This is a genomic window from uncultured Henriciella sp. (assembly GCF_964005855.1).
Classification (GTDB): Bacteria; Pseudomonadota; Alphaproteobacteria; order Caulobacterales; family Hyphomonadaceae; genus Henriciella.
Map to the genome: position 1 here is coordinate 53,110 of NZ_CAXFSW010000008.1, position 42,062 is coordinate 95,171.

Consider the following 42,062-nt stretch of genomic DNA (forward strand, 5'->3'; position numbering starts at 1 on the left):
AGCTCAGCCCCGGCCGCCTGCGCTTCATCCTGCGCGAAGGCCGCAACCGCCAGATCAGGCGCATGTGTGAGCTGGTTGGCCTTGTTGTTGTTGATCTTTTTCGCGTCCGCATCGGCCCGCTGGAGCTTCAGAAGCTGCCAGAAGGCAAGTGGCGCGCCCTCACCGGTGAAGAGCGCGCCGCCCTGATCAAGGCTTCGAAGCCTTTGCCGGGCGCTTCCGGCGAATCCAGGGCCAGAAAAGCTTCAGCCAGATCCAGAGGAAAATCCCGATCAGGACCAGCCAGGGCAGGCCCACGGCGAAAGCCGTGATGACGGCAGCTATGGCGCTGGAAAGATTGTAGAAAAAGTCACCTATCGCCTCGCCCAGCGGGTTTGACCGCGAGCCTGAAAAGGCAGGGACTTTCGTCTCATATGCCACATCCAGCGACGACATCGACACACGAAGTCGAAGTGCCCGCAGCTGGGCCTCCGTCGACTCGATCTCGCCGATTACCCGCGCAAGCTCCCGCTCGATCTGCAACAGCTCGCCAAGCTCCCCGTCACGCCGCTCCAGAAGGCCCTCCAGCCTTGTGCGCAGCGTCCGCTGGGCATCGAGCCGCGCGCCCGTATCTATGATCGACCGGGTGAGGTCTTCGGCACGCGTCGAGCGCGAGGTGATCTCCCCCTCGGCCGCCTCGGCCTGCGTCTCCACACGGCCCAGAAAACCCTCAATCCAGTCCGGCGTCGCGCGGATCGAGATATTCCCAGAAACATAGTCCTCATTGGAATTATAGACGTTCGAATTGACCACGATACAGGTCTTGGTGCCGGCGTCCCGGCAGGCCTCGACATGACCCTGCAGCATGGGCTCCACCGCCCCTTTCGGCAGGCGAAGGCCAAGCGAATGGCTATAGGCGATATACTGCTCGGCACCCGGCTCGACCTCGGGCCGGTCCGGTGCGGGAGCTGGCTCTGAAGAGGCGTTGCCCGCCGCCATCTTCGACGTACCGCCGAAGCTGTCAGCCTCTTCCATGGCTGGCGCCGCCATGGAGCGTTCATAGTCTGCAGAGCTCTCCCCCGGTCCACCGCAACCCGCCACAAGGGCCAGCGCGATCAGAGCGGGGCTAATCCGTTTCAACATTGTGTCCCTCCATGTTGAGGCCCAATGTGATCGGTTGCTCACGGCAAAACTAAGGCAGGATCAAGGCCTTGGTCCGAACGCAGTCTTGCCGGGCTCCAGCCGCCGGCGCGCATGGTGCACGAAATCAACCAGAAGCGGCCGGGTGTCCCGCGGGTCGATAATCTCTTCGGCAAAGAAGGCCTCAGCGGTACGGAACGGGTCCTCCATCGCCTCGAACTTCTTGTAGAGGCTTGCCAGAAGCGCCTCCCTGTCATCGGTCTCGGCCAGCTCCTTGCGGAATGCCGCCTCGATCCCGCCTGCCATGGGCAGCGACCCCCAATTGCCGGACGGCCAGCAATAGCGCCACTTTGCTTTTGTCGGGTTCATCATGGCAGAGCCCGCAAGCCCATAGGCCTTGCGGATCACGACCGCGCAGACAGGCACAGTGGCCTGATAGACCGCCGCCATGGCCCGCACACCCTTGCGGGTGACGCCCGCTGTTTCATGACGGACCCCGACAGCAAAACCGGCGCAATCCACAAAGTGAACGACCGGCAGGTGAAAGGTCGAACAGAGGTCCATATGGCGCATGACCTTGTCGCAGACGTCTGCGGTCCACGCACCATCAAGGAAGAAGGGGTTGCCCGCCATGATGCCGACTGGGTGGCCATCGATGCGGGCGAGTCCCGTCACAATACCCCGGCCCCACTGGCGGCCAATTTCGAAGAAACTGCCCTTGTCGACGGAGGCCTCAATGATCTTCTGCGGCTTGTAAGGCGTCTTGCCGTCTTCCGGCACGACTGAGATGAGACTCTCCTCACGACGTTGAGGGTCGTCCGTGGGTTCGGTCACGGGCGGCAATTCATGTACGGATGAAGGCAGGTATGAAAGGAACCGCTTGGCCGCCTTGAAGGCATCGGCTTCGGTCTCAACGACATCATCCACCGTGCCATTCTTGGCCTGGATCTCCCAGCCGCCGAGCTCTTCCTTGGAGACGTCTTCGCCAATCGCTATGGCAACCGGCGGCCCCGCAACGAACACCTGGCTGAGCTCTCTCACCATCACGGAATAATGGCTGGCACCGACGCGGCCCGCGCCAAGACCGGCGCATGGTCCAAGCGCCAGCGAGACCATCGGGATTTCGCCCATGCCGTCGACGATCAGCTCCCAGCTGGGCGTTTCAGGAATGTAGGTGCGCGGGTCCTTGAGAAACATCTTGATGGAGCCGCCGCCGCCTGTGCCATCGATGAGCTGGACCAGCGGCATGCGATACTCGACTGCCTGTTTCAGGGCGATGACTGTCTTGCCCCGGATCGAGGCATCGGCGGCGCCGCCGCGCACGGTGAAGTCATCACCGAGCACCATGGCCGGCCGGCCATCCAGCGTTGCGCGGCCAACGACCGAATTGGAGGCCATGAAGCTGTCCAGCTTCTCATCTTCATCATAGGTCGCGACACCGGCGATCTTGCCGACCTCATGGAAACTCCCCGGATCGACCAGAAAGGACACGCGTTCGCGGACGGTAAGCTTGCCACGCCCGCGCTGGCGCGAGACCGGCTCTTCACCGCCCATCTTTTCCGCCATCCGTTCCCGGCGGCGGAGCTCTTCTATCGACTTCTCCCAGGACATGAAGACAGCTAGACTGTGTGACCCGGTGTCAGGTCAAGCCCGTATCTCAAATCCCTGTGGGGACTGGCTCGATTTTTGCAATTCTTCGGCTCATCAAGGGGAGACACATGTTCAGGCTTTCGCTTCTCTGCACCGCCGCCCTGGCGGTGAGCTGGCTTTCCGCCCTGGCAGACGAGCCGGGCAAAGCGGCACGTGGTGCTGACCTCAGCTGCGAGTCCCTGCCGAACACGGGCGACCTTCTGAGAGAGCAAAACCAGACATTTCTCATCTTCGGTGAAATCCACGGCTCACGCGAGGCGCCAAAGGCGTTCGGTGAAACCGTATGCGAAGCGGCCAGAACCGGGCCCGTCGTTGTCGGTATCGAACGGCCCTCCCAGCTTTCAGGCGTCATGCAGAATTTTGTCGATAGCGACGGCAGCGACGATGCGCGCTTTACCCTCCTGCGCGGCTTCTTCGATGGCACCGACTGGGGCCTGTCGAGTCAGGCCTTTCTCGACCTCTTTATTCGTCTGCAGCAATTAACGGCGCAGGGGGCAGACATCCGGATGGTGGGATTCACCAGCGCTACTACGGTCGGCTCCGGCAGCCAGACCCCCTATGAGCGCCGACTGGCGGCCGAGCTCCTGCGCGCCAGCGCGCGCAACCCCGACGCCCGTATCCTGGTCCTTGTCGGCAACCTTCACGCGCGCAAGGAAACCTATCCGGAGCTTGGCAGCCGTCCCGCCTTCGACCCGATGGTGATGCACCTGCCACAGGATGAAGTGCTGAGTTTCAACATCGCTCATAGCGGCGGCGACACACACAGATGCACCGCCGAGGGCTGCGGCCCCCAGCCTGTCGACGGGCGCGCGGACCCGGAAAAGACCGGCATCTGGCTGAGCGACGGGGATTTACGGTATGATGGCATCTGGAATATCGGGCCTGTCAGCGCTTCACCGCCTATTGGAACACGCTACTAGGCCCCATCTGCCCGCCAATCCGCGATGTATCGGCAACAGAATCTGACAGAGGCGTCATTCTTGCGACCTTAGCTCTTGCCTTATGGCGGGGCAGCCTGCTTTATCGCCGCGAGTCCAAATCGAGGAGACGTTCAATGGATCTCGCAACTCTGACCCAGAAAGCCAATGAAGCCGTTTCTGCCGGCGGCGACTTCAAGAAAAAAGTGAAGTTTGATTTCGGCGATCAAGGCAAACTCTTCATTGATGGCGCCAATGGCAAAGCCGACAATTCCGACGGCGAAGCCGACGCAACGGTCAAGGTCGACTGGGACGACTTCCAGAAACTGGTGGCCGGCCAGCTGGACCCGACCATGGCCTTCATGCAGGGCAAGCTGAAGGTTCTGGGCGACATGTCTGTTGCCATGCAGCTTCAGGGCCTGATGAAGAAGTTCAACTAGGCGAACCTTCACCGGGGCCTCGTCCCTGGAAACCAAAAGGCGCTGAGCGGCCGAGGGCTGCCAGCGCCTTTTTTATTTGCTAGATGGGCACATGAGCGAGACGCAAGCCTCCCGGCGCGACACCTTTGTAACCGTGGAAAACAACCCGGCCCCGGAAGGCGCCGAGCTTGTCTGGTTCGAAGGCATGGCGGGCCGCAGTCTGCGGGCGTGCCTTGCCCCTTCCACGCGTGACAGAGCACGTGGCACGGCAATTGTCTGCCCCGGTCGAACCGAATTCATCGAGAAGTATTTCGAGACGGCACGTGACCTGCAGGCGCGCGGCTTTGCCGTGGTCATACTGGACTGGCCAGGTCAGGGCCTGTCCGACCGTCTGCTGGAGGACCCGAAAAAAGGCCATATCGACCGGTTCGAAACCTTCATGAGCGCGCTTAGCAAGGGCCTCGACGCCATGCCGGGGGATTTGCCGCGGCCCTATGTTTCCCTCGCCCACTCCATGGGCGGCGCCATCGCGCTGGCGGCAATTGTGAAAAAGCTGGTCCGGGTCGATGCGGCTGCCTTCACCGCGCCGATGTGGGGCCTGCCCGTCAATCTTGCGGTCCGCTATCTCATCTGGGCGATGCGGGCGGTGGGGCGCGATGGCGACTATGCACGCCAGCCCGGACCCCCGGAAACCTTTGAGTCGAACATCGTCACGCATGACCGGAAACGCTGGCAGCTGCAGCGGGACCTCATCGCGGCCGCGCCTGAACTGGAGGTCGGCCCGATGACCTGGGGCTGGCTCGGAGCCTCTCTCGATATCCTGAATGAGACCCGCAAACCCGCCCTGCTGCGCGGCATCGAGTGCCCTGTCTTCGTGGCAAGTGCGGGCGAGGAGGCGCTTGTCGACAATAAGGCGCACGGCCGCGTCGTCCGGCACCTGCCCGATTGCACGCACATCACCATTGAAGGGGCCCGCCACGAGATCCTGATGGAAGAGGACGCCATGCGCGACCAGTTCTGGGCGGGCTTTGACGCCTTTCTCACAAGGTCAGGGCTTTAATTCATAGCGGCGCGAGCCACATCCAATCCACCGGATGCGCGAGCTGCGCGCTTGAGCCGGAATGGCAAGGAGCCGCCCGACATGATCAAGATCCATCACCTCGAAGACAGCCGGTCACAGCGCATCCTGTGGCTGCTTGAAGAACTTGGCCTCGATTACGAGGTCATCCGCTATGAGCGCGATCCGGAAACGCGACTGGCGCCGGACGCACTGCGAGCGGTCCATCCGCTTGGGAAATCCCCTATTCTGGAAGAAGACGATATTATCGTCGCAGAGACCGGGGCGATTATCGAATATGTGATCGAGACGCATGGCGGGGGCCGGCTGAAACCCGCAAAAGGCACGCCGGAGGCGCGCGCCTGGACCTACTGGATGCATTATGCCGAGGGCTCGGCCATGCCACCGCTGCTGATGAAGCTCGTCTTCCAGATGCTGCCGCAGAATGCCAACGCCCTGGTCCGGCCCATGGTCAAGGCCATCGCGTCACGCACGCAGGACAGCTTCATCGATCCGCGGGTCAGGGAGCATGTGGAGTTCTGGGACAGCTCTCTGGCGCCCACGGGCTGGTTTGCCGGCGATGCGTTCACCGCCGCCGATATCATCATGAGCTTTCCGCTGGAGGCCGCAGCCGACCGCAGCATTGCCGGTCAATATCCCAATATTTCAGGCTTCTTGACCCGTATACATGAGCGGCCGGCCTATCAGCGCGCGCTGGAGCGTGGCGGGCCCTACGCCTATGCCTAGGGCGCCAGAGGCAAGTTACTCCGAATCCTCGACGGATTTGGACTGGAGCTGAATGTAGTTCTGGATACCGACCCGTTCGATAAGGTCGAACTGGGTTTCCAGAAAATCGATGTGCTCTTCCTCGCTGTGGAGGATTTTCGCAAAGAGGTCGCGGCTGCCATAGTCGCGCACGCTCTCAGCATGTTCGACCGCGTCACGCAGGAGGGCCACGGCCTCGATTTCCATTTCGAGATCTGACTTCAGCATCTCCTCGACCGACTCGCCGATCATCAGCTTGCCGAGATCCTGAAGGTTCGGCATGCCGCCGAGAAACAGAATGCGCTCGATCAGCCAGTCGGCGTGCTCCATCTCCTCGATGGATTCCTTGTACTCGAAATGGCCGAGCTTGCTGACACCCCAATCATTCAGCATGCGCGAATGGAGGAAATACTGGTTGATCGCCGTCAGCTCGTTCTTCAGCGCGGCGTTCAGGAATTCGATGACTTTCGGCTCGCCCTTCATGGTGCACTCCTGATGTCGATAGGTTTGTTCAGCTTGGCAAATAACACCCGAACCAGAGGATTCAAGCGAAAAAACACCATAAAATCAGATGCTTATGATAGTGAGAGGCAATTGCAGAAGCGCACAGGGGCAAAGGCGCTGATTTCACTCAGCTTCTTTCGCGCTTTTGGCGGAAGGGGCGTTTGCTCTATTCTGCGGCCAGGAGCGGCGTTTCGGCCTCGACCTCAACGCTATCAGAGATCATCTGTCCGATCTTCGGACGGCATTTGCCACAGTTGAAGGCGCATCCATGATGGGCCTGCACCGCCTCGGGGCTACGTGCACCGGCTTCGACAGCGTCGCGAACACCGGCATCGTTTATGCGTCTGCAAATGCAAATGATCATGGTTCTCAATTAGCAACGTTGAGAATGATTGTCAATCGAAGGAGAGAGGCTTCCCCGCAGCATCGTGCAATCTTCGAATTTTCAGGGAAATTGCATCGATTGAAAGCGCTTTGTCTCCATATATCGGGCCTAGAATTCCACTATGGCGCACTCGAACCATACAAGACCCCCGCTGGGCAAAGTGTCATACACCCGTGCTGTCCTGGTCACGCTCGTGACGGTGGTCATCGCGCAGGTCATGACCGCAGCGGCGATCGTGATCTGCGACATCCCCCAGTACATTCTTGATGAGATCATTGGCATATGGTTCGCGCTGGCGGCGATCCTGCCCCTGGTGGTCACCTTCCCTCTTGCCATCGTGTTCCAGCGCGAGCGGCTGAAAGTCGAGCAGGCCATGGTAGAGCTTGAAAAGGCGCATGCCGCGCTTGCCGAGCGTGCGCGCCTCGACCCGCTGACAAATCTGCTCGACCGGAAAGCCTTCTACAACGATCTTGAAACTGCCCTGGCTGGCGGCTCCTCATTGCTTGTGATCGACGTCGACCACTTCAAATCCATAAACGACACATATGGTCACCAGGCAGGCGATGACGCCCTGCGTCTGATCGCATCGACCATAGAGGCGACGACCCGGGAAACAGATATTGTCGGACGGCTGGGCGGTGAAGAGTTTGGGGTCTTCCTCAGCGGCGCGGACCTGGAGAAGGCCTGCAATATCGCCGAGCAGATCCGCGTGACCATCTGCGATCTCGAATTCGCGCCAACGCCGACGACCAGACATCAATTGACCGTCAGTATCGGCGTCGCCATGCGCAAGGAAGGACAGACGCCCACCGACCTCTTCAGGATAGCTGACCACCGTATGTATGAAGCCAAGCGCCGCGGCCGCAATTGTGTACATGCCAGTTCAGGTCCAGAGTCCACAAGCGCCTAGGGCCTGCGCCCCGCCAGCTTGACCGCGCGCCTCTGCCCTTCTACCTCCGCCCAAATTCAATCCGACGAATGGAGACATTATGAGCGCGCTTGCAGAGCTTGCCGAGACAGCCAAGGCCTGGCCCTTCGAACAGGCGCGCGCATTGCTCAAACGCCTTGAGAACATGGAGCGCGCCGGGAAGCCGAAAGAGGGACCCGTTACCTTCGAGACTGGCTATGGCCCGTCCGGCCTGCCACATATCGGCACTTTCGGGGAGGTCGTGCGTACGACGATGGTCCGCACAGCGTTCGAGACGCTGACCGGGGGCAAGTACGAGACCCGCATGATCTGTGTCTCCGACGACATGGATGGCATGCGCAAGGTGCCGCCGACCGTGCCGAACCCGAAAGACCTTGAGCCCTATATGCAGATGCCGCTGACCACCGTGCCCGACCCGTTCGGCACGCATGAAAGCTATGGCGCGCATATGGGTGCCCGCCTTTGTGCCTTCCTCGACAGTTTCGGCTTTGAGTATGAATTCAAGTCGGCGACCGAGCTCTACAAGTCCGGCGCTTTCGATGAGGCGCTGCTGCGCGCGCTCGAGAAGTTCGATGAGATCATGGCTGTGATGCTGCCCACGCTGGGCGCGGAGCGTCAGGCGACCTATTCGCCCTTCCTGCCGATCTCTCCAACGACCGGCCGCGTCCTTTACGTACCGATGAAGGAGACCAATGCGAAGGATGGCACCATCACCTTCGAGGATGAGGACGGCACCGACGTGACCATTCCGGTCACCGGCGGGAATACCAAGCTGCAATGGAAGCCGGACTTCGGCATGCGCTGGGCCGCACTGGGTGTAGACTTCGAGATGTTCGGCAAGGACCACCAGGACAACGCGCCGATCTATTCGAAGATCTGCAAGATCCTCGGTAGCCAGCCGCCGCAGCAATATGTCTATGAACTATTCCTGGACGACAAGGGCGAGAAAATCTCCAAGACCAAGGGCAATGGCATCTCGGTCGAGGACTGGCTGGCCTATGCGCCGCAGGAGAGCCTGTCGCTGTTCCAGTTCCAGAAGCCGCGCGCGGCCAAGAAGCTCTATTTCGACGTGATCCCGAAAGCCGTCGATGAGTATCTGACCTTCCTGTCAAAATACCCGGAAGAGGAACCGGCCCGTCAGATCGAGAACCCGGTCTGGCACATCCATTCCGGCAATCCGCCAGAGGGCGATACGCCTGTGTCCTTCGCGCTGCTCCTGAACCTCGTCAGCGCCGCGAATGCCGAGACCAAGGATCAGCTCTGGGGCTTCATCTCGCGCTATGCGCCGGAGGCGAGCCCGGAGAGCCATCCCCTTCTCGACCAGCTGGCCGGCTATGCGATCCGCTATTACGAGGACTTCGTGAAGCCCACCAAGGTCTATCGCGCACCGGACGAGAAGGAACGCGCTGCCATGGAAGAACTGGCCGACCGGCTGAGCGCCATGGAGGAAGGCGCCAGTGCCGAAGACCTGCAGACGCTGACCTTCGAGATCGGCAAGGCGCACGAATTCGAGAATCTGCGCGAGTGGTTCAAGGCGCTTTATGAGGTGCTGCTGGGCCAGAGCCAGGGGCCGCGCTTTGGTGGCTTTGCCGCGCTTTACGGCATCCATGAGACCGCCCGCCTGATCAAGAGCGCGCTGGCGCGGGATACGGAATCATCTGAGGGCTAGGCGAATGAAAGCCGTCATCGCCGCCGCTCTTATCGCTTCTTCGTCCCTTGTCTCGGGGTGCCTCGCGGCCAGCGTGGCCGGCGCAACTGTCGGCGTCATCGGAGACGGCGTCGAGCTTGCTGGCAAGACCGTCTATTATACCGGTAAGGGGGCGGTGAATCTCGTTTCCAGCAGCGGCAGCAGCGTTCCGGTCACGATCGCCGAGGACATTGGCGACATCGAGCGTGGCCGCCTGCGCCTGACGGTGCGATTTCGCGATGGCAGGCAGATGTATACAAGCGAACGGGTAATCCCTGCCCGCCAGCTGGAAAACGAACTCGACGGGCTGTCCGGGCGTGACGACGTCGTCGACGTCTATATCGACCGCCCATAAATCGTCTGCCGAAACACTCCAGACAGAAAAAAGGCCGCCTCCTTTTCAGGAAGCGGCCTTCTCTGTTTCATGCGTTACCGGCACTTATTCAGCGGCAATCAGCGTCTTTTTCTGTTTCGGCATGCCGCCTTCCGGCCAGTTCTGCATGAGCTCTTCCTCATGCCCCCTGGCCGCTTCGACGGACGCCTCTTTCACGTGACCATAGCCGCGGATCTCATCCGGAATGGAGGCGATGGCGACGGCCAGCTCATGGTTCTTTTTGGTCAGCTTGCCCGACATGTCGGCAACGCGCTCGAGATAGGTATCGCGCAGGCCGCGCTCCATCTTGCGTTCTTCTGTATAGCCGAACGGGTCGAATGGCGTGCCACGCAGCCCCTTGAGGCGGCGCATGACGCTGAAGACCGTCTTCATCCACGCCCCAAAGCGCTTTTTCTTCAAGTGACCGTTTGAATCCTTCTTCGCGATCAGCGGCGGCGCCATCAGGAAGTTGATCTTGCCGCCATGAAAGGTCTCCCGCAGCTTCTTCTCAAAGGTGCCGTCGGTGTAGAGGCGCGCGACCTCATACTCATCCTTGTAGGCCATGAGCTTGAAGGCGAATTTGGCCACCGCCGTGGTGAAGGCATCACCCAGACCGGCCGCCTCCTCATCCTTGCGGACTTTTGCGACGAGGTCGCGATACTTCTGTGCGTAGGCTTTGTTCTGATAGGCGTTCAGACGTTCAGCGCGGTTTTCGATGAGCTCGTCCAGCGTCATCGGCTGGACGTCGCCGCGCGGGTCGGATGTCTTTTCCAGACGGTCAGGATCGACCGCTGCAATCCGGCCGACATCGAACGCCTTCATGTTCTCTTCGATCTTCACGCCATTGAGCTTGATCGCGCGGTAAAGCCCCCGCAGCGAGACCGGGACATGGCCTTTCTGCCAAGCGTAACCGATCATGATCATATTGGTGTAGATCGCGTCGTTGAGATAGCCGAGCGCCAGCGACTCCGCATCGATGGAGCCGAAATCCTTGGCCTGGCGCTTCACGCGGGCCGCGAGAAGCTGGCTTTCAAAGGTCTTCGACCGGTCACGGATGAACTCACTTGTCGGCGTGACATCGGCGTTCGCGGTGACATGGGTGCGTTCGACATCCATCAGCGAGATGGCATCGCCGCCAGCCGCCACGACAAGGTCGCAGCCGATGATCGCGTCGGCTGAGGCCGGCGGGACCCGGCCGGTCGAGATCATTTCCGGCTCACGGGCAAAACGAAGGTGGGAGAGGACCGGGCCGCCCTTCTGGGCAAGACCCGTCATATCCAGCGAGGAGGCCGCATTGCCGTCGACATGCGCCGCCATAGCCAGCACGGCGGCGACCGTCGTGACACCTGTGCCACCCACGCCGGTGAAGAGGATGTTCCAGGGCTGGGCGACCGGCGGCAGGTCCGGCAGCGGCAGACCAGAGGCGTCGGCTTCGAGCACTGGCGCGTCCTCGGCCGCGAAGTGCGCGTCCTTGATGGTCACGAAGCTGGGGCAGAAGCCACGCAGGCAGGACAGATCGGTGTTACAGGTCGACTGGTTGATACGGCGCTTACGGCCGAGTTCGGTCTCGACCGGCTCAACCGAGAGACAGTTCGACTTGATCGAGCAATCGCCGCAGCCTTCACAGACCTCCTGATTGATCATCACGCGCACGCGGTCCGGCTCACGCAGGCCGCGCTTGGAGCGGCGGCGCTTCTCGGTGGCGCAGACCTGGTCATAGATCATGACCGAGACGCCCTTTGTGTCGCGCAGCATCTTCTGCACGTCATCGAGCTCTTCGCGGTCATAGATCTTCACCGAGCGCGGCAGGCCTTTGACGCCGGCATAGCGCGTCGGGTCTTCGGTGACGACGACGATGGTCTTCACGCCCTCGGCCTCAACCTGCTGGGCGATATCGACCGGCGTCTGCGCCGACTCGACCGTCTGCCCACCCGTCATGGCGACCGCGTCATTGTAGAGGATCTTGTAAGTCATGTTCGCGCCGGACGTCACCGCCGCACGGATGGCGAGCGACCCGGAATGCGAATAGGTGCCGTCGCCGAGATTGACGAACATGTGGTCTTCATCGGTGGCGAAATACTGGCCGATCCAGGCGACGCCTTCGCCGCCCATCTGACTGGTCATGTCGGTATTCCGGTCCGGCATGAAGTTCGCCATGTAGTGGCAACCGATACCCGCGAGAGCACGTGAGCCTTCCGGTACCGTCGTCGATGTATTGTGCGGACAGCCCGAGCAATAGTGCGGCGTACGCACGGTCGGCGAGGCGTTTGACATTGCCGCCTGCCCTGCGGCGCCAACGCGTTCGAAATAGCGGTCGGCGGCACTCTTGTCCCACTCGCCCGGAACTGCGCCGACAAGGGCCTGCGCCATTTCCGGCACCGGGATGGACGAAACCTGGCTCAGCAGCGGTTTACCGAACCGGTCCTGCTTGCCTTCGATAAAGGGACGCTCATTGTCCGGCAGGCTGTAGAGGACCGAACGCAGCTGCTCCTCGATCAGCGGGCGCTTGTGCTCGATCACGAGAACGCGTTCGAGACCCTTGCAGAATTCGCGGATCCGGGTCGGCTCCAGCGGCCACGGCATGGCGACCTTGAAGACGCTGATGCCAAGCCGTCCGGCCTCTTCCGGCGAGATACCGATGGCGGCAAGCGCCTCGAAGATATCGCGGGCGGCCTGGCCGGTCGTGATGATGCCGACGCGCGGTTTTGGCGAGGGGATGAGGACATGGTCGAGCTGATTGGCGCGGACCCAGGCCTGCGCAGCCGGAAGCTTCACTTCCCGCAGGCGGCGTTCCTTGTCGATCGGGCTGTCGCCGCGGCGCATATGGACACCGGCTTCGGGGAAGTCGAACTCCGGCGTGACCAGTTTCAGACGCTCCAGAGTCACATCGACGACCGCGCCGGAATCCATCGTATCGGCCAAAGCGATCAGCGAGGACCAGGCCCCGGAAAAGCGGCTCATCGCCCAGCCATGGATGCCATAATCAAGCACATCCTGAATGGAGGCCGGGTTCAGGACGGGGATTTCCGCGTCGCGCATCGCATATTCAGACTGCGACGGCAGGGTCGAGGATTTGCAGGTATGGTCATCCCCGCAAATGGCGAGCACGCCACCAAGACGCGAGGACCCGGCGGCATTGGCATGCTTGAACGCGTCGCCGGAACGATCAACGCCCGGCGCCTTGCCGTACCAGATGCCGAAGAGGCCGTCGCGCTTTGCGCCCGGGAAGAGTCCAAGTTGCTGGGACCCCCAAACGGCTGTCGCGCCAAGGTCCTCATTGAGACCTTCCCAGAACTCGATTTCATACTTGTCGAGCCATTTTCCGGCGGCGCGCAACTGCTGGTCATAGCCGCCAAGGGGAGAACCACGATAGCCGGAAATAAAACCTGCAGTATTGTGACCTGCTTCAAGATCGAGCCGTTTCTGGTCGAGTGGCAGGCGCACAAGTGCCTGAATACCTGTCATGTAGGCATGGCCCTCGACAAGATCGTATTTATCGTTCAGCGTGACTTCGCGGTGTTCCAAGGAACGCCTCCCAAATTTTTCTTGAGCCAGATTATTCGCATTTTTAAGTGAAAATGCTTGCCCTTATTGCGCATATTAGCGTAGGAACGGGTAAGTTGTTCCAATATAGACCACTCAGCGGGAGAAAAGTTGCCCCAGTCTCTTGATGCCATCGACGCCAAAATCCTGGACCTTATCCAGAAAGACGCCGCACTCTCGGTTGCCGAGATCGCCGACCGGGTGGGTCTGTCTTCCTCGCCCTGCTGGCGCCGCATCAAGCGGATGGAAGAGGCCGGTATCATACAGGGACGGGTCACCCTGCTCGACCGGGACACGCTGGGCCTGGGCTTTGAAGTCGTCGCCAGCGTGAAGCTGGCCCTGCCCAGCAAGGAAAACCTCGCAAAGTTCGAACAGCTTGTCCAGAAATGGCCCGAGGTGCTTGAATGTATGACGGTCACGGGCGCTGTCGACTATGTGATCCGGATTACAACGACCGATATGCACGCCTATGACACCTTCCTGCGCGAAAAACTGCTGGGGTCGGGGCTGGTGTCAGATGTCCAGTCCCGCATCGTGATCAATATTGCCAAACGCACGACGGCCCTGCCGCTGGGCCTCGTAAGCGATTACGTGCCTGCGAGCTGATGGGCTGCGGGGTCCGCCGTTTACCGCCCCTGCGTTCACTGACAGCTTTCATTGCGGTCTGTTTTCTGGGGCCGCTGGCGTCGGCTGCACCAATTTCAGAAGACTGGCTTCAGCAGGAAGTCGACGGGATTCTGGAAGAATACGGGCTCATCGCTCTCGGCGCCGGTGTTCTGGAAACAGGCGGCGATGCCGTGATTGCAGTGTCAGGGAATGAGGCATCGGGCTCTGATGTGGCTGTGACGAGTGACGCAGCCTGGCATATCGGCTCCAATACGAAGGCGCTGACAGCCCTGCTCTATGCCCGGCTTGTCGAGCGCGGCGAGACAGACTGGGGCGTGAGCGTCGCTGAGCTTTTCTCGGGCACTGTCAAAGACATCGATCCTCACTGGCAGGACATCACCATCGAAGACCTTTTCGCCCACAGATCAGGGGCGGGAGATATCGGCCCGGTCTGGCTGATCGCGCGCGCGGGCGATGACAGCCCCCTGCCCCGCCAGCGGCTCGAAACGGCCCGCGACCGGCTGACAAGCACGCCGCCCGGCGAGCCGGGGACGTTCGAATACAGCAATCTCAATTACATCCTCGCGGGGGCCGCCATAGAACTCATCACCGGCACAAGCTGGGAGGAGGCTATTGGCTCCGAGGTGTTCAAGGCCGAAGGCGGGGACTGGTCATCCGGCTGGGGGTTCGGGCCGCCGCCTTCGGGGCCTGTCGGTCATGATACGGTTTTTGGCCTGAAAGTGCCCGCAGGGCGCGGCAGCGGCGCCGACAACCCGCCTGCCCTGGGACCGGCCGGGACCGTTCACGTACCAATCGACAGCCATCTCCGGCTCCTTCGCGAATTCATCGACAGGGAGAACACCTTGATCAGCGATGAGACGCGGACAAGGCTGCTTTCACCCTGGCCCGATGAGGATGCCGACTATGCCATGGGCTGGGGCGTGACTTCACATGAAGCGCTGGGGACGGTGTATGCGCATCGCGGCTCCAATACGATGTGGCTCTCGCATGCTGAGATGGTACCGGGGAAGGGCACGGTTTTCATCGTGAACACAAACATGTTCACGGGCAAATCGCGTGAGGCCGTCAGCGATCTGGTGCGCGTCATCGAAACGCGGCTCGCCGAGCCGGCTGACTAAGCGTCAGAGCGGCGGCGCCACCACTCTGGTTACATGACCATCCGAGCAATTAAGGGTACGCGCCTCGCCGCCCGGCCAGACCTGAAGCCGCGCTTCCATCCTTGGGCTCTCACGATTGCCACCGAACAGCGCTTCCGATTCATAGGAAAGCCAGGCCAGCGGCGCCGCCTCGCTTGCCCGCATGCCGTAGGATGCGATCATGCTCATGATCTGCCCGATCACCTCGCGCGGGGGATAGATCAGGAAGACCGAATGATAGACTATGGTCAGCCCCTTTGCCGGACGGTGCATCAGCTTCTGTTCCAGCCAGTTCGCGGCATTTGCCTTGTCCACACTTATGCCGGTCTCCTGGGCGAGCTTCACCGCCGCGTCGAGCCTTGAGAGACGCTCGTTCTGATCCGGCCATGTATAGCATTTCAGACGCATGACCTGGTCTGGGTCACTGAGGTCGAATGGCGAGAGGTCGCAGGCCGCCCGGCTCGCAATCTGAGGCTGCGCATCCAGGTGGCGGGGCGCGCTGGTCTGCCAATCAGTCGAAATCGTGACGCCGCGTGCCTCATCGGCGGGCCAGTGCCAGCTGCCGGTCTCATAGGCGTAGCGGTCCCAGTTCTGGTTGAGACCCGCGCTTGCCCCAAGCTCCATGAGGTGCATCGGCATATCAAATCGATGCGCGAGCTCGAGAAAGCCGGGGAGAAGGGCGATACACCGGCGCGTCTCATTGGTCTGGGGTGCGCTCTCCAGAAACGCCCTGACCCAGTCCTCATTTTCTGCGAGCCATGTCCTTGCCAGTGGCCACACGGCCTGCATCGACCAGTCCGGCTGCCGCGCGGGATAGGCTGCGGCAAGCGCGGGGGCCCGGCCTGTCAGGGTGGCGTGGTGCAGGCAGCCCGCCAGACGCAGGGCGAGCGCATCCTTGCGAGGATTTGTCGGCCAGTCAGACACAAGGCCGGCGACAATGCCGCCGGCCTCATAATCATCTGCGAATGCGCGGCAAAGCGCATCCATAAAGGGTGAGCCCAATGCGCGGCACCATTCCGCCTGTTCGCGGAAATGGTCCGGGATGGCACTCTCCCCCAGCAAGCAGGATCAGACCCGCTCGACACACATGGCGATGCCTTCGCCGCCACCGATGCAGAGCGAGGCGACGCCCTTCTTCACATCGCGGTCTTCCATGGCGGCCAGCAGCGTCACAAGGATACGCGCGCCGGAAGCCCCGATCGGGTGGCCCATGGCACATGCGCCGCCATTCACGTTCACGATATCGTGGCTGATGCCCATTTCCTTCATGGCAATCATGGGCACGACGGCGAACGCTTCGTTGATTTCCCAGAGCCCGACATCATCCTTGGTCCAGCCGGCTTTCTCGAGCGCCTTCTTCATGGCCGGCACAGGCGCAGTGGTGAAGTATTTCGGCTCATGCGCGTGGCTGGAAGAGGATACGATCTTCGCAATCGGCTTGAGGCCGCGCTTTTCAGCCTCGGACTGGCGCATCAGGACAAGTGCCGCCGCGCCATCGGAAATAGCCGAAGCATTGGCGGCGGTCACCGTGCCGTCCTTGCTGAAAGCCGGTTTCAGGGACGGGATCTTGTCCGGGCGGGCGCTGCGCGGCAGCTCATCGGTATCGACAGTGACATCGCCCTTGCGGGTCTTCATCGTGACAGGGACGATCTCGCGCTTGAACTTGCCGTTTTCGGTGGCTTTCTTGGCGCGGGACAGCGTTTCAATTGCGTAAGCGTCCTGCTGCTCGCGCGTGAACTGATACTCCTGCGCGATCATGTCGGCGAAGACGCCCATGGCCTTGTTCTCATAGGCATCTTCCAGACCGTCAGTCGCCATATGGTCTTTCATTGCCGAGGCGCCGTATTTGTGACCCTTGCGCAGGTCCACGAGGTGCGGCGCGTTGGTCATGGATTCCATGCCGCCCGCGACGACGATGCTGGCATTGCCAGACTGGATCGCGTTCCAGCCCATGACGGCCGCCTGAAGGCCCGAGCCGCACATCTTGTTGATCGTGGTCGCTTCGGTGCCCTGATCGAGGCCAGCCTTGATCGCCGCCTGCCGGGCAGGTGCCTGGCCCTGACCTGCAGGAAGACAATTGCCCATGATAATCTCATTGACGTCAGTCTCAGAGAGCTTGGCTTCTTCGGAAGCGGCCTTCACGGCGATGGCGCCAAGCTCATTGGCAGACATGCCGGCAAGGTCGCCAAGCAGGCCGCCCATGGGCGTGCGCGACATACCTACGATTACAACGGGATCATCAGCCATCTTTTCCTCCGGGCTCAATTCTAGCGTCTTTTGCGTGTGCGAAGAGATGCGCCTCAGCCGACGCAGCGTCAAGTCCTATCCCGCCCCTGACGCCCCACGGCCGGGCGTTCCACCTGCAACATTGGGAATATGTATAGTTCAGGCAAAATCCCTGTCAGGTCACTCGTGAGACGGTGCAGACATCCAGAAAGATCTGGAGTCATTAAATCCATAAGGAGACCCTTGATGAAACGTTCAATTCGCACCCTGATCTCAGCAACGGCCATCGGCGGACTGGCAACTGCCGGCCTTGCGTTCGCAGATATCGACGATGCCCGCGCACTTGAGGAAGCCGACATTTCGCTGGTCGCTGCCATCATGGCCGCTGAAGATGCCACCCAAGGCAAGGCTTTCGAGGCGCAGGTCGAGGACGATTCCTTCTCGCCGGAGTTCGAGATTTCCGTGCTGGCCGACGGCAAGGTCTATGATGTCATCGTCGACGGCGTGACGGGTGAAGTGAAAAGCACCCGCGAAGATCACGACGACTAGGCATAGCCCTGTAAATCATCCTGCCCTGCCGCATATGTTGCGGCAGGGCATTTTTTCGGGAGACGACACGCGTGCGTTACCTGCTGGTCGAAGATGACAGGGAAACCGCCGGCTATGTGATCCGTGGCTTTCGTGAACATGGCGACGTAGTCGACCATGCGGCCGATGGTCAGGAAGGCCTGATGATGGCAACGGATGCGAGCTATGACGCGCTCATCCTGGACCGCATGGTTCCGGGTATAGATGGCCTGAAACTGCTCAACATGCTGCGGGCGGGCGGCGACACCACGCCGGCCATTTTCCTGACAGCCATTGGCGGGGTCGAGGACAGGGTCGAAGGCCTGCAGGTGGCCGAAGACTATCTTGTCAAACCCTTTGCCTTTGCAGAGCTTCACGCCCGCGTCGGCGTGCTCGTCAGATCCGCTGCGCCCGCCGAGGGGCCGAAAACGACCTACCAGCTCGGCGGCCTGACACTCGACCGTCTGAAACGAACGGTCGAACGCGATGGCGAGGCGATCAACCTGCAGCCAGTCGAATTCAGACTCCTGGAATACCTGATGCGTCATGAAGGCCGCGTGGTGACACGTACCATGCTGCTGGAGAATGTCTGGGACTTCAATTTCGACCCGCGCACCAACATCGTCGAGACTCATATCAGCCGGTTGAGGTCGAAGATCGACAAGGGCCATGACCGCCCTCTCATCCACACCGTGCGCGGCTCCGGCTACAGGCTTTCCGACAATGGATAGGCTGCTGCGTTCTACGGGCTTCCGGCTGACGGCAATGGCGGCCGGGCTGTTCGCCCTGTGCACACTCGCGCTCTGCATCCTCATCTATCTCGGCCTTCGCGACGATATGGAAGACCAGCTTCGCGACCAGATCCGCAACGAGACCCGCCAGTTGATGGGCGACTATGAAGATGACGGTCTGGAAGAACTGCGCCACGACATCAGCGAGCGGCTGGAACGCAATCCCGGCAACAGGCTGCGATATACGCTGACCAGCCCTTTGGGCGTTTCGATCTTTGACAGGATGGCGTTGCCTGAACGCGGGGGCTGGAGCCGGCTTCAACGCCAGGAGGCGAGCGACCTTCTGGTCCTCACAACACCACTTGAGGATGGCTACCGGCTGGGCGTTGGCGCCGATACGCGTATCGTCAGCGAAGCGGCAACGGCCCTTCGCCACGCCATGCTTGTTGTCCTGCTGCCTGCCCTGCTGCTCAGCCTCATTGCTGGACTGCTGGTCAGCCGGCGTTTCCTCTCACGGGTGGAGCGCATGAAGGCAACGGCCGAAGGCGTCGGGCGCCAGTCACTCAGCGCCCGCATGCCGGTCTCTGCGGCCGGCGATGAATTCGACAGCCTCGCGGGCACGATCAACCGGATGCTCGACCGGATCGAGGCGCTGGTCCATGATGTGCGCTATGCTTCTGCCAGCGTGGCGCATGACCTGCGCACACCGCTTGGGCATCTGCGTCAGCGGCTCGAAGCCATGCAGGGACGAGAAAGCAACGCCGAACAACGTATAGCAATCGAAGAGGCGACAGAGCTGCTAGACGATGTGCTGGCGACCTTCACCGCCTTGCTCAAGATTGCCGAACTGGAGAGTGGCTCGGCCGCCGTTTCGACCGCACCCGTCGATCTCAGCGAAATCGCTTCGGCGGTGGCGACCACCTTCGCCCCCGTCGCAGAGGCGGAAGGCAAATCAATTGCCCTCGTGGCGGCCCCCAACGTTCGAACTTATGGCGACCGCCAGCTCATCACGCAGATGCTCGTGAACCTTGTCGAGAACGCCTTGCGCCACAATCGGGCGCCCGTCGCTGTGGAGGTGCGCGTCGGCATTGTCGAGGGTCTTCCCGAGCTCAGCGTCCGCGACAATGGTGTCGGCATCCCAGCGGAGAAAATTGAGGAGGCCATCAAGCCGTTTCACCGTCTCGACCGCAGCCGAACCTCTCCCGGCTCTGGCTTGGGACTGAGCCTGGCTGCAAGTATTGCCCGCCACCATTCGGCCGAACTGACACTTCTTCCGCAGGCCCCTGGTCTGGATGTGAGGGTCCGATTTCCCTCAGCGGCATAATGAATTTCCGGCGCTGACTTGCCATGCTCTTCGTGCACCTCCATGTCGGAGCAAGCAAAAAACGATCCCCAAGGAGGAACACAAAATGGCTTCAGACCTACCAGACACATTCCGCCAGCTTCGCACGCTGGTGACAGAAGAGGGCAAGCTGGAGCTTTCTCTGAAGGACGTGCCGATGCCCAAGCCGGGCGATGGCGATATCATCATTCGCGTCGAAGCAACGCCGATCAATCCGTCCGACCTTGGCCTGCTTGTCGGTGCAGCCGATCTCTCCACGCTGAAGAATGAAGGCAGCAAGGAGAGCCCGAAACTGGTCGCCGACGTGCCGCCGCCCGCCATGCGGGCCATGAAGGCACGGCTCGGCCAGTCGCTCGGCGTCGGCAATGAAGGCGCAGGCACCGTTGTGGCGGCCGGGTCTTCCGATGCCGCGCAGGCCTTGGTGGGAAAGAAAGTGACCGGCCTTGGCGGCGAATTCTATGGCGAATACCGCATGCTGAATGTTGCACAGGTCATGGAGCTGCCGGAAGACGCCTCGGCCCGTGACGGCGCCTCCTCTTTCGTAAATCCGCTGACCGCCCTCTCCTTCCCGGAGACCATGCGAATGGAAGGCCATAAGGGCCTGATCCACACTGCAGCCGCTTCCAATCTCGGTCAGATGCTGAACAAGATCTGTATCGCAGACGACGTGCCCCTGGTGAATATTGTGCGCAAGGCCGAGCAGGAGAAAATCCTCAAGGACCTCGGCGCCAAATACGTCGTCAATTCATCGAGCGATAACTTCATGAAGGAGCTGATCGACGCGATTGCGGAGACCAAGGCCACCCTGGCTTTTGACGCAGTCGGCGGTGGGCCGCTGGCGGGACAGATCCTGATGGCGATGGAGGCGGCTGCCAATATCGGCGCCGAATATAGCCGCTATGGCTCGGCCGATCCGAAACACGTCTATATCTATGGGCGCCTCGATCTCTCGCCGACCACCATCCCGCCGGGCGTTGGCATGGCGTGGAGCGCAGGCGGCTATCTGCTCACCTACTTCCTGCAGAAGATCGGCTCCGAGGGCCGCGAAAAGCTTCGCAAGCGGGTCATGTCTGAGCTGAAGACAACCTTCGCAAGTCACTATACCGATGAGATCTCGCTTGCCGAAGCGCTCGATCCGGACACGCTGAAACGCTATGATGCGAAGAAGACCGGCGAGAAATTCCTGATCAATCCGACGCTTTAAGGCGCATCAATTTCCAGCTGCCGCGGCCCGGTTCTCCTCGGGCGTGCGGATGCGGACACGGACACTGCCAAGGGCCGGGCTGACGACTTCGAACTCGTCGCCCGGCTCCATTCCTTCCGGGTAGGTGGTGCAGGTTTCAGAAGCAGCCAGCTGCGACGTGGTGCAGAGCTGGGCGCCATCGAGCCGGTAGGTACCGGCAAAGGATGTGCCGGCCGCCTCGCCTTCAAATTTGCCGTCTTCGTTGAAATCCATCGCAATCGCGTGGCCTTGCGCCGTCATGACGATCCCGTCGCGCACGACGAAATAGAGCGTGTCGATCGCCGGCTCCTGCGCCGAAAGGCCTGCTGAAGAGAGGCTGAGGAGAAGAGTAAGGCAAAGATGTCTGAGCACGGCGTGTCCTGAAAGCTGGATCGGCACCAAAGGCTAGCAGGCCGCACGCAGATTGAAAGCGGCTGTGGGACGCCCGCGTGCAATGGTCAGCCCCGGTCGAGGGCAATGGCGCAGTCGATGATGTCGATCAGCTCATCGTCTATATCATCGAGATGGTGAACCTTCACATGACGCAGAGCCTTGCCGTTGCCTTCAATGCGGCCATAGAAACCAGAGGCGAGCCGGGCTCCGGACCAGAATTGCAGATTGCAGTGCCTGGAATAGGCCACCACTGACACAACGCGCTCATGGCCCGACCAGCAGGGTGCGCCAGAAGCGATAGTCGCGATCAAACTTGGCCCACGCGCCGGAATGAGGCGAGCGAGTTCCTCTGCGATTTCCTTCGTCGGCCCGGACAGCCTGTCGAAATAGGCCCTGACGGCCATGGGCATCGGCATTTCGTGCGTCCTTCCCCCACACCTGCCGCTACGGCAGGCCGGGCCTCTAGAAGCCAGAAGGACCGGCAAATGTGAAGATCATTCCTGCAGGAATGCGGACAAATCCAACGGACAGGAAAAAAGGGCGGACCTTTGAGGTCCACCCTTTCCTGATGTTTGCCAATGCTTTGTCCGCTTACCAGATGCGGATGCGCTCTTCCGGCGGCAGGTAAAGTTCATCGTCTTCAGAGACGTTGAACGCCTCATACCATTCGTCGAAATTGCGGACGATGCCGTTCGCGCGGTATTCTGACGGCGAGTGGGGGTCCGTCAGCAGCTGGTTGCGCTTGGCTTCATCGCGGTACTTGGCGCGCCAGACCTGCGCCCAAGCCATGAAGAAGCGCTGGTCGCCGGTAAACCCGTCGATCACAGGCGCCTCCTCTTCAGCGCTGACGACACCGTCGCCATTCTCATCCAGGCTGATCTGGTAGGCGCGATAGGCCAGCGACAGACCGCCAAGGTCACCGATATTCTCACCCAGGGTGAGGCGGCCATTGACGCACGGTTCGCCTTCGGCAAGCGGACAGTACTGATTGTACTGTTCGACCAGCGCAGACGTCAGCGCGTCAAACGCCTCGCGGTCTTCATCCGTCCACCAGTTGGCGAGAACGCCTTCGCCATTGTATTTCGATCCCTGATCGTCAAAGCCGTGGCCCATTTCATGGCCGATCACGCCGCCAATGGCGCCGTAATTGACGGCTGGGTCTGCCTCCACATTGAAGAAAGGCGGCTGGAGGATACCGGCCGGGAAGACGATCTCATTATAGCCCGGATTATAGTAGGCATTCACCGTCTGCGGGGTCATGAACCACTCATTGCGGTCCGGGTCTTCGTTCAGGCGGTCGAGATTGTCCTGCAGCGACCAGCGCGCCACATTCACGGCGTTCGTGAAGGCACTGTCGGTGACCTCGAGCGTGTCATAGGATTCAAACTCGTCCGGATAGCCGATCTTCGGGTTGAACATGTCGAGCTTTTCGCGCGCCTGTTCACGGGTGTCCTCGCTCATCCAGGAGAGGTCCTCGAGATTGGCATGCATGGCGGTGCGCAGGTTCGCAACGAGTTCGTCCATGCGCTGCTTGTTTTCCGGCGGGAAGTAGCGCTCCACATAGACTTCGCCAATCGCCTCACCCAGAGCGTCGGAGACAGCGGACACTGCCCGTTTCCAGCGTGGACGCTGTTCCGGCTGGCCGCTGAGCGTCGTGCCATAGAAATCAAAGTCCGCTTCATCGATGTCGGACGGCAGGACGGCGGCGAAATTAGACAGCATGTGAGCGGCGAGATACGCCTTCCAGGTGTCCAGGTCTGCCGTGTTGGCAAGTTCAAAGGCAACCGGGATGCCGGCACCAAGCTTGTCCACATCCTCCTGAGAGAGACCTGCAGACGCAATCTCGTCCGCGGTCGGCGGAATCTCGGTGACGAGGAATTCCTGCTCGCCATTCACGCCCAGCTCTTCAAGCGCGACTGCCAGCGGAAAGCCACCGGCCAGTTCGCCCAGCTCGTCGCGGGTCAGTTTGTTATAGGTGATCTCCGGGTTGCGGCTGACCGCACGGTCCCAGTCGGCTTCTGCAAGCTGCGTCTCCAGAGCGAGGACATCAGACGCCTTGGCGGCGGCGTCTTCATAGCCGGCCCGGCCGAGGAGGAAGGTCAGCAGCTCTTCATACTTTGCGCGGATCTCGACCGACTTCTCATCATCCTTGAGATAGTATTCGCGGTCCGGCAGGCCGAGGCCGCCCATGGACATCTGGAAGATGTAGTCGTCGGGATTCTTGTCATCGACCCAGACGAAACCGTTGAAGGGCGAGGAAAAGCCCGGCGCGACAAAGATGCGTGCAAGCTCTTCGCGATCCCTGATCGCCGCAATCCTGTCGAGATAGGGCTGGGCGGGCGCGAGGCCGGCCGCATCGATGGCGTCGGTGTCCATGAAGGCATTGTAGAAGGCAGCAACCTTGCCTTCCGGCGTGTCGACCGGCGGCTGGGCTTCAGCGAGGTCTTCAATGATAAAGCGGGTCTGCTGCTCTGACTTCTCACGCAGAAGATCGAACGCGCCGTAGCGGGTCTTGTCTGCCGGCAGCTCAAACTCGTCGATCCAGTCGCCGCTAACATACATGAAGAAATTGTCGCCGGGGTCCACATCGGTGTCCATGACACTGGTATCGATGCCCCAGTCCCCCCAATAATCCGGCGAGGTGGTCTCAACGACATGTTCTGGCTTGGAGGCCGCAGCCTGCTGATCGCCCGGCCCGGCCGCCGTTTCACTGGCGGGCTGGGTTGTTGTGCAGGCGGCCAGAAGCGCGGCGGCGGCCACGCTTGAATAAAGCAGTTTCATACATCTTACTCCAGATTGGATACCGTCAATATTGAATAGGAGCGGCGACCTTGTAACCCCATGAGCTGCGCAAGAGCAGGGATGGCGACCTTCCTATTCGGCAGGTTGTGGACGTCCGCCGCGTGAGGTCCCGATGAGCTCTTCTTCATCGATATTCACCTCGCCCTCATAGCTGTCACCGATCTGGCGATAAGGCTTGCCACCCCAGGTCCAGCGGAAGATGCGGCCAACCTCACATCCCACCGCATAGAAAGCGGGCACGAGGAGCAGCGACACAAACAATGCGAAGGCAACAGCCGCCCCGAGCGAGACAACCATGGGCTTGAGGAACTGTGCCTGGACGGATTTCTGCGCGATCATTGGCAGAATGCCGACGAAAGTCGTGACGGAGGTCAGCAGGATCGGGCGGAAACGGGAGACGCCAGCATCAACAATGGCCTGCAACGCGCCTGCCCCTTCCTCGCGCCGCCGGTTGATATAGTCCACCAGAACGAGGTTGTCGTTGATCACCACACCGGCTGCAGCACCGATACCAAACATGGAAAACAGCGCCATCGGGACCCCGAAGCCAAGATGGCCGAAGACCGCGCCCGCATAGCCGAAGGGGATGGCCAGCATCAGAAGGAGTGGCTGGGAATAGGACTGGAAGGCAATTGCCAGCAGGATGTACATCACCACGAAGGCAATGATGTAGAGCCGGGTGATATCCTGCACGAATTCCTGCTCGCTTTCGATATCGCCTACGGCCCCGCGCGTCACCGTCGGGTATTTCTTCTCGAATTCCGGCCAGAAATTTTGCTCCATGTCGGCAAAGATCGTGGCGCGGGTGCTGTCACCGACGAGGTCGGCAAAGACGGTGACAGAGCGCATACGCTCACGTCTCAGGATACGGTCGATCCCCGGGGCAAAGGAAATTTCTGCCACCTGTTCCAGCGGGATCTCCCGGCCTTCACTTGTCCGGATTCGAAGGTCCTGCAGACTGTCGAGCGACTCGCGGGTTTCCTTCGGATAGCGAACCATGACCCGCACATCGTCGCCGTCGCGCGGCAGGCGCTGGGCTTCGATGCCATAATAGGCGGCGCGCACCTGCGAGGTCACATCGCCGAGCGTGACACCGAGCGAGGTGGCGCCAGGTTTGAGGTCAATCCGGATTTCCTGGGCCGCCGAGGACAGGTTGTCACTGATGTCATAGGTCTGCTCATAGGTTGCCAGCTGAGCCTTCACATCATCGGCGGCCTTGCGCAGCACCTCCAGGTCATCATTGTTCAGCGCGTACTGGATCGAATTGTCCGCATCATTGATGGTGAACTGGAAGTTCACTTCCTCTGCGTCCGGCACTTCCCCGAAATTCGCGCGTATCTCGTCGGCAATATCCTTGGTCGAAACGCCGACCGGGCGGTCCTGCGGCGGAATAAGGGCAATCCAGGATTGCACTTCGCCTTCCGTGGCCACGATTGAGATGTCACGGATCATGTGCTCGTCGCCGAGCTGCGGATAGCGCTCATCGAAGGTCGCACGCGACTGCTCGACAGCCAGACGCAGCTGGTCACGAACCTGAAGGGAGCGTGACTGTGGAGACCCGTCCGGCAGATCAATGGTCACCTGGACGAGGTCGTCCTCGATCTGGGGCATGAAGCGGAACGGGACGATGTTCGCCTGCACCAGCATGATCGCGATCACGAAGAAGGAGGTGAAGACAGCCACTGTAACGTAGCGGAACTTCACCGCATATTCGAGCAGCGGCTTGTAGACCCGGTTCGCAAAGGTGATGAGGCTGTCGGCGATCTGCTGCTGAAGGTGCATCAGCTTGCCAACAGGCCCTTCGAATTTCTGCGGCTGCATGTGCGAAAGGTGGGAGGGCAGGATGAGCATTGCTTCGATGAGCGAGAAGGCCAGCGCCGCAACCACGACATACGTAATCTGCGCGGTGAACTGGCGCTCCGGCCCGGGGATGAAGGCCCATGGGGCAAACATGATCATCGTGGTCAGGACGCCGAAGATCACAGGCTTCAGCACCAGCTGAGTGCCGACGGTGGCCGCGTTGAGACCTTCCTCGCGTCCGCTCTCGACCTCCTTGTGGATATTCTCGCCGACGACAATCGCATCATCCACGACCACACCGATCACAAGAAGGACGGCAAAGAGCGAGAGAAAGTTCAGGGAGACCCCGAAGAGCGGCAGGATCATGATGCCGCCGGCAAAGGCCGTGCCGATACCGATGGTGACCCAGAAAGCCACGATGGGGCGCAGGAAGAGGATCAGGATGATCATCACAAGCGCCATGCCCTGCAAGGCGGCCGAGCTGATCGTGTCCATGCGGCCTTTATAGATTTCGGACGTGTCGAACAGGAGGTCCATGCGCAGGCCTTCCGGGAGGGCATCCTGTCCCCGGCCCGCATTGGCGTCTTCCATGAACTTCTTGATGTTGTCGGAGTAGAGGACGATGTCCATCTTTTCCGGCTGGTTGACCATGATGAAAGCCGTTGGCTCACCATTATAGGTCGCGTCGAGCTCTCCATCCTCAAAGCCATCGACGACATTGGCCACATCGCGGATGCGTATCGTCCCGAACTCGGCGCTCTGGCGAACGATGATGCTTTCGAAATCGGCGCGCGTGTCGGCCAGCTGACGGGCCTGGATGGAGACCGTGCCCGTTTCGGTACGAACCGTACCGCCGGAGGAGTTGATGGACGAATTGCGGACCGCGTTTGCGACCTCTGCAAAGGTCAGATTGTAGCGGCGAAGGGCGGCCTCCGAGACTTCGATGGAAACCTCTTCGCCCAGCGTGCCCTGGACCTGCGCAAGCTCGCCGCCTTCCAGAAGGGCAATCGCGTCCCGCATCTCATCGGCATAGTAATCAAGGGTCGCCGGATCGACATTGCCGTGAAGGGCAAGACCCATGAACTGGTTATTCGCGCTCCAGCGAGTGACCTGCGCCGGGAAAGCTGATTGCGGCAGGTTCGAGATCGTATCGACGCGTCGCTTCACCTCGTCGACGAATTCATCGACGTCGACGTCGAGTTCGGTCTGAAGATTGACATAGCCCACACCTTCGCGCGCCACGCCGGTGAGGCGCTTGAGGCCGTCAATGTCAGCGACAACCTCTTCAAGCCGCACGACAATCTGATCCTCGACATCCTGCGGGGAGGCACCCGGCCAGGCGATGGAAACGCTCGCGCCGTTCCAGTCGCCGGCAGGAAAGGCTTCCTTCTCCAGGCTGAGGAAACCGAAGATACCGCCGATAAAGGCGACGATCATGAGAAGGTTGGCAGCAATACCGTTACGGGCCCACCAGGCTACTAGTCCGTTCATTGCACCGCTCCATCCGTTTCACCAGCGACCTGGGCGTCCGCGGTGTCCTCCTCTTCCTCATCGGAAGACGAGGTGCGCGGCGTGCGTGGGACAAGCGAGCCATCCGGCATGCGCTCGACCACCTGAATGCTCATGCCATCGAAGGCGGCCTGGATCGGCGACACGATGGCGAGTTCGCCATCCTCCACGCCCGAGGCCAAGAAGGCGCCGTCGTCGGTGCTGTAGACTACGTCCACAGTGCGGATCTCGAGCTTGCCGTTCGGGCCGTCACCCACATAGACCTGATCCACGCCCCGCAGCGCAGCGCGCGGGATGCGCACGACATCTTCTATCTGCCGGCCGTCAATCTCCGCGTCCACGAAAAGGCCCGGGGCCATAGGCACGCCATCATCGGCGCCAGCGCCATAGGGATCTTCAAGTTCGGCGATCGCATTGATAAGCCGGGTCTGCGGGTTAAGCGCGGCGGAGGTCCGTTTCACGCGGCCGACCCACTCACGCCGCTGGCCAGCGACATTCGTGGAAAACACCACGCGTGGGCCTGGATTATCCGCCGTCTCGGAAAAGGCGAGCGGCAGACCCGTACGGCCCAGTTCCTCATCGGACAGGGGAAGCGAGACCTCAACCACATCAGTGGCGAAAATCGTACCCAGTGCCTGCCCCGGGCTCACAAATTGACCGAGGTCGGCACTACGCTCACGGACGCGGCCAGAGAAAGGCGCCGTGATTGCGGTGCGATTGAGAGCAAGCTGCGCATCGGCAAGCTGGGCCTTGGCAGACTCAAGATTCGCCTGGGCTTCGGCCAGTTGGGGCTCACGGCGGGCCAGCGGGCTGGCCTCCTCTATACCGAGATCCTCGATATCCTGCTGCGCCAGCTCGGCTTCTGCCCGCTCTCTGGCGAGCGCCTGCTCGGCTGAAGCTACACCGGATCTTGCCCGTGTGATGGCGAGCTCGTAATCGGCGGCCTCCAGGCGTACCAGCACCTGTCCCTGCCGGATGAAACCGCCATCCAGGAAATCTGGCGAAACATAGGAGATCCGGCCAGCGATTTGCGGCGCGACGACAATCTGCCGCTTTGGCTTCACCTCACCCTGGGCGCGGACCTTGAGGTCGAGGTCGGTCTGCTCTGCCACTTCAGCAAATACGGACAGGCCGCGGGGCTGTTCGTCGGCGCGCTCGACCGGCGGCTTGAAAACGCTGGTCAGCGCAAATCCCAGGCCAACGAGGACGACGAGCACGATGACAGGCAGCAGGACGGCAATGATACGCTTCATGGGAGGTCTCTGTTCTCGACTTCTTTATATATCAGGTTGCGAGCCCGCAGGCCCCTCTTCGACCGCACCGCCGATGGCAAGGTGGAAGGAAATCCGGTTCGATACGCGTGCAGACCGCGCGGCAATGAGATTGCTCTCGGCATTCAACCTACGCGTCTGGGCGTCGATCAGATTGAATATGGAAACGAGGCCGCTGGAATACTGGCGCGTGGCAAGCTCTTCTGCCTCGATTGCTTCATCGAGCGCACGGCGCTGGGCATCGACCTGGTCGGCAAGGAACTCATCAGCAGCCAGCGTGTCCTCGACTTCGCGCCAGGCCGTCAGAACATCGCCGGCATAAAGCGCGAGCGCCCTTTCAGCCTGGGCAATTGCCGCGTCACGGTCAGCCTTCAATGCCCCGCCATTGAAAACAGGCTGCGACAGCCCCGCAATGGCATTGGCAGCAATGCGGACCGGATCGATGAGATCGGCAAGCTCGGTCTCGTTGGCGGCAAGTGAACCGGTCAAGGTGAGCGATGGCAGAAGCGCAAGGCGGGCCTGCTCGGCGCGAAGGCCGGCAGCGACAAGCCTTGCTTCGGACGCCGCGATATCCGGGCGGCGGGACAGAAGCATGGTGGGGGTGCCGGCGGCCCTTATGGGGGCGAGCTCAGGCAGGTCGGCGGGTGCCTCAATCTCGTTGGCAGGATAACGCCCCAGCAGAATCTCCAGGCGTCGGGTCGCATTTCCGCTGGCCTGCCGGCGGGCCGCGATAGCTGCTTCTGCCGTGGCGCGTGCGCTGCGGGCCGTGCGCACGTCGAGCGCTGTCGAAAGGCCGCGGGCAAACCGGCGCTCGGTCAGCGTGACGATCCGGTCGCGGGCCTCATAGGTCTGGACGGCCACCCGTTCCTGGGCGAGCGCTTCGTTGAGATCGGTCCACGCAATGGCCGTCTGCGCGGCCAGCGAGAGCCGGGCCGATGCAAGGTCGGCTTCGCTGGCAGCGAGGTCGGCCTCGGCTGCATCTATCGACGCCTGTATGCGCCCCCAGAGATCTGCGGTCCAGCTGGCTTCGGCGCGCGCGCCGAAGGTGGGATCTGTAAACCGCTCATCGGTGATTTCGGAATAGGTCGAGGTCACGCCAGCAGAGCCTGAAACAGAGACATTTGGCAGAGATCGGCCATAGACGCTGCGCGCCTGGGCCCGTGCCGCCCGGACCACAGCAAGCTGTGCGCGCAAATCGGGATTCGCGGTCAGGGTCTCGGTCACCAGCGCTTCCATGACGGGGTCGTTAAACTGGGCAATCCAGTTACCTTCCGGAAGCTCTTCGGAGATACCGGCCTTGGCCCAGGCCTTCGGTGCCTCGGGGGCTGCGGGAAAAACAGCGACGGGCTCTCCGGCAATATCGGAGATGCTGGCGCAGCCGGTGAGGGCAGCAAGGGCGACAAGAGTGGCGGGGAGCTTCATCCAATCCTCATTCGGTTCGGTCGCAGGACTAAGCAGCGATTAGTTGACTGTCAACAAATAATTATCGATTTTCAATAACTCACTGCAGTAACGCGGTGACAAGGCCCCCGACGCTCCGGAATGTCGTGATCAAACAGTCCACTCTCTTGCCGCAAGGCGCTTTTCTTGGTTTTCCCTTATTATGGCAACGCCACAGTCACATTCACGATACAAGGCCACGCGGCGCGCTGAGCGCGCGCGCGACTTCCTTGTCCTTACAGTTGCAGCCAGTGCGCTTCTGGGGCTTCTGGTCGCTACGGGCGCGCTTGGCATTGTCGAGGCGCTGACGGCTATTATCGTTCTCTGCCTCGGCGCGCTTGCGTATTTTGTCGGCTCCGCGCCGCCGCTTCGGGACACGGACTATTCTGTCAGCGAGCCGGCGCGCAACGACTCACTCAAGGCCTCGGTTCGCTCGCTCATTCACGCCCTGCCCTTTCCGGCCTGCTACATATCCGGTGAGGGGCGGATCGAATCGGCAAACCGGCGGATCACCGACCTTTTCCGGATCCAGCAGACCGAAGGCGCATTGAAATCCGTTATTATCCGGCAGCCGGACGTCCTGGCGGCGACCGACCGTGTTGCCCGCACAGGGGCCGGGGAGCGCGTTGAGTTCATGGCCGTGGACGGTGAAGAACTCTGGCTCGCTCACCTCACGGCCGGGCCGGAACCCGAAAGCGTCTTCATTGTCTTTGAGGACCGCACGGCGGTTCACAGAGCCGAGCGTGCGCGCGCCGACTTCCTTGCCAATGCGAGCCACGAACTGCGCACGCCCCTGACCGCCCTCGCCGGCTTTATAGAGACGATGCGCGGCCCTGCCCGTGATGACCGCGAATCCTGGGACGGCTTTCTTGAGATCATGCACAAGCAGACCGACCGGATGCGCCACCTCGTTTCCGATCTTCTCTCTCTCTCCAGGATTGAGTTCAGTGAGCACCGCGCTCCGGACACCGTGATCGATCTCGGCGATGTGCTGGGTCAGACTATCCTCGCGCTTCAGCCACTGGCGGCCGAACGCTCCATCGAACTATCCCTGGAGGGGCTCAACGGCGAAGTTGCCGTCACCGCCAAGTGGGACGAGATCGCGCAGGTCGTTCAGAACCTTGTGAGCAACGCGCTTAAATATTCCCCGCAGGGCGGGCGTGTATCTGTCAGCATGGGCACATGCGCCAGCATGAACGAAGCTGCGCGCCAGGCGCTCAGCCGCCGTCCTGACGCCGTCCGGTCTGTCCTGCTGCAACCGCGCGCCTCGGGCGAAGCCGTGGCGGCCTGGATCAGTGTCTGCGATTCCGGCCCCGGCATTGCCCGTCAGCACCTTTCAAGACTCGGCGAACGGTTCTACCGCGTCGATGAAAGCCGGGGCGGCGATATTGAAGGTACCGGCCTTGGCCTCGCCATCGTCAAGCATATCATGGCGCGTCACCGGGGCGGTCTGGCGGTGGCCAGCCGTGAGGACGAAGGCGCCTGTTTCGGAGTGTGGCTGCCTCGCGTGGAAAGTGAAACGCCCTCACCTTCCAGCCGCTGAATGGCCGGCGAGGTTCGACCGCGCGCCTATTGCCCGCCGGATGCTGGCGCGCTTGATGTTCTGTATCAGGATGCTGCCCTCATCGTGGCCAGCAAGCCGGCCGGCCTGCTTTCGGTTCCGGGCAAGGGGCCAGACAAGCAAGCCTGCGCGCTTCAATACCTCACCGCAGAATTCGGCACAGTCCTCGACGTCCACCGCCTGGATATGGATACGTCAGGCCTGATCGTTTTCGCACGAACAGCTGAGGCACAGGGGCATCTGTCAGCGCAGTTCCGCGATCGCCGGGTCTCCAAGACCTATGACGCGCTCGTGGCAGGGTGCCCGGAAAGTGCCTCAGGCCGGATCGATCTGCCCATCGGCCGGCGCTGGGAGGATCGCCCAAAACGCTGCATCGACAGGACGAATGGCAAGCAGGCGATTACGGACTGGCAGCTTGTCCGGTGCAGCGGCGAGCGCTCTCACCTGAAGCTCATTCCCCTGACCGGACGAACGCACCAGCTCAGACTTCATCTGAGCGCCGTGGGCCATCCCATCATTGGAGACCCGCTCTATGGCGAGGGAGATAGAGAGAAGAGACTTTATCTGCATGCAAGCAGCTTAAAATTCACCCACCCCGACAGCCAGCAAAGCGTTGAATTCACAAGCTCTTCTCCGTTTTCTTTGCGGGACGCATGAAGCCCAACAACCTTGTGATCAGTATGTGTCACATATGTGTCAACCACCCGCGCTAAGACGCGCCCAAAGCATGAAATGGGTGCGTGGCTGAATGCTGGAAACCTTCGGACATCTACCCGCGGCATGGCTGCTTTTCGCAGTCCTGGCCGGGGCTGGCTTTATTGCGTTCTTCGTAGGACGCACCCAGGCCGTCGCTCTGGCAAGTGGCCAGACGGCACAGCTGAACTCGCAGCCCAATTATCATGGCTATTTTGTCGCCATGATTACCATCGCGCCGGCCGCGCTGGTTTTCCTTTGCTATGTGCTCTTCGGTGAGTCCCTTGTTCGCGCCCAGTTCGCCAGTGAACTGCCAGAGCGTATCCGCGCGCTCGGCGACATGGAGCTCAGCCAGTATATCGACCGCATTTCCGAGCACGCCGCCCGGATCGATGCCGCAGACACCGGCAACGCGCTCTTCGATGCCGCCTCCAATCGATATACCGATCTTGTCGGCATGTCGCGCATTCTGGCCCTCTTGCTCGCCATTGCGGCGGCGACGGCTGGATTTTTCTATGCGCGCACCAGGCTCGGCGCACAGTTTCGCGCGCGTGCCCGCGTCGAGGACGGCATCAAATTCGTTCTTTTCTTCTGCGCCGCCATCGCCATTCTGACCACAGTCGGCATTGTCGCGAGCCTGTTCTTTGAGGCGCTTCGCTTCTTCTCCCGCGTGAATGTCTTCAGCTTCCTCTTCGGGACGGAGTGGAACGCCCAGACCGGCGCGGACTTCGGAGCCATACCTCTCTTTTTCGGCACTTTCCTCATCGCCTTTCTGGCCATGCTTGTGGCGGCGCCCATCGGGCTGTTCTCGGCAATCTACCTGTCTGAATATTCGAGCCCACGTGTGCGCGGCATTATCAAGCCGGCCCTCGAACTGCTCGCCGGCATCCCGACCGTCGTCTATGGCTTTTTTGCCTTGCAGTTCGTGGCTCCTCTCGTGCGGAGCGCGGCCATCTGGATCAATGCGCTTCCCTTCATCCCGGACGGTTTCCTCGCCGCGCAGCCCACAAGCGCGCTGGCGGCAGGTCTTGTCATGGGCATCATGATCATTCCCTTTGTCTCTTCCCTCTCGGACGACGTCATCAACGCGGTCCCGCAAACCCTCCGTGATGGCGCATATGCAATGGGGGCCACCAAGTCAGAGACGGTCAAACATGTTGTCATGCCAGCGGCACTGCCCGGCGTGATTGCCGCGCTGCTGCTCGCCGTTTCGCGGGCCATCGGTGAGACAATGATTGTTGTCATGGCTGCCGGACAACGCGCGCAGATCACGCCAGACCCGACAGCAGACCTTACAACCATCACGGTTCAGATTGTCGCGCTGCTCACCGGCGATACAGAGTTCGACAGCGCCAAGACCCTGTCTGCTTTCGCTCTCGGCTTTGTGCTCTTCCTCGTCACACTGATCTTCAATCTCATCGCGCTTCGCGTGGTCCAGAAGTACAGGGAAAAATATGAGTAGCCCGACCGCCGATACGCCAGCAACGGGCACCTTTGTCACCGACGAAGCCCTGAAGCGTCTGAAAAAGCGCCACGCCGCAGAGATGCGGTTCAAATTCTATGGCCGGGCCGCCATCGGGATCGCCATCATCGCGCTTGTCACCCTTCTGGTCTCAATCTTCGGACAGGCCTCCAGCGCCTTTTCACGCTATGTGCTAAGTTACGACCTGAACATTGAAGCGAGCTATGTCGATCCGGAAGGCACCCGCGATCCGCAGGCGATCGAGCGCAATGTCAGTGGGTTCAATCTCATGCTGCAGGACCAGCTGGCTGACGAATTCCTTTCTGAAGATCCGAGCCGGAATGTCCAGCGCGAGCTCTACGGCCTGTTCACACGTCTCGCTGTGCTGCCGATCGCTCATCACACCGCGCAGAACATGCAGACGATCGGGACCGAGCAGGTCTTCAATGTGGCGCTGGCGGACGATATCGACCTTTACCTGAAAGGCGGTGTCACGCAGCGCAAGTCCCTGGACCTGAGCGGCCTCAGCCGTGTGTCGGGGTCTGTTGAAAGCGGTGTGACCCTGGTTCTGGGCACCCAGGAGGACGCCGCGAGGCTCAATGAGGCTCTGACCAGTCTGACCCGGCAGGATGTCGAAGATTCCTCTGCCGCGGCTCTGATCCAGGCTGGGCAGACCTGGTTCCGGATGGAAAACGCCGAAGGCCGCACACTTCAGCTGACCTATCTTGCCGGCGCCCGCACACTGCCGCAGGCCGATGCCAGCGTCGAGGCGCTGGTGCTGGCGCAAAGTCAGGAAAACCGGACGGTCACCGACCGCCAGATTGCCTGGACGATGATCCTGAAGGAGCAGGGCCGGATCAAATCGGTCTTGAACACATCGCTGTTCACCAACTCAGACAGCACCTATCCGGAACTCGCCGGTACAGCGGCGGCTGTTGTCGGCTCCTTGCTGACCATGCTTGTCACGGCGCTGCTTGCCATTCCGGTCGGCATCTTCGCGGCCGTTTATCTTGAAGAGTTCGCCCCCAGAAACCGGCTAACCTCACTCATCGAAGTGAACATCAACAACCTCGCCGCTGTCCCCTCGATCGTGTTCGGCCTGCTTGGCGCGGCGGTTTTCATCAACTTCCTCGGCCTGCCCCGCTCGGTCCCGCTGGTGGGCGGGCTCGTTCTTGGCCTGCTTGTCCTGCCGACCGTCATTATCGCCTCACGGGCCGCGCTGACGGCCGTGCCGCCCTCTATCCGGACAGCCGCGCTCGGCGTCGGCGCGTCCAAGACGCAATCGGTCTTTCATCACGTGCTGCCGCTTGCCGCACCGGGCATCCTGACCGGGTCGATCATCGGCATGGCCCGCGCCCTTGGCGAGACGGCGCCGCTCCTGCTGATCGGCATGGTCGCCTTCGTCGCAGAAGTGCCCGACGGCCCCATGGACGAGTCGACGGTGCTACCCGTTCTGATCTATAAGTGGTCCACGGGTGCCGAACGTGCGTGGGAGCCACAGACCGCAGCTGCGATTATTGTGTTGCTCGTATTCCTGGTGCTGATGAATCTGATCGCGATCATTCTCAGACGCCGCTTTGAAAGGAGATGGTAGTCTCATGGACGGAAACGTCGAAGACTTCGCCGAAACCACCACGACCATTGATCGCACCCAGAGTGGGTCAGCGCCAATAAAGGTCGATTGCCGCCATATCGACGTCTTCTATGACGACAAGCAGGCGATCCACGATATCTCGCTGGAGATCGAGGACCGTTCCGTGACCGCCTTTATCGGCCCGTCCGGTTGCGGCAAGTCGACCTTTCTGCGGTGCATCAACCGTATGAACGATACGATCGAAGCGGCCAAGGTGACGGGCGAGATATTCATGGATGGGGCGAATATCAACGACCCCTCCATCGATCCCGTCCTGCTGCGCTCACGCGTCGGCATGGTGTTCCAGAAGCCGAACCCGTTCCCCAAGTCGATCTACGACAATATCGGCTATGGCCCGCGCATCCATGGCCTCGCCTCCGGCAAGGCGGAGATGGACGAGATTGTCGAGAAATCGCTGCGCAAGGCCGGGCTCTGGGAAGAGGTGAAAGACCGCCTGCAGGCGCCTGGCACCAGTCTCTCTGGCGGACAGCAGCAACGCCTCTGCATTGCCCGCGCCATTGCGGTCAGCCCGGAAGTCATCCTCATGGACGAACCTTGTTCGGCCCTGGACCCGATTGCCACGGCCAAGATCGAGGAGCTGATCGACGAGCTGCGCGAGCGCTACTGCATCGTGATGGTGACCCACTCCATGCAGCAGGCCGCCCGCGTGTCACAAAAGACGGCCTTCTTTCACCTCGGCAAGCTTATCGAGTATGGTGATACGGAAAAGATCTTCACCAATCCGGAACATGGCAGAACACAGGACTATATTACCGGCCGCTTTGGTTAAGCGCCGGGGAGATACGAAAAATGCCCGATCATATTGTTACAGCCTTTACCGATGAGCTTGAGCATCTGTCGGCCAACCTCCTTCGCATGGGCGGTCTTGCCGAAAGCATGATCATGGATGCAAGCCGCGCGGTTGCCACATTCGACCTCGAACTTGCGCGCGACGTCATCAAGCGTGACCGTGCCATCGACGAGCTTGAAGTCGAGGCCGAGAAGGCCATCGTCCGGCTGATCGCGCTGCGTCATCCCATGGCTACAGATTTGCGCGCCGTGCTGGGCGCCATGAAGCTGGCCGGCGACATCGAGCGCATCGGAGACCTTTGCAAGAATATCGGCAAGCGCTGCCTGGAACTGACGGGCGATGAAAACCGCGCCGCCGTCAAAGGCATCGAGCGCATGTCACGCGCCGTCTCTCATCAGCTTCAGCTCGCGCTGGACTGTTACCTTCGCCAGGATATCGAAGCGGCCAAGACCGTGCTCGATATGGATGACGACATCGACGACCACTACACCTCGCTGTTCCGCGAGACGCTGACCTATATGATGGAAGACCCGCGCCAGATCGGGTCGAACACTCACCTCATCTTCATGGCCAAAAACCTTGAGCGGATCGGCGATCATGCCACCAATATCGCCAAGGCCGTCTATTACATGGTGACGGGTGAAACGACGACAGGCGCAAAGATCGAATCCCGCCTTGCTGAAGACGATCACGGAGAGCAGCGTTGAAGCCTTTTGTCCTGATTGCTGAAGACGAGAAAGCAGTCGCCGAACTGCTCCGCTACAATCTGGAGCGCGAAGGATACGATACTGCAGTCGCCCCCGATGGCGACGAAGCGATGCTGCTGCTGGAAGAACGCGTACCTGATCTGGTTCTTCTGGACTGGATGCTTCCCAAGGTCCCGGGCATTGAAGTCTGCCGGCGCATCCGGTCCATGTCGGAAACGGCCAACCTCCCGGTCATCATGCTGACTGCGCGGTCCGAAGAGACTGACCGCATCCGGGGCCTCGATACGGGCGCGGATGACTATGTGACCAAACCGTTCTCGACGACAGAACTGATGGCCCGCGTGCGCGCGGTCCTGCGGCGCATTCGCCCGGCCCTGGTCGATGACAGGGTCACCGTCGGGGACATCGCGATCGACCGCACGACACATACGGTGAGCCGGAATGGCGAGGAAATCCATCTCGGCCCGACCGAGTTTCGGCTCCTCGACTATTTCGTCCAGCATCCGGGCCGTGTCTTTTCCCGCGAACAATTGCTCGACGGCGTGTGGGGCTCTGACGTCTATGTCGAGGTTCGCACCGTAGACGTTCATGTCGGCCGGCTTCGCAAGGCGCTGATGAGCAAGGGCGGTGACGATCCGATCCGCACGGTCCGCGCGGCAGGTTATTCGCTTCGCTCCAACTAGGTCCTATAGCGCCGGCCGGCGGAAGACCGTCCGGATCGCAAATTGTGACACCAGCCGCTCAACGCCGGGCAGGCGCGTCAGGACCTGTGTGTGCACCCGCTCATAGTCGGCAGCGTCCCTGACCGCGACCCGAACCAGATAGTCCGCCTCCCCCGTCATCAGATAGCATTCGCTTACATCCGGGCAGTCCTGCACGGCCGTTTCGAAGGCCCGCAGGTCGTCGACACGCTGATTGCGCAGCGTGACGCGCACGAAAACGCTGGCCCCGCGACCCAGCGCGGCTTCATTCAATCGCGCAGAATACCCCTCGAGAATACCGGCCTGCTCAAGCGCCTTTACCCGCCGGTGAACCGATGAGGTCGACAGACCGATGGCTTCACCTATCTCCGAGTGAGGACGGCGAGCGTCGTCCTGCAAGTGCCTGAGGATCTGGCGGTCCTGACGATCAAGTTTCACATTTAGCCCCCATGGCGGGATAATTTTCCGTATTTTGGGCCACGCGTGTGAAGAATGGCAAGAATTCCTGGCAGCGCTCGCTTAATATCTACAGCTGGACCAATCGGGAGATGGATTATGCGTATTGGCGTGCCAACAGAGATCAAGAAGCAGGAATCGCGGGTCGGCCTGACGCCGGAAAGCGTTGGTGACCTGGTTAATTCCGGCCACGAAGTCTTCATCCAGAAAGGCGCGGGCGAAGGCTCCGGCCTGGCCGATGAGGCCTATACCGATGTTGGCGCCAAGATCGTCCCGGACGCCGATGCGGTCTTCAAGTCCGCCGAGCTGATCGTGAAGGTGAAAGAACCGCAGCCGGAAGAGACCGCACGCCTGACACCTGACCACACGCTCTTCACCTATCTCCACCTCGCACCCGATCCGGTGCAGGCCAAAGGGCTGATCGAATCCGGCTGTACGGCCATCGCCTATGAGACGGTCACGGAGCCTGCCGGTGGCCTGCCGCTGCTTCGTCCGATGAGCCAGGTCGCCGGCCGCATGTCGATGCAGGTTGCCGCCTGGGCACTGATGCGCACCAAGCGCGGCCGCGGTCTGCTGCTCGGCGGCGTGCCGGGCACGCAGCCCGCCAAGGTCATCATCGTCGGGGGCGGCGTTTCCGGTACCAATGCGGCGGAAATTGCCGTGGGCATGCGCGCCGACGTTACGGTTTTCGACCGCAACAATAACCGCCTCGCCGAACTGGACGCCCAGTTCAACGGTCTCGTGAAAACCATGTACTCGACCAAGGCCGCCCTCGATGCCGCCGTGAAGGAAGCGGATCTCGTCATCGGCGCCGTGCTCATTCCGGGCGCGTCGGCACCGAAGCTCATTTCCCGCGAACAGCTGAAAACCATGAAGCCGGGCGCTGTCCTCGTGGACATTGCGATCGACCAGGGCGGCTGTTTCGAAACGTCAAAACCGACGACGCACGAAGACCCGATCTATGATGTGGACGGCATTCTGCATTACTGCGTCGCAAACATGCCGGGCGCCGTGCCGCGCACGTCGACCTACGCGCTGAACAACGCCACGCTGCCTTTCGTCCTGCAGATCGCGAACAAGGGCACGCATGAGGCACTGAATTCGAACCCGCACCTGGCGAATGGTCTGACGGTGGCCGAAGGCCACATCACGCATGAGCCTGTCGCCAAGGATCTCGGCATGACCTACAAGCTGCCGGACTGGTTCAAGCCGAAAAGCTAAGCTGATTACATGGCCCGAAGCGCCGCCAGCAGCTCCGCGAAGTCGGCGGGCAGCGGCGCTTCGGCAAACACATCTTCGCCCGTTACAGGATGGACGAAACCAAGACTGGCCGCGTGCAGGGCCTGACGCTCGAATTTGCGTGCCAGCGTTGTGGCTTCGATGAAAGCCTCGCCTGAGCCGTACGCCTTTATGCCCCGCTGGCGACCATAGGTCGGATCACCGATAAGCGGCGCTCCGATATGGGCGAGGTGAACACGGATCTGATGCGTGCGCCCCGTTTCCAGCCGGCATTCGATGAGCGCTGCCGCCGGCAGACCCACCCCCTTGTCGAGCTCACCAAAGGTCTCTTTCGCCTTGTAATGGGTAACCGCATGGCGGCCGCTTTCGCTATCCTCGTCACGGATCACGGCCATCTTCTTGCGGTCGCTCGTTGAGCGGGCGATGCGCATGTCGACAGTGCCCACCAGAGGTCTGGGCGCACCGCGCGTGATGGCGAGATAGGTCCGCTTGATATCATGCGCCTTGAACAGCTTTGAGAGACCGGCATGGGCCGTTTCGGTCTTGGCGACAGCGAGGACGCCGGTCGTCCCCTTGTCGATCCTGTGGACGATGCCGGGGCGTTCCACGCCGCCAATGCCGGGTAGCTCCCCCGCGCAATGATGCAGCAAGGCGTTCACCAGCGTGCCCTGCCAGCTGCCGGGGGCGGGATGCACTGCCATGCCCGCTGGCTTGTTGACGAGAATGAGGTGCTCGTCCTCGAAGAGGATATCGAGAGGAATATTCTCAGGCTCGGGCGTCGCAGGGACGGGGTCCGGCATATCCAGCGTATAGGTCTCGCCTGGTGACACCCCCGCCTTTGGATCATCCGCCGTCCTGCCATTCAGGCTTACGGTGCCTTCCTTGATCAAGGCCTTGGCGCGCGAACGCGACAGCTCAGGCAGCGCTTCAGAGAGGAAACGGTCGAGCCGTGTTCCCTTGTCATTATCGCTGGCGGTGGCGGTCAATCTGTTCATTTGTGAAGCTTATAGCCCTTGTTTCGTGGAGTCGTCATGATCGCGCGATAGATGGGTCAAAATCTATTCCTGAGGAGCGGGCGAAATGAGCAAGATTTCCAGACGTCACTTTCTTGGTTTTGGCGCAGGGGCGGCAGGTCTTGCTGCATGTGCCACGCCGTCCGGCAGCAATACACAGCTGACCGACAGCCGCGCGCCCTATAATGGCGCCGTGAGTTTCGATCACGGCGTCGCCTCAGGCGATCCGTTGAGCGACAGGGTCATTGTCTGGTCTCGCGTGACGCCTGCCGACGAAGATACACAATCGCCGATCCCTGTTACGGTGCGCATCTGCACCGACCCCTCCATGTCGATACTCGCCGCTGAGGCGCAGCTGGATACGAGCGCTGCGCGCGACTTCACGCTCAAGGCGGATATGGAAGGTCTGAAGCCAGACACCGAATACTTCTACCAGTTCACAGCGCACACCACGGCTGGCGATGTGACCTCCCCGGTCGCCCGTACCCGCACGGCTGCAGCTTCCGGCAAGCCGCCGGTGAAATTCGCCGTCGTCTCCTGCTCGAATTTCCCGTTTGGCTATTTCAACGTCTATGACGCCATTTCCCAGCGGGGCGACCTCGACGCGGTCATCCACCTTGGCGACTATATCTATGAGTATGGGGTCGACGGCTATGGCGGTCAGACGGGCCAGGAAATCGGCCGCAATCATGAGCCGCCCATGGAAATTGTGACGCTCGGCGACTACCGGATGCGTCATGCCCAGTACAAGGCAGATCCGATGTTGCAGGCTGCGCATGCCGTGGCCCCCTGGATCTGCACCTGGGACGATCATGAGAGCGCGAACAACTCCTACCGGACCGGCGCTGAGAACCACCAGCCAGAGACGGAGGGAAACTGGAGCGACCGCAAGCAGGCTGCTATCCAGGCCTATCTTGAGTGGATGCCTGTCCGTGACCCGCAGGCCGGCCGTACGAGCGGCGGTATCTACCGCGCCTTCGACTTCGGTGAGACCGCAAGCGTCTTCTGTCTCGAATCGCGCCTGACCGGCCGGTCGGACGAGATTGCCTGGGGCGCAGAGCTTGCCGGCACGGCGCCCGATGCCATCCCCGCCAAGGCGCGCGAAGTGATGGCTCGGGTCGGCGACGACAGCCGCACCATGCTCGGCCGCGTTCAGGAAGACTGGCTGAGTCAGGGACTTCAGTCCTCGGTGAAAAAGGGCAAGGCGTGGCAGGTGCTTGCCAATCAGGTCATCATGGCAAAGGTCAGCCCGCCAAACCTGATGGAAACGCTGACCGATGAGCAGAAGGCCGCGCAAAGCGGTTATGTTGCCCAGATGATTCCGTTCAGCCAGCTCGGCCTTCCGTTCAATCTCGACGCCTGGGACGGTTTCCCCG

At 61.1% G+C, this 42,062-nt stretch carries 37 protein-coding genes and 1 pseudogene (1 of these 38 running past the window's edge); 23 read left to right on the forward strand and 15 right to left on the reverse strand.

The features are described from left to right. Nucleotides 1-308, forward strand: the 3' end of a protein-coding gene (locus ABNU55_RS10585) for a pseudouridine synthase (protein WP_348764352.1). It extends 565 nt beyond the left edge of the window; the window shows 308 of its 873 coding nt (coding positions 566-873); its start codon lies beyond the left edge, outside the window; it ends in the stop codon at nt 306-308. Here ABNU55_RS10585 and ABNU55_RS10590 read toward each other — a convergent pair. Together ABNU55_RS10590 and ABNU55_RS10595 are read right to left on the reverse strand one after the other, a co-directional pair. Further along, a pseudogene (locus ABNU55_RS10590) lies at nt 307-1,119 on the reverse strand (DUF4349 domain-containing protein); the annotation flags it as partial. The gene ABNU55_RS10585 and the pseudogene ABNU55_RS10590 sit on opposite strands and share 2 nt — an antisense overlap. A 60-nt stretch (nt 1,120-1,179) precedes the next feature. Beyond that, on the reverse strand, nt 1,180-2,727 hold the full coding sequence (locus ABNU55_RS10595) for a carboxyl transferase domain-containing protein (RefSeq protein WP_290752374.1): 1,548 nt from the start codon (nt 2,725-2,727) through the stop codon (nt 1,180-1,182). 107 nt (nt 2,728-2,834) lie between these two features. On the opposite strand from ABNU55_RS10595, the gene ABNU55_RS10600 reads away from it, so the two are divergent. From ABNU55_RS10600 to ABNU55_RS10615, 4 genes are all read left to right on the forward strand, one after another. Continuing rightward, on the forward strand, nt 2,835-3,686 hold the full coding sequence (locus ABNU55_RS10600; protein WP_290752372.1) for a hypothetical protein: 852 nt from the start codon (nt 2,835-2,837) through the stop codon (nt 3,684-3,686). Between the two features lie 134 nt (nt 3,687-3,820). After that, a complete protein-coding gene (locus ABNU55_RS10605; protein WP_290752369.1) occupies nt 3,821-4,123 on the forward strand; it encodes an SCP2 sterol-binding domain-containing protein in 303 nt (100 codons plus the stop codon). Between the two features lie 91 nt (nt 4,124-4,214). Further along, a complete protein-coding gene (locus ABNU55_RS10610) occupies nt 4,215-5,162 on the forward strand; it encodes an alpha/beta hydrolase (RefSeq protein WP_290757524.1) in 948 nt (315 codons plus the stop codon). 81 nt (nt 5,163-5,243) lie between these two features. Further along, on the forward strand, nt 5,244-5,906 hold the full coding sequence (locus ABNU55_RS10615) for a glutathione S-transferase (RefSeq protein WP_290752363.1): 663 nt from the start codon (nt 5,244-5,246) through the stop codon (nt 5,904-5,906). Between the two features lie 15 nt (nt 5,907-5,921). Here the strand turns inward: ABNU55_RS10615 and bfr are convergent, their stop codons facing one another. After that, the gene (bfr, locus tag ABNU55_RS10620; protein ID WP_290752362.1) at nt 5,922-6,407 is read right to left on the reverse strand and encodes a bacterioferritin; all 486 of its coding nucleotides are present in this window, start codon (nt 6,405-6,407) and stop codon (nt 5,922-5,924) included. A 187-nt stretch (nt 6,408-6,594) separates the two neighbouring features. Next, nucleotides 6,595-6,792 (reverse strand): (2Fe-2S)-binding protein, encoded by a 198-nt coding sequence (locus tag ABNU55_RS10625; RefSeq protein WP_290752358.1) that lies wholly within the window; start codon nt 6,790-6,792, stop codon nt 6,595-6,597. Between the two features lie 181 nt (nt 6,793-6,973). Between ABNU55_RS10625 and ABNU55_RS10630 the strand changes: the two genes are divergently transcribed. The 3 genes from ABNU55_RS10630 (at nt 6,974) to ABNU55_RS10640 (ending at nt 9,783) form a co-directional block, all read left to right on the forward strand. Continuing rightward, a complete protein-coding gene (locus tag ABNU55_RS10630) occupies nt 6,974-7,723 on the forward strand; it encodes a GGDEF domain-containing protein (protein ID WP_290752355.1) in 750 nt (249 codons plus the stop codon). A 79-nt stretch (nt 7,724-7,802) separates the two neighbouring features. Then, on the forward strand, nt 7,803-9,410 hold the full coding sequence (locus ABNU55_RS10635) for a lysine--tRNA ligase (protein WP_290752353.1): 1,608 nt from the start codon (nt 7,803-7,805) through the stop codon (nt 9,408-9,410). Nucleotides 9,411-9,414: 4 nt separating this feature from the next. Continuing rightward, a complete protein-coding gene (locus tag ABNU55_RS10640; RefSeq protein ID WP_290752351.1) occupies nt 9,415-9,783 on the forward strand; it encodes a hypothetical protein in 369 nt (122 codons plus the stop codon). Nucleotides 9,784-9,867: 84 nt separating this feature from the next. Here the strand turns inward: ABNU55_RS10640 and ABNU55_RS10645 are convergent, their stop codons facing one another. Beyond that, nucleotides 9,868-13,326, reverse strand: coding sequence for an indolepyruvate ferredoxin oxidoreductase family protein (locus tag ABNU55_RS10645; protein WP_290752349.1), 3,459 nt, complete (start codon nt 13,324-13,326; stop codon nt 9,868-9,870). Nucleotides 13,327-13,455: 129 nt separating this feature from the next. On the opposite strand from ABNU55_RS10645, the gene ABNU55_RS10650 reads away from it, so the two are divergent. Then, the gene (locus ABNU55_RS10650; protein ID WP_290752347.1) at nt 13,456-13,950 is read left to right on the forward strand and encodes an Lrp/AsnC family transcriptional regulator; all 495 of its coding nucleotides are present in this window, start codon (nt 13,456-13,458) and stop codon (nt 13,948-13,950) included. Next, on the forward strand, nt 13,950-15,089 hold the full coding sequence (locus tag ABNU55_RS10655; RefSeq protein ID WP_290752345.1) for a serine hydrolase domain-containing protein: 1,140 nt from the start codon (nt 13,950-13,952) through the stop codon (nt 15,087-15,089). Before ABNU55_RS10650 ends, ABNU55_RS10655 begins: the two co-directional genes overlap by 1 nt. Before the next feature lie 3 nt (nt 15,090-15,092). On the opposite strand, the gene ABNU55_RS10660 is transcribed toward ABNU55_RS10655, so the two are convergent. Continuing rightward, nucleotides 15,093-16,169, reverse strand: a complete 1,077-nt coding sequence (locus ABNU55_RS10660; protein WP_290752342.1) for a DUF2332 domain-containing protein — start codon at nt 16,167-16,169, stop codon at nt 15,093-15,095. Between the two features lie 6 nt (nt 16,170-16,175). Then, nucleotides 16,176-17,354 (reverse strand): thiolase family protein, encoded by a 1,179-nt coding sequence (locus ABNU55_RS10665; protein WP_290752339.1) that lies wholly within the window; start codon nt 17,352-17,354, stop codon nt 16,176-16,178. A gap of 225 nt (nt 17,355-17,579) precedes the next feature. Between ABNU55_RS10665 and ABNU55_RS10670 the strand changes: the two genes are divergently transcribed. The 4 genes from ABNU55_RS10670 (at nt 17,580) to ABNU55_RS10685 (ending at nt 21,177) form a co-directional block, all read left to right on the forward strand. Continuing rightward, the gene (locus ABNU55_RS10670) at nt 17,580-17,882 is read left to right on the forward strand and encodes a PepSY domain-containing protein (RefSeq protein ID WP_290752337.1); all 303 of its coding nucleotides are present in this window, start codon (nt 17,580-17,582) and stop codon (nt 17,880-17,882) included. Nucleotides 17,883-17,953: 71 nt separating this feature from the next. Continuing rightward, nucleotides 17,954-18,631 (forward strand): response regulator transcription factor, encoded by a 678-nt coding sequence (locus ABNU55_RS10675; RefSeq protein WP_290752334.1) that lies wholly within the window; start codon nt 17,954-17,956, stop codon nt 18,629-18,631. Beyond that, nucleotides 18,624-19,955: an ATP-binding protein gene (locus ABNU55_RS10680; protein WP_290752332.1), complete on the forward strand. Its 1,332-nt coding sequence runs from the start codon at nt 18,624-18,626 to the stop codon at nt 19,953-19,955. The genes ABNU55_RS10675 and ABNU55_RS10680 overlap by 8 nt, the downstream gene beginning before the upstream one ends. Before the next feature lie 85 nt (nt 19,956-20,040). Further along, nucleotides 20,041-21,177, forward strand: a complete 1,137-nt coding sequence (locus tag ABNU55_RS10685) for a zinc-binding dehydrogenase (RefSeq protein ID WP_290752330.1) — start codon at nt 20,041-20,043, stop codon at nt 21,175-21,177. Between the two features lie 6 nt (nt 21,178-21,183). Here the strand turns inward: ABNU55_RS10685 and ABNU55_RS10690 are convergent, their stop codons facing one another. The 6 genes from ABNU55_RS10690 to ABNU55_RS10715 all read right to left on the reverse strand — a co-directional run bounded on the left by ABNU55_RS10690 (nt 21,184) and on the right by ABNU55_RS10715 (nt 30,392). Further along, nucleotides 21,184-21,567, reverse strand: coding sequence for a hypothetical protein (locus ABNU55_RS10690; protein WP_290752328.1), 384 nt, complete (start codon nt 21,565-21,567; stop codon nt 21,184-21,186). A gap of 86 nt (nt 21,568-21,653) precedes the next feature. After that, on the reverse strand, nt 21,654-22,004 hold the full coding sequence (locus tag ABNU55_RS10695; RefSeq protein ID WP_290752326.1) for a DUF1801 domain-containing protein: 351 nt from the start codon (nt 22,002-22,004) through the stop codon (nt 21,654-21,656). 175 nt (nt 22,005-22,179) lie between these two features. Beyond that, complete coding sequence (locus tag ABNU55_RS10700) at nt 22,180-24,369, reverse strand: M13 family metallopeptidase (protein WP_290752324.1); 2,190 nt, start codon at nt 24,367-24,369, stop codon at nt 22,180-22,182. A gap of 93 nt (nt 24,370-24,462) precedes the next feature. Continuing rightward, nucleotides 24,463-27,681 (reverse strand): efflux RND transporter permease subunit, encoded by a 3,219-nt coding sequence (locus ABNU55_RS10705; RefSeq protein ID WP_348764353.1) that lies wholly within the window; start codon nt 27,679-27,681, stop codon nt 24,463-24,465. Next, complete coding sequence (locus ABNU55_RS10710; RefSeq protein ID WP_290752318.1) at nt 27,678-28,952, reverse strand: efflux RND transporter periplasmic adaptor subunit; 1,275 nt, start codon at nt 28,950-28,952, stop codon at nt 27,678-27,680. The genes ABNU55_RS10705 and ABNU55_RS10710 overlap by 4 nt, the downstream gene beginning before the upstream one ends. 24 nt (nt 28,953-28,976) lie before the next feature. Further along, on the reverse strand, nt 28,977-30,392 hold the full coding sequence (locus ABNU55_RS10715) for an efflux transporter outer membrane subunit (RefSeq protein WP_348764354.1): 1,416 nt from the start codon (nt 30,390-30,392) through the stop codon (nt 28,977-28,979). A 181-nt stretch (nt 30,393-30,573) separates the two neighbouring features. Here ABNU55_RS10715 and ABNU55_RS10720 point away from each other — a divergent pair, with 181 nt between their 5' ends. From ABNU55_RS10720 to phoB, 7 genes are all read left to right on the forward strand, one after another. Then, entirely contained in the window at nt 30,574-31,953 is a 1,380-nt protein-coding gene (locus ABNU55_RS10720; RefSeq protein WP_290751509.1) for an ATP-binding protein, read from the forward strand. Beyond that, nucleotides 31,954-32,628: an RluA family pseudouridine synthase gene (locus ABNU55_RS10725; RefSeq protein ID WP_290751506.1), complete on the forward strand. Its 675-nt coding sequence runs from the start codon at nt 31,954-31,956 to the stop codon at nt 32,626-32,628. A 91-nt stretch (nt 32,629-32,719) separates the two neighbouring features. Continuing rightward, nucleotides 32,720-34,126: a phosphate ABC transporter permease subunit PstC gene (pstC, locus tag ABNU55_RS10730; RefSeq protein WP_290751504.1), complete on the forward strand. Its 1,407-nt coding sequence runs from the start codon at nt 32,720-32,722 to the stop codon at nt 34,124-34,126. Continuing rightward, nucleotides 34,119-35,720 carry a phosphate ABC transporter permease PstA gene (gene pstA, locus ABNU55_RS10735; protein WP_290751501.1) on the forward strand — a complete coding sequence of 534 codons (1,602 nt, stop codon included), beginning with the start codon at nt 34,119-34,121 and terminating at the stop codon, nt 35,718-35,720. The genes pstC and pstA overlap by 8 nt, the downstream gene beginning before the upstream one ends. A gap of 4 nt (nt 35,721-35,724) precedes the next feature. Beyond that, nucleotides 35,725-36,549 carry a phosphate ABC transporter ATP-binding protein PstB gene (pstB, locus tag ABNU55_RS10740; protein WP_290751498.1) on the forward strand — a complete coding sequence of 275 codons (825 nt, stop codon included), beginning with the start codon at nt 35,725-35,727 and terminating at the stop codon, nt 36,547-36,549. A 20-nt stretch (nt 36,550-36,569) separates the two neighbouring features. After that, entirely contained in the window at nt 36,570-37,277 is a 708-nt protein-coding gene (phoU, locus tag ABNU55_RS10745) for a phosphate signaling complex protein PhoU (RefSeq protein ID WP_290751496.1), read from the forward strand. Further along, the gene (phoB, locus tag ABNU55_RS10750; RefSeq protein ID WP_290751493.1) at nt 37,274-37,960 is read left to right on the forward strand and encodes a phosphate regulon transcriptional regulator PhoB; all 687 of its coding nucleotides are present in this window, start codon (nt 37,274-37,276) and stop codon (nt 37,958-37,960) included. Before phoU ends, phoB begins: the two co-directional genes overlap by 4 nt. Before the next feature lie 3 nt (nt 37,961-37,963). On the opposite strand, the gene ABNU55_RS10755 is transcribed toward phoB, so the two are convergent. Further along, the gene (locus ABNU55_RS10755; protein WP_290751490.1) at nt 37,964-38,416 is read right to left on the reverse strand and encodes an Lrp/AsnC family transcriptional regulator; all 453 of its coding nucleotides are present in this window, start codon (nt 38,414-38,416) and stop codon (nt 37,964-37,966) included. A 117-nt stretch (nt 38,417-38,533) separates the two neighbouring features. Between ABNU55_RS10755 and ald the strand changes: the two genes are divergently transcribed. After that, entirely contained in the window at nt 38,534-39,655 is a 1,122-nt protein-coding gene (gene ald / locus ABNU55_RS10760) for an alanine dehydrogenase (RefSeq protein ID WP_290751487.1), read from the forward strand. Between the two features lie 5 nt (nt 39,656-39,660). Here the strand turns inward: ald and ABNU55_RS10765 are convergent, their stop codons facing one another. After that, on the reverse strand, nt 39,661-40,668 hold the full coding sequence (locus tag ABNU55_RS10765) for an RluA family pseudouridine synthase (RefSeq protein WP_290751484.1): 1,008 nt from the start codon (nt 40,666-40,668) through the stop codon (nt 39,661-39,663). An 85-nt stretch (nt 40,669-40,753) separates the two neighbouring features. Between ABNU55_RS10765 and ABNU55_RS10770 the strand changes: the two genes are divergently transcribed. Next, nucleotides 40,754-42,062, forward strand: a 1,309-nt coding sequence (locus ABNU55_RS10770) for an alkaline phosphatase D family protein (protein WP_348764355.1), incomplete at its 3' end; no start/stop codon positions are given.

Bases quoted from the DNA above. Each gene is read 5' to 3' on its own strand.
- ABNU55_RS10720 (WP_290751509.1), top strand. From the start codon at position 30,574: ATGGCAACGCCACAGTCACATTCACGATACAAGGCCACGCGGCGCGCT.
- ABNU55_RS10655 (WP_290752345.1), top strand. From the start codon at position 13,950: ATGGGCTGCGGGGTCCGCCGTTTACCGCCCCTGCGTTCACTGACAGCT.
- ABNU55_RS10710 (WP_290752318.1), bottom strand. From the start codon at position 28,952: ATGAAGCGTATCATTGCCGTCCTGCTGCCTGTCATCGTGCTCGTCGTC.
- ABNU55_RS10715 (WP_348764354.1), bottom strand. From the start codon at position 30,392: ATGAAGCTCCCCGCCACTCTTGTCGCCCTTGCTGCCCTCACCGGCTGC.
- bfr (WP_290752362.1), bottom strand. From the start codon at position 6,407: ATGAAGGGCGAGCCGAAAGTCATCGAATTCCTGAACGCCGCGCTGAAG.
- ABNU55_RS10600 (WP_290752372.1), top strand. From the start codon at position 2,835: ATGTTCAGGCTTTCGCTTCTCTGCACCGCCGCCCTGGCGGTGAGCTGG.
- pstC (WP_290751504.1), top strand. From the start codon at position 32,720: ATGCTGGAAACCTTCGGACATCTACCCGCGGCATGGCTGCTTTTCGCA.
- ABNU55_RS10765 (WP_290751484.1), bottom strand. From the start codon at position 40,668: ATGAACAGATTGACCGCCACCGCCAGCGATAATGACAAGGGAACACGG.
- ABNU55_RS10705 (WP_348764353.1), bottom strand. From the start codon at position 27,681: ATGAACGGACTAGTAGCCTGGTGGGCCCGTAACGGTATTGCTGCCAAC.
- ABNU55_RS10595 (WP_290752374.1), bottom strand. From the start codon at position 2,727: ATGTCCTGGGAGAAGTCGATAGAAGAGCTCCGCCGCCGGGAACGGATG.
- ABNU55_RS10615 (WP_290752363.1), top strand. From the start codon at position 5,244: ATGATCAAGATCCATCACCTCGAAGACAGCCGGTCACAGCGCATCCTG.
- ABNU55_RS10635 (WP_290752353.1), top strand. From the start codon at position 7,803: ATGAGCGCGCTTGCAGAGCTTGCCGAGACAGCCAAGGCCTGGCCCTTC.
- ABNU55_RS10695 (WP_290752326.1), bottom strand. From the start codon at position 22,004: ATGCCGATGCCCATGGCCGTCAGGGCCTATTTCGACAGGCTGTCCGGG.
- pstA (WP_290751501.1), top strand. From the start codon at position 34,119: ATGAGTAGCCCGACCGCCGATACGCCAGCAACGGGCACCTTTGTCACC.
- ABNU55_RS10605 (WP_290752369.1), top strand. From the start codon at position 3,821: ATGGATCTCGCAACTCTGACCCAGAAAGCCAATGAAGCCGTTTCTGCC.
- pstB (WP_290751498.1), top strand. From the start codon at position 35,725: ATGGACGGAAACGTCGAAGACTTCGCCGAAACCACCACGACCATTGAT.
- ABNU55_RS10725 (WP_290751506.1), top strand. From the start codon at position 31,954: ATGGCCGGCGAGGTTCGACCGCGCGCCTATTGCCCGCCGGATGCTGGC.
- ABNU55_RS10700 (WP_290752324.1), bottom strand. From the start codon at position 24,369: ATGAAACTGCTTTATTCAAGCGTGGCCGCCGCCGCGCTTCTGGCCGCC.
- ABNU55_RS10670 (WP_290752337.1), top strand. From the start codon at position 17,580: ATGAAACGTTCAATTCGCACCCTGATCTCAGCAACGGCCATCGGCGGA.
- ABNU55_RS10685 (WP_290752330.1), top strand. From the start codon at position 20,041: ATGGCTTCAGACCTACCAGACACATTCCGCCAGCTTCGCACGCTGGTG.
- ABNU55_RS10665 (WP_290752339.1), bottom strand. From the start codon at position 17,354: ATGGCTGATGATCCCGTTGTAATCGTAGGTATGTCGCGCACGCCCATG.
- ald (WP_290751487.1), top strand. From the start codon at position 38,534: ATGCGTATTGGCGTGCCAACAGAGATCAAGAAGCAGGAATCGCGGGTC.
- ABNU55_RS10625 (WP_290752358.1), bottom strand. From the start codon at position 6,792: ATGATCATTTGCATTTGCAGACGCATAAACGATGCCGGTGTTCGCGAC.
- ABNU55_RS10610 (WP_290757524.1), top strand. From the start codon at position 4,215: ATGAGCGAGACGCAAGCCTCCCGGCGCGACACCTTTGTAACCGTGGAA.
- ABNU55_RS10640 (WP_290752351.1), top strand. From the start codon at position 9,415: ATGAAAGCCGTCATCGCCGCCGCTCTTATCGCTTCTTCGTCCCTTGTC.
- ABNU55_RS10680 (WP_290752332.1), top strand. From the start codon at position 18,624: ATGGATAGGCTGCTGCGTTCTACGGGCTTCCGGCTGACGGCAATGGCG.
- phoU (WP_290751496.1), top strand. From the start codon at position 36,570: ATGCCCGATCATATTGTTACAGCCTTTACCGATGAGCTTGAGCATCTG.